Source organism: Rothia sp. P13129, from assembly GCF_048512865.1.
GTDB lineage: Bacteria > Actinomycetota > Actinomycetes > Actinomycetales > Micrococcaceae > Rothia.
The window spans coordinates 1-57,671 of sequence record NZ_JBLXYA010000012.1 but is presented as its reverse complement, the minus strand read 5'-3'; the positions used below and the strand labels follow the sequence as shown (position 1 = coordinate 57,671).

General features: G+C 47.0%; 50 protein-coding genes, 1 tRNA gene and 2 riboswitches (1 of these 53 running past the window's edge). Of the genes, 26 read left to right on the top strand and 25 right to left on the bottom strand.

The window, feature by feature from the left end:
* Positions 1-431, bottom strand: partial view of an amino acid permease gene (locus ACN081_RS08230; protein WP_419107504.1) — the 5' portion only. The gene continues 970 nt to the left of window position 1, outside the view; the window shows 431 of its 1,401 coding nt (coding positions 1-431); it begins with the start codon at positions 429-431; its stop codon lies off the left edge, out of view.
* A gap of 295 nt (positions 432-726) precedes the next feature.
* Here ACN081_RS08230 and ACN081_RS08225 point away from each other — a divergent pair, with 295 nt between their 5' ends.
* On the top strand, positions 727-2,652 hold the full coding sequence (locus ACN081_RS08225; protein ID WP_419107503.1) for an NHL domain-containing thioredoxin family protein: 1,926 nt from the start codon (positions 727-729) through the stop codon (positions 2,650-2,652).
* A 65-nt stretch (positions 2,653-2,717) separates the two neighbouring features.
* Here ACN081_RS08225 and ACN081_RS08220 read toward each other — a convergent pair whose 3' ends face one another.
* Entirely contained in the window at positions 2,718-3,704 is a 987-nt protein-coding gene (locus ACN081_RS08220; protein ID WP_419107502.1) for a hypothetical protein, read from the bottom strand.
* Between the two features lie 97 nt (positions 3,705-3,801).
* On the opposite strand from ACN081_RS08220, the gene ACN081_RS08215 reads away from it, so the two are divergent.
* A complete protein-coding gene (locus tag ACN081_RS08215; protein ID WP_419102411.1) occupies positions 3,802-4,497 on the top strand; it encodes a hypothetical protein in 696 nt (231 codons plus the stop codon).
* 72 nt (positions 4,498-4,569) lie between these two features.
* On the opposite strand, the gene ACN081_RS08210 is transcribed toward ACN081_RS08215, so the two are convergent.
* Together ACN081_RS08210 and ACN081_RS08205 are read right to left on the bottom strand one after the other, a co-directional pair.
* Entirely contained in the window at positions 4,570-5,199 is a 630-nt protein-coding gene (locus tag ACN081_RS08210; RefSeq protein WP_419107501.1) for a class I SAM-dependent methyltransferase, read from the bottom strand.
* Positions 5,200-5,267: 68 nt separating this feature from the next.
* Positions 5,268-6,362, bottom strand: a complete 1,095-nt coding sequence (locus tag ACN081_RS08205) for a MauE/DoxX family redox-associated membrane protein (RefSeq protein WP_419107500.1) — start codon at positions 6,360-6,362, stop codon at positions 5,268-5,270.
* A gap of 288 nt (positions 6,363-6,650) precedes the next feature.
* On the opposite strand from ACN081_RS08205, the gene ACN081_RS08200 reads away from it, so the two are divergent.
* Together ACN081_RS08200 and ACN081_RS08195 are read left to right on the top strand one after the other, a co-directional pair.
* Positions 6,651-8,075 (top strand): FTR1 family iron permease, encoded by a 1,425-nt coding sequence (locus ACN081_RS08200; protein WP_419107499.1) that lies wholly within the window; start codon positions 6,651-6,653, stop codon positions 8,073-8,075.
* Between the two features lie 120 nt (positions 8,076-8,195).
* Positions 8,196-9,038 (top strand): iron transporter, encoded by an 843-nt coding sequence (locus ACN081_RS08195; protein ID WP_419107498.1) that lies wholly within the window; start codon positions 8,196-8,198, stop codon positions 9,036-9,038.
* A gap of 77 nt (positions 9,039-9,115) precedes the next feature.
* On the opposite strand, the gene ACN081_RS08190 is transcribed toward ACN081_RS08195, so the two are convergent.
* Entirely contained in the window at positions 9,116-9,883 is a 768-nt protein-coding gene (locus ACN081_RS08190) for a trypsin-like serine protease (protein ID WP_419107497.1), read from the bottom strand.
* Between the two features lie 475 nt (positions 9,884-10,358).
* Here ACN081_RS08190 and ACN081_RS08185 point away from each other — a divergent pair, with 475 nt between their 5' ends.
* Together ACN081_RS08185 and ACN081_RS08180 are read left to right on the top strand one after the other, a co-directional pair.
* Positions 10,359-11,012, top strand: coding sequence for a DUF6318 family protein (locus tag ACN081_RS08185; protein ID WP_419107496.1), 654 nt, complete (start codon positions 10,359-10,361; stop codon positions 11,010-11,012).
* A complete protein-coding gene (locus ACN081_RS08180; protein ID WP_419107495.1) occupies positions 11,002-11,958 on the top strand; it encodes a hypothetical protein in 957 nt (318 codons plus the stop codon). Before ACN081_RS08185 ends, ACN081_RS08180 begins: the two co-directional genes overlap by 11 nt.
* Before the next feature lie 67 nt (positions 11,959-12,025).
* Here the strand turns inward: ACN081_RS08180 and ACN081_RS08175 are convergent, their stop codons facing one another.
* The 7 genes from ACN081_RS08175 to ACN081_RS08145 form a co-directional block, all read right to left on the bottom strand.
* On the bottom strand, positions 12,026-12,694 hold the full coding sequence (locus tag ACN081_RS08175) for an ABC transporter ATP-binding protein (RefSeq protein ID WP_419107494.1): 669 nt from the start codon (positions 12,692-12,694) through the stop codon (positions 12,026-12,028).
* Positions 12,691-13,773 (bottom strand): hypothetical protein, encoded by a 1,083-nt coding sequence (locus ACN081_RS08170; protein WP_419107493.1) that lies wholly within the window; start codon positions 13,771-13,773, stop codon positions 12,691-12,693. The genes ACN081_RS08175 and ACN081_RS08170 overlap by 4 nt, the downstream gene beginning before the upstream one ends.
* 1,564 nt (positions 13,774-15,337) lie before the next feature.
* On the bottom strand, positions 15,338-15,943 hold the full coding sequence (locus ACN081_RS08165; protein ID WP_419107492.1) for a hypothetical protein: 606 nt from the start codon (positions 15,941-15,943) through the stop codon (positions 15,338-15,340).
* Between the two features lie 36 nt (positions 15,944-15,979).
* Positions 15,980-16,366 (bottom strand): hypothetical protein, encoded by a 387-nt coding sequence (locus tag ACN081_RS08160; protein WP_419107491.1) that lies wholly within the window; start codon positions 16,364-16,366, stop codon positions 15,980-15,982.
* Positions 16,367-17,195: 829 nt separating this feature from the next.
* Complete coding sequence (locus ACN081_RS08155; RefSeq protein WP_419107490.1) at positions 17,196-17,432, bottom strand: hypothetical protein; 237 nt, start codon at positions 17,430-17,432, stop codon at positions 17,196-17,198.
* A 519-nt stretch (positions 17,433-17,951) separates the two neighbouring features.
* Positions 17,952-18,620 carry an endonuclease/exonuclease/phosphatase family protein gene (locus ACN081_RS08150; RefSeq protein WP_419107513.1) on the bottom strand — a complete coding sequence of 223 codons (669 nt, stop codon included), beginning with the start codon at positions 18,618-18,620 and terminating at the stop codon, positions 17,952-17,954.
* Positions 18,621-19,703: 1,083 nt separating this feature from the next.
* A tRNA-Gly gene (locus tag ACN081_RS08145) sits at positions 19,704-19,777 on the bottom strand.
* A 114-nt stretch (positions 19,778-19,891) separates the two neighbouring features.
* Between ACN081_RS08145 and dcd the strand changes: the two genes are divergently transcribed.
* Together dcd and ACN081_RS08135 are read left to right on the top strand one after the other, a co-directional pair.
* Positions 19,892-20,479 (top strand): dCTP deaminase, encoded by a 588-nt coding sequence (gene dcd, locus ACN081_RS08140; RefSeq protein ID WP_419101969.1) that lies wholly within the window; start codon positions 19,892-19,894, stop codon positions 20,477-20,479.
* Positions 20,480-20,487: 8 nt separating this feature from the next.
* Positions 20,488-21,621, top strand: coding sequence for a hypothetical protein (locus ACN081_RS08135; RefSeq protein WP_419107489.1), 1,134 nt, complete (start codon positions 20,488-20,490; stop codon positions 21,619-21,621).
* 107 nt (positions 21,622-21,728) lie between these two features.
* On the opposite strand, the gene ACN081_RS08130 is transcribed toward ACN081_RS08135, so the two are convergent.
* Together ACN081_RS08130 and ACN081_RS08125 are read right to left on the bottom strand one after the other, a co-directional pair.
* Positions 21,729-23,078, bottom strand: a complete 1,350-nt coding sequence (locus ACN081_RS08130) for an MFS transporter (protein ID WP_419107488.1) — start codon at positions 23,076-23,078, stop codon at positions 21,729-21,731.
* Positions 23,079-23,330: 252 nt separating this feature from the next.
* The gene (locus tag ACN081_RS08125) at positions 23,331-23,609 is read right to left on the bottom strand and encodes a DUF4235 domain-containing protein (protein WP_419103942.1); all 279 of its coding nucleotides are present in this window, start codon (positions 23,607-23,609) and stop codon (positions 23,331-23,333) included.
* 191 nt (positions 23,610-23,800) lie between these two features.
* Positions 23,801-23,903: riboswitch (TPP riboswitch) on the top strand.
* Positions 23,904-23,954: 51 nt separating this feature from the next.
* Here ACN081_RS08125 and ACN081_RS08120 point away from each other — a divergent pair.
* From ACN081_RS08120 to ACN081_RS08110, 3 genes are read left to right on the top strand one after another with little or no spacing between them, the layout of a single operon-like run.
* Positions 23,955-24,551 (top strand): ECF transporter S component, encoded by a 597-nt coding sequence (locus tag ACN081_RS08120; RefSeq protein ID WP_419103941.1) that lies wholly within the window; start codon positions 23,955-23,957, stop codon positions 24,549-24,551.
* Positions 24,552-24,553: 2 nt separating this feature from the next.
* Positions 24,554-26,191 carry an ABC transporter ATP-binding protein gene (locus ACN081_RS08115; RefSeq protein ID WP_419107487.1) on the top strand — a complete coding sequence of 546 codons (1,638 nt, stop codon included), beginning with the start codon at positions 24,554-24,556 and terminating at the stop codon, positions 26,189-26,191.
* The gene (locus tag ACN081_RS08110; RefSeq protein ID WP_419107486.1) at positions 26,191-26,994 is read left to right on the top strand and encodes an energy-coupling factor transporter transmembrane component T family protein; all 804 of its coding nucleotides are present in this window, start codon (positions 26,191-26,193) and stop codon (positions 26,992-26,994) included. Before ACN081_RS08115 ends, ACN081_RS08110 begins: the two co-directional genes overlap by 1 nt.
* 16 nt (positions 26,995-27,010) lie before the next feature.
* Here ACN081_RS08110 and ACN081_RS08105 read toward each other — a convergent pair whose 3' ends face one another.
* The 4 genes from ACN081_RS08105 to ACN081_RS08090 form a co-directional block, all read right to left on the bottom strand.
* A complete protein-coding gene (locus tag ACN081_RS08105) occupies positions 27,011-27,889 on the bottom strand; it encodes an aminodeoxychorismate lyase (RefSeq protein ID WP_419107485.1) in 879 nt (292 codons plus the stop codon).
* Between the two features lie 28 nt (positions 27,890-27,917).
* Positions 27,918-28,499 carry a tRNA (adenosine(37)-N6)-threonylcarbamoyltransferase complex ATPase subunit type 1 TsaE gene (locus tag ACN081_RS08100; RefSeq protein ID WP_419107484.1) on the bottom strand — a complete coding sequence of 194 codons (582 nt, stop codon included), beginning with the start codon at positions 28,497-28,499 and terminating at the stop codon, positions 27,918-27,920.
* Positions 28,500-28,521: 22 nt separating this feature from the next.
* Complete coding sequence (locus ACN081_RS08095; protein WP_419107483.1) at positions 28,522-29,001, bottom strand: low molecular weight protein-tyrosine-phosphatase; 480 nt, start codon at positions 28,999-29,001, stop codon at positions 28,522-28,524.
* A 150-nt stretch (positions 29,002-29,151) separates the two neighbouring features.
* The gene (locus tag ACN081_RS08090; RefSeq protein WP_419107482.1) at positions 29,152-30,039 is read right to left on the bottom strand and encodes a hypothetical protein; all 888 of its coding nucleotides are present in this window, start codon (positions 30,037-30,039) and stop codon (positions 29,152-29,154) included.
* A gap of 500 nt (positions 30,040-30,539) precedes the next feature.
* On the opposite strand from ACN081_RS08090, the gene dnaK reads away from it, so the two are divergent.
* The 5 genes from dnaK to ACN081_RS08065 all read left to right on the top strand — a co-directional run bounded on the left by dnaK (position 30,540) and on the right by ACN081_RS08065 (position 36,243).
* Positions 30,540-32,381, top strand: coding sequence for a molecular chaperone DnaK (gene dnaK, locus ACN081_RS08085; RefSeq protein ID WP_419103934.1), 1,842 nt, complete (start codon positions 30,540-30,542; stop codon positions 32,379-32,381).
* Between the two features lie 3 nt (positions 32,382-32,384).
* The gene (locus tag ACN081_RS08080) at positions 32,385-32,969 is read left to right on the top strand and encodes a nucleotide exchange factor GrpE (protein ID WP_419103933.1); all 585 of its coding nucleotides are present in this window, start codon (positions 32,385-32,387) and stop codon (positions 32,967-32,969) included.
* Between the two features lie 184 nt (positions 32,970-33,153).
* Positions 33,154-34,110 carry a DnaJ C-terminal domain-containing protein gene (locus ACN081_RS08075; protein WP_419107481.1) on the top strand — a complete coding sequence of 319 codons (957 nt, stop codon included), beginning with the start codon at positions 33,154-33,156 and terminating at the stop codon, positions 34,108-34,110.
* Between the two features lie 2 nt (positions 34,111-34,112).
* Complete coding sequence (locus ACN081_RS08070; RefSeq protein WP_419101983.1) at positions 34,113-34,538, top strand: heat shock protein transcriptional repressor HspR; 426 nt, start codon at positions 34,113-34,115, stop codon at positions 34,536-34,538.
* Between the two features lie 256 nt (positions 34,539-34,794).
* Entirely contained in the window at positions 34,795-36,243 is a 1,449-nt protein-coding gene (locus tag ACN081_RS08065) for an alanine/glycine:cation symporter family protein (RefSeq protein ID WP_419101984.1), read from the top strand.
* A 178-nt stretch (positions 36,244-36,421) separates the two neighbouring features.
* Here ACN081_RS08065 and trmB read toward each other — a convergent pair whose 3' ends face one another.
* The gene (gene trmB / locus ACN081_RS08060) at positions 36,422-37,222 is read right to left on the bottom strand and encodes a tRNA (guanosine(46)-N7)-methyltransferase TrmB (protein ID WP_419103419.1); all 801 of its coding nucleotides are present in this window, start codon (positions 37,220-37,222) and stop codon (positions 36,422-36,424) included.
* A 350-nt stretch (positions 37,223-37,572) separates the two neighbouring features.
* Between trmB and ACN081_RS08055 the strand changes: the two genes are divergently transcribed.
* Together ACN081_RS08055 and ACN081_RS08050 are read left to right on the top strand one after the other, a co-directional pair.
* Positions 37,573-39,027 carry an amino acid permease gene (locus ACN081_RS08055; protein ID WP_419107480.1) on the top strand — a complete coding sequence of 485 codons (1,455 nt, stop codon included), beginning with the start codon at positions 37,573-37,575 and terminating at the stop codon, positions 39,025-39,027.
* Positions 39,028-39,131: 104 nt separating this feature from the next.
* Positions 39,132-39,932, top strand: coding sequence for an HNH endonuclease family protein (locus ACN081_RS08050; RefSeq protein WP_419107479.1), 801 nt, complete (start codon positions 39,132-39,134; stop codon positions 39,930-39,932).
* Between the two features lie 24 nt (positions 39,933-39,956).
* On the opposite strand, the gene ACN081_RS08045 is transcribed toward ACN081_RS08050, so the two are convergent.
* On the bottom strand, positions 39,957-41,345 hold the full coding sequence (locus tag ACN081_RS08045) for a hypothetical protein (protein ID WP_419103416.1): 1,389 nt from the start codon (positions 41,343-41,345) through the stop codon (positions 39,957-39,959).
* 197 nt (positions 41,346-41,542) lie between these two features.
* Here ACN081_RS08045 and ACN081_RS08040 point away from each other — a divergent pair, with 197 nt between their 5' ends.
* Entirely contained in the window at positions 41,543-43,885 is a 2,343-nt protein-coding gene (locus tag ACN081_RS08040; RefSeq protein WP_419107478.1) for a Tex family protein, read from the top strand.
* A 25-nt stretch (positions 43,886-43,910) separates the two neighbouring features.
* Here the strand turns inward: ACN081_RS08040 and ACN081_RS08035 are convergent, their stop codons facing one another.
* The 3 genes from ACN081_RS08035 to ACN081_RS08025 all read right to left on the bottom strand — a co-directional run bounded on the left by ACN081_RS08035 (position 43,911) and on the right by ACN081_RS08025 (position 45,699).
* Positions 43,911-44,468 (bottom strand): GtrA family protein, encoded by a 558-nt coding sequence (locus ACN081_RS08035; RefSeq protein ID WP_419107477.1) that lies wholly within the window; start codon positions 44,466-44,468, stop codon positions 43,911-43,913.
* A 192-nt stretch (positions 44,469-44,660) separates the two neighbouring features.
* On the bottom strand, positions 44,661-45,494 hold the full coding sequence (locus ACN081_RS08030) for an aldo/keto reductase (protein WP_419103413.1): 834 nt from the start codon (positions 45,492-45,494) through the stop codon (positions 44,661-44,663).
* A 67-nt stretch (positions 45,495-45,561) separates the two neighbouring features.
* Positions 45,562-45,699: a hypothetical protein gene (locus tag ACN081_RS08025; RefSeq protein ID WP_419103412.1), complete on the bottom strand. Its 138-nt coding sequence runs from the start codon at positions 45,697-45,699 to the stop codon at positions 45,562-45,564.
* A 17-nt stretch (positions 45,700-45,716) separates the two neighbouring features.
* On the opposite strand from ACN081_RS08025, the gene ACN081_RS08020 reads away from it, so the two are divergent.
* Positions 45,717-47,012 (top strand): MFS transporter, encoded by a 1,296-nt coding sequence (locus ACN081_RS08020; RefSeq protein WP_419107476.1) that lies wholly within the window; start codon positions 45,717-45,719, stop codon positions 47,010-47,012.
* A 69-nt stretch (positions 47,013-47,081) separates the two neighbouring features.
* Positions 47,082-48,029 carry a DUF808 domain-containing protein gene (locus ACN081_RS08015; RefSeq protein WP_419107475.1) on the top strand — a complete coding sequence of 316 codons (948 nt, stop codon included), beginning with the start codon at positions 47,082-47,084 and terminating at the stop codon, positions 48,027-48,029.
* On the opposite strand, the gene ACN081_RS08010 is transcribed toward ACN081_RS08015, so the two are convergent.
* Complete coding sequence (locus tag ACN081_RS08010; protein ID WP_419107474.1) at positions 48,012-51,527, bottom strand: SNF2-related protein; 3,516 nt, start codon at positions 51,525-51,527, stop codon at positions 48,012-48,014. The two genes, ACN081_RS08015 and ACN081_RS08010, sit on opposite strands and share 18 nt — an antisense overlap.
* A gap of 145 nt (positions 51,528-51,672) precedes the next feature.
* Positions 51,673-51,801, top strand: a riboswitch (SAM riboswitch).
* A 31-nt stretch (positions 51,802-51,832) separates the two neighbouring features.
* On the opposite strand from ACN081_RS08010, the gene ACN081_RS08005 reads away from it, so the two are divergent.
* From ACN081_RS08005 to ACN081_RS07995, 3 genes are all read left to right on the top strand, one after another.
* The gene (locus ACN081_RS08005) at positions 51,833-52,027 is read left to right on the top strand and encodes a nuclease PIN (RefSeq protein ID WP_419101995.1); all 195 of its coding nucleotides are present in this window, start codon (positions 51,833-51,835) and stop codon (positions 52,025-52,027) included.
* Positions 52,024-52,473: a plasmid stabilization protein gene (locus tag ACN081_RS08000; protein WP_419107473.1), complete on the top strand. Its 450-nt coding sequence runs from the start codon at positions 52,024-52,026 to the stop codon at positions 52,471-52,473. The genes ACN081_RS08005 and ACN081_RS08000 overlap by 4 nt, the downstream gene beginning before the upstream one ends.
* A 184-nt stretch (positions 52,474-52,657) precedes the next feature.
* Positions 52,658-54,448: a DUF6350 family protein gene (locus ACN081_RS07995; RefSeq protein ID WP_419107472.1), complete on the top strand. Its 1,791-nt coding sequence runs from the start codon at positions 52,658-52,660 to the stop codon at positions 54,446-54,448.
* Between the two features lie 238 nt (positions 54,449-54,686).
* Here the strand turns inward: ACN081_RS07995 and ACN081_RS07990 are convergent, their stop codons facing one another.
* Complete coding sequence (locus tag ACN081_RS07990; protein WP_419107471.1) at positions 54,687-55,106, bottom strand: hypothetical protein; 420 nt, start codon at positions 55,104-55,106, stop codon at positions 54,687-54,689.
* A gap of 130 nt (positions 55,107-55,236) precedes the next feature.
* Between ACN081_RS07990 and purN the strand changes: the two genes are divergently transcribed.
* On the top strand, positions 55,237-55,860 hold the full coding sequence (gene purN, locus ACN081_RS07985; RefSeq protein WP_419107470.1) for a phosphoribosylglycinamide formyltransferase: 624 nt from the start codon (positions 55,237-55,239) through the stop codon (positions 55,858-55,860).
* A gap of 110 nt (positions 55,861-55,970) precedes the next feature.
* Positions 55,971-57,578, top strand: a complete 1,608-nt coding sequence (purH, locus tag ACN081_RS07980) for a bifunctional phosphoribosylaminoimidazolecarboxamide formyltransferase/IMP cyclohydrolase (RefSeq protein WP_419107469.1) — start codon at positions 55,971-55,973, stop codon at positions 57,576-57,578.
* Positions 57,579-57,671: the final 93 nt, after the last annotated feature.

Below are 57,671 nucleotides of genomic sequence, written 5' to 3'. Positions count from 1 at the left end.
AGAACAAGAACACCGGCAACCGCCCACTGCTCAAAAGCCGGAAACCACCCAGAAATAATCGTGGCAGCAGCCGTCGCCTCAATAGCAACCGTAACAGCCCAAAACCACCAATATAACCAACCCACGGTAAAACCCGCCCAAGCACCAATAAAACGATGAGCATACGCAGAAAAAGAACCAGTCTGCGGAGACGCTGAAGACAACTCACCTAACATGCGCATCACCAGAGTCAAAATAACACCAGCGAAAACATAAGAAAGAATCACTGCAGGACCAGCAACCGTAATAGCAGTAGAAGACGCCACCAAAAGACCCGCACCAATAGCCCCGCCTAAAGCAATCATCGAAAGATGACGAGGACTCAACGACTTCGTCAACGAACGTTCAGAAGGAGAAACCAACCCAACAGAACCATCAGATACTGACGACATAGAACTCTCACAATCATGAGACATAGCCAAACTGCTACTTTCTGCTAAAACGCAAACAACAACACAAGCCCATACACAACCATCAGGAAAGTGTTTTTACCGCTACATAGACTACTCCGACAAGGGGTAATAACAAAATAAAAGAGAACATCACCTATATGACACAACATCACAAAATATGACAATCTATAACAAGCACTACCTCAAGAAAAGAAATACTTTCAGACAAAAATACATCCTAAGATAGTGTAAACACACATCAACGAACCAACATCAATACGAAAGACTACCTCGAATGAACAACACAATACGCTCACACAAGGTACGCGCTAGCGAATTAACCGGACGCGGATGGTTCAACACCGGAGGCAAAGACCTCAACCTACAAAGCCTCCGCGGGAAAATTGTCATTCTCGACTTCTGGACACTCTGCTGTATCAACTGCCTCCACGTCCTCGATGAGCTACGCCCCCTCGAAGAACAATACGGCGACGTCCTCGTCACCATCGGAGTACACTCACCAAAATTTGAACACGAAGCAGACCCTAAAGCCCTCGAAGCAGCTATCGACCGGTACGACATCGCGCACCCCGTCCTCGACGACCCAGAACTAAGCACCTGGCAATCCTACACTGCACGAGCCTGGCCCACACTCGTCGTCATCGACCCCGTAGGATACATCGTTGCGCACCTCTCCGGAGAAGGACACGTTCAAGGGCTCACCACACTCGTCGAAGAACTCATCCAAGAACACAAAGAATCCGGCACTCTACGCTACGGCGACAGCCCCTACGTCCCACGCCCCAAACCACAAGGCACCCTAGCCTTCCCCGGAAAAGCTATCGAACTACCCGCCGAATACTCCGAAGAAAACACCACCACCTACCTTGTCACCGACAGTGCACGCCACCGACTCGTACAACTCAACCCCGACCTCGAAACAGCGCAACGCACCATCGGAACAACACAACGAGGATGGAAAGACGGAAACAGCGATGAAGCGCTCTTCAACGAGCCACAAGGTCTATGCCTCGTACCTGAAGAACTCCGCGAAACACTCGGATACGACATCCTCATCGCAGACACCGTCAACCACCGTATCCGCGCCCTCAACTGGAAAACCCAACGCATCACAACCATCGCTGGCAACGGTGTACAACGCCTCATCGACGGCGAAAAAGCACGCTCAAAAGACCCCAACCACATCCCAGAAAACCTCAACCCAACCGACGTTGCACTCTCCTCACCCTGGGACATCACATGGTCACACCAAGCACAAGAATTCATCATCGCCATGGCTGGAACACAACAACTCTTCAGCTACAACCCACACACCAATAGAATCCGTGTATTCGCCGGAACAGGAGCTGAAGGACTCAAAGACGGAACAGCCCAAGACAGCTGGTTCGCCCAACCCTCCGGGCTGACAGAAGACCATCAAGGCAACATCTGGGTTGCAGACTCAGAAACCTCCGCACTTCGTCTCATCCGCTTTGAAAACAACACCCCACACATAGAAACAGCCATAGGCGTTGGACTTTTCGACTTCGGATACGTTGACGGAAACAGCACCACATCACGACTACAACACCCCCTCGGACTGACCGCCCTACCCGACGGATCAATAGCTATTGCTGACACCTACAACGGTGCTATCCGCCGATACCAACCCGAAACACAAGAAGTAACAACGCTCATCCGCGACCTAGACGAACCCTCAGACGTCCTTATCGAACATACAGACACTGGCGCTCGCCTAATCGTAGTAGAAGCTAACGCACACCAACTCATCCGCATCAATATCCCTGAAAATGCACAAAAAATTGATGAAGGATCATCACAAACAGCACGCCCAGCGACCTCACTCAAAGGGGAGAGCCTGCAACTAGTGGCCCGTTTTAGTGCGCCAACGGGACAAAAACTTGATTACCGTTGGGGAGACCCCACCCAGTTACAGGTATCTTCGACACCTGAAGAATTCATCCTCTCAGGAGCCGGAACATCCCAAGGGCTACAACGTTCGTTAACTCTCAACCCCCAAATTAATAATGCGGTACTACACATTACCGCTCGAGCTGCTGCCTGCGACGGAGAAGAAGGACAAGAAATTCCTGAACACGCAGCATGCCACCTCTACCAACAAGACTGGGGTATTCCCGTAGTTGTCGACGGTGAAGGAGAAGAAACACTCACTCTCGACCTACGAGGCGTAAACTCCTAAGAAAAAAGGTTTTAGGCACATCAACACAACGATGTGCCTAAAACCTTTTTTCATAAAATGTAGACCTAAAAACGAGGACGAACAACTACCTCATGATCGGAGACCTCTAAATCAGCAGAAAACGTAAAAGGAACGTCCTCCTTCACTTTGCTCTGTTGACCTGTGTAAAGGTCAAGTTCGGTAAATGATATTTGAGCTACCCCTGAAGATGAAGGCAACACCCACTGTCCCTCATCATTAATAACGGCCTCAGCCGTAGGATATTTCTTAATAGTCCATGAGACATTTCCTTGAACACGTCCCACAAAATCATATTCAAAAGGGCAATTTGCGGGAAATAGAGAATTTTTTGATGCACATTCATTCAAATCTGCTGACACTTGTGACGTAATAGAGTTCTGGGCGTTTTCGCTCGGTACAAGACGTAAATCTACTGTAGTTTCATGAGGGTCATTCCCCCTGATAAGAACTTTTTGCTGTTCAGCCGAATACAGGGATGACTCATAAGTTACTGAAAAAACACCAGGGTAAAGAACCGCAAAATTCTGAGATGTTGAATCAACACCCACCTTCACACCATTTACGGTTGCACTGTGCACTGCTGGTGCTTGCAATCTAATCATAGGAAGGGTTTGAGGGTCGATACGCCATTGGTCAAAGACTCCCCAATGAGAGCCGACCTTTGTTAGGTGAAAGCTACTTTGGTACGTTGACTCATCAACGACGTATTCGACATCTACTTGTGCTTTGGAACCATCATCAGTAATAGCACTATTAGTAATTGAAAATTTTTTAATCTCTGATACAGAATTTTTTAAGGCTTTCCCATCTAGTAAGGTTCCATCAGCATCAGGAATGTGAGCATCGAGAATGCCCAAAGCCCGTGCTCCTTTACCATGTTCAAGAGCCTGAAAATACTGATGTACTTGCCCTTCTGGTGCGTACACTAAACGGTTAATAAGGCTCAAAGAAATTAATGCCAGAGCTATTGCACAGAACATTCCAACAGCCCAAAAAGCTAAGATACGATCAACAGAAGAACGAAAACGCATACCACTAATGTAGCCCAGAAAATCAGTGTGAGAGAACTCAGCAAAGAACACAGAAAAAGAAGCGCCTGTGTAGAGAAGAAACTAATAAGATGAACCTATGGCAGAACATATCCATCAGGTCCCTGAAAAATACGGCGAAATTCTTGCAACCTATCATCCGCGTATCAGTTCATACCATCGCCGTCTGATAGCAGCAGTTCCTCCATCACTTGTCATTATTGCTATCGGTCTGCTACTTGCGCGTCGACGCCTTGCCCTGCCTTATACCGTTATTCTTGTGTTTGTTGTCTTAGCCGCAGCACTGTCCGTGTACTCATTTTTGAAACCAACTATTGCAGTGCGCACGAAAACACATTTTCTGATGGGGCGAACCTTCGGGTGGAGAACCATTGAGCTCAACGAAATTCACCAAACAATTTTTGCTGAACGTCTCATCGGAAAAAAATCGGTGCACAAAGCCCAAAAAGGTCTTAAAAGTTTAGGGCACCGTGGAGTACCAGCACTCTGGGCTACTAACGCACAGAAAAAAAGAATCTTCCGCATGGACGGAAGAATCTGGGACAAAAAAACGATGAAAAAGATTAGTGGCGATATCTCACCGCAAACCGTGATGTACCCGAACATCAACGTTTTGCAGATGAATAAACAACACCCCGGTCTTGTGAGCTTTAACGAATTACACCCCCAGTGGCGTTCAACCTTAGCCATTATTGTGTATTTATTGCTGCTGTCTCTCGTCGTTTCTGCAAACTTTCTGCCCACAGAAGTTCTTGAAGAGATACATCTTCTCTAAAAGAAACGAAGACTTACCCATAAAAATGATGGTGGTGTTTTCCTCTCTAACGGAAACACCACCATCATCTTTTTAAGTTGAAGGAACAGCTAATACTGCGACGAGAAACGAAGCATCAGGCGTATAAGGATATAAATCCCATGTCGAGAAACGCTGAGAAACTTCTAGCCTCGCTTCTTGAACATCAGAGAAAAAATCTTCAAAAGAATAGCCACGGCCAGCACCAAAACCGATAACAGCTCGACCTGACGTACCCAGAACGGTAGCGAATCCGCGAAGTACCTGAACACGTGTGGACGGTGCAAGAAAAGTCATCACATTTCCGGCGCAGACAATCATGTCAAAAGGTTGAGGTGCTTCAACATCTTGCTGAGAATAACCTAACACTTCAGCTGTATCTGCCAAATCTGCGGTAATCCACTGCGCTTCAGGGCACACCCGCTGGGCCTCAGCTATTAATTCAGGATCAATATCAATACCAATAACCTGATGGCCTTGCTTCTGTAAATAAGAACCGATACGTCCGGGGCCAGCACCAGCATCTAAAATACGAGAACCGCGAGTACACATCGCATCAATCAGACGGGCCTCACCTAAAATATCAGCGCCTTGCTCTTGCATCGTCTTAAAACGTTGAATATACCACTGAGAATGACCAGGATTTTGCTCTTTTTTAATCTGCCACAACGACTTATCACGCATGATATTGACCTAACCTATATATAAAGAATGCCGGTACGTACAACGTTACCGGCATTCTTTAAAACTGTCTAAGAATCTTTGTCTGCGACAGATTCCAAAACATCATCTGTTGCAGACACAGCCTCATCTTCTTCTTCGGCAGGTTCAGCAAGCTGAGCAATAATATCTGCAAAGAACTGTTCAATATCTTGTTGCCCGCGAACAGGCCCACCCGCGACAAGACCATCAGCACCCAACGCAACCGCCATCGGAGAACCCCAACCAAAAGCTGGCTGGAACTGGTGCTGCGGATCAACCAACGGCTCAAAAGTATCTGAAAGGCCCAGATAAGGAATCAAATCATGCTCCGAGACAATAGGATGAATCTTCACTAATGGAAGAAGCTGCTCTTGCCAGTCATCTATTTGCTCTAATAGACCTTGACACGGGCCACAACCGGGAGACACCCACAGCAAAATACGTGCCTGTGAAGAAGCAAATTCTCGTACGTTAACCTGGAAACCATCACTATTTTCTAATGTTCCAAAAGGAATAGGCAAACGAACGTACTCAGCTTCAACACCGTCATACTCTTGAAGGTAACTCTCAAGAGCAGAAGAATCTTCGAGGGAATCAGATCTCCCTACCGTAGGCGATGCGGGAACATTTTCAGAACGATAAATAAACCACAGTGTTGACGACAAAACTACAGCTGAGAAAATCCATAGCCAGCCTTCGCTGTTCAGAGAGAAAAACTGAACCAACGCAGAATTACCGGTTTGGACAGCACCAACCAACGCTCCCATCGCTGCACCAAAAAGTGCAGTATTTCGGCCAAGCGTAAATACGGAGATAGGTGCTTGCGAGCCAGAACCAAAACACTGACACGAAGCAGTATTTCCTGTGACTACCGCACGAGCGATAACAACCCAATACACCGCAAAAAGAATAACTGCGACAAAGGCCCCCAAAGCCCCAATAGGACCAGGAACTACAAGAATCCACGCCGCAAGAAATAACTCAACCCAAGGAAGAGTCTTTGCAATGAACTTTAAAGGAAGCCAACTATCTAACTTGAGATTGACCAGAGCAGTTGCGGTACTTTGAGGCTCTTTTGCCTTAGCAATACCACTAATAACAAGAACGGCAACAACCGTTAACGAACAAAGAACAAGGGGAGTCACGAATATTTCCCTAAAAATAGAGCGAATGAAGAAAACTAACTGTCTTTAAGACTAACCGCACATGTCTGAATAACCCTAGAAATACGACAAAAAACCTGAGCAAACCTAGAAAACAAGAGAGAAGAAAACTAAAAAATACGTGTCTTTGAATCAGAAGCCACTCAAAAATATAGGAGCAATAAAAAATTTCAGAACCAAAAAATCTTGATAATTAGGTTAGACTAATCTAAGTACCCTTGAATACCAATAGGGTTCTACCCCAAAAAACCCAGACTAGGGAATAACACATTGACAGCTTCGCTTCGCGAAAATACATCTAAAAATATTCTGATAAGAGCAATAGCAGTACTCTTTGCCACCCTCATCCTCTTATCATCAGCACCTACACAAGTTCTTGCGGCACCAGCTCAGAACAGCTCAACCCCCAGTAGCGCGGTAGAGCAAACTCTGCCAATCTGCGAAAAAGGCGCAACCAACCCAGACGGAACACAACGCAACCACCAAGACTACGCGTTGTGCATGGCAGCAGAAATTAACCAAGCCATCACCGCCTACAAAAATAAGGATTACAACAAAACTTTAGATGATATCGGCGAAGCATACTTTGGATGGTACGAAAACTCGCTAGAACCAGCCTCCATGACACTATCGGGAAACCGAAAAGTCAAAATGGAAGGGCGCTTCACTCGCGTAAAACTAGCGATCAAAGCTGACCCCGGAAACCCCGACGTTATTCAACAACTAGAAACCATCAAAACCGCAGTGGCACGAGACGCCATGGTACTTGACGGAGTAGCACCAGCAGACTCTCCCGAATCTATCGGAAACAAACTACTTGAAGCACACCACGTAGAAAAAGCAGATCCCACCGTCCAACGATGGGTAGATTTCAGTACCGCGATGACCCTACTACTACGTGAAGGACTCGAAGCGCTCCTCGTCGTTGTCGCGATTGTGCTCTACCTCGTCAAAAGTGGCAATAAAAACCTCGTCAAATACGTGTACTTCGGTGTTGCTGCAGCTATCGCGCTATCCTTCCTGCTCGCCTGGGGACTTTCTGAACTGCTCGGTGGAACAGGACAAGCATCAGAACTGCTCGAAGGCATCACCATGTTCCTCGCCGTAGGTGTGCTCTTCTACGTTTCCAACTGGATGCTCTCAAAATCATCCGGAAAAAACTGGTCACAATACATCAACGGAATGGTTAAAACCTCCGTATCAGCAGGAGCAGCAAAAGCTCTCGTCTTTGCAGCCTTCCTCGCCGTCATCCGAGAAGGGGCAGAACTCGTCTTGTTCTACACCGCATCCTTCTCCGGCGGAAAAAGCGACCCCCTCTGGATAGCCTTAGGATTCTTCGCCGGTGTTGCTCTTCTCGCAATTATTTTCCTCATCTTCCGCTTTGGCGGAGCAAAACTACCAGTACGCCCCATCTTCATGGGAACTTCCATCATGCTCTTTATCATGTGTATCTCCTTCGTCGGAAAAGGCGTACAAGAACTTAAAGAAGCAAACGTCATCCTTGGAAGCACCAACCTGCCATGGATGGAATACTACATTCCAGAACTAGGAATATACCCCCAAGCAGAAACACTGCTACCGCAAATCATTCTCTTCGTTGCCAGCGTATGGATTATCTTGTCCCATACCCTACGAGAGCGTCGCGAACGCCGCGAAGCAGAACAAGAAAAACAACAGTCCTTAGCTAAAAACTAAGGGCCACACAAAAACTTCACCCATTGAGGTGTAAAAAGAGGAAAACCCTCGACACAATAAATATCCTCACCATACAGGTACGGATATTCATTGCGACATAAATATCTAAGGAGAAACTCCATGGAACTAGGTAAGAAGACCCTCGTTACCTTGGCATCACTTGCTATCGCAACGACCGCGCTAGCAGGCTGCACCAAGAACGAAGAATCAAAAACTGCAGATGAAGCAAAAGCAACCACCAGCGTGAGCGCAGAAGCTAAAGCTAGCAACGAAGCAGCTGCACCTGAAGAAGAAGCAGAAGGCGCAGTAGCAGCCAACAAACGCCCCGACGAATGCGGACTTCAGGAACAAGCCGGACCAGAAGCTGACTTTGGACCTTTCATCGGTGCAATCCACTTCTTCCAACCAGGACAAATGTTCGACAACCCCAAGTCAACCATGAAAATGCTTGACTACAAAGACTCACAAATGCACCTTGAGTTCGATCTCAAAGCAACAGAGTTCGCAACCAACTGGGGTTACTCCGTCGACGAAACCCCTGCTGACCTACACCTCATGTACAAGCTCGATAACAGCGAAGGCAAAACTGTTGCAAGCGGCATGATGATGGAAATGAACGCAATCGACGGTTCACACTACGGCACTAACCTGCCAAAGGACTCCATCACCGAACCTGGCGACTACACCCTCACCGTCACCATCTACCCACCCAACAACTACGACCTACATCAGGACTACATCACTGGTGTACCTGCACGTGGCTGGTTCAAACCACTCACCGCTGTGATGCCATGGAAGATTACTCAGGAAAATCTCGACATCGTCAAGGAAAACACTGTAGAAAACTTCATGGAACCATCTGAAGCATGTAAAGACTACCCAGTTAAGATGTTCGAAGATCCAGCAGCTCAAAAAGCAATGGAAAAAGCAGAATCTGAAACTGCTGTTCCTATGAACATGTAAGCTAACCCGTAGCTAATAAGTGGGGCGCCCTCAAGAAAAGTCTTGCGGGCGCCCCACCCGTTTAATATTAGAAACAACTAAATGCCAGTCGTACGATAAATCCAGTCACGCTCAGGAGCAGAAATAGACATAAACGAATTAGACTTTGATTTAGGCCAATAAGCAACAGTTACACCAGAAAGCACTCCGTTGCACACAAGAGACCCTCCAGAATCACCTGTTACGAGGAAGCCGCCGCGGTCGTTATAGCCACGAAGCTGCGCTGAATTAGAGTTCTTAATAGAAGTACTCGCATAACGAATCTTCATCTTCAAACCTCGCTGACGTTGAGCATAAGAACTCTCAGAATCTATGTTGTCCTCCCACAAGCCGTAACCATACGCCGTGCAACGAGCATTTTTAAGATCTTCTGCAGTGCCACCGTCACGCAAACGATAAGTTGCCACACGAGCTTTGGCTAAACCTGGTACATGCACCAACGCCATATCCTTATTTTCATCTGGATGGGTGACGATTCGGTCGATACCAGAATTTGGGCCGGTGTACTGATCTTCTGGAAGATTCCAGTTAATACGAGGATTTCCCCAAACAACACGACTTGACCATGTGTTGACACCAATATCATCCACACAATGTTTTGCTGTAAGAACCCACCCATTACCAATATGGCTACCGCTACACAATAAGTCTGGTGCTTTATAACCATAAGCCCATAGCCGAACAGTTGCGCTCTGATTAGAATTGAACCCTCCAACTACTGCATGAGCAGGTGCTGCTACCGGCGCCACGAGAACAGTACTCAGCGCAGCTGCCGCAAGGAAACGTAATTTCTTGAACCTAGCCATAACATATTCCTATCTTCTTCATTGACACGCATAGTGCGGTCTTCCCCTCGACGTTGAGGCGTAACCTAAACCGCAAATAATTGTGATACGCACAACCAAATATGCGTTGTCGTTGATAGGGAACATCATAAAACGCCAGAACAAAAAACTCTGTCCCCATAAGGGTATACATTATTCACTAATGGTACTTTTAGCGCGCTAAACCGCGAATATAATGACGAAGAAAAAAGTTCTGCGCTGTCACTGACCTGTCATATATCCACAGATAGCCATAACCTTCTTTCCAATACACTCTTCTCATTGTAGGTTTAATGAAAAATTAAGTTTGTCTTTGAACTTAGACTACTAACTCCCCTATGAAACAGGTGCTCTTATGTCGTTTAAAAGCTGGTTGCTTCGTTCTAGCGTAGTGCTATGTATCAGTTCCCTACTATGCGGATGCTCTGCTCAAGAACCGGTATCTGAAAAAGATAAGATGAACTCGCCTTCAGCTTCCATGACGGCAAGTGTTAGCCCGTCAGCTTCTTCGTCAGCTGGTACTTCATCTACGTCAGAATCCGAAAATGTTTCTACATCACCTGATGATGTTAACGAGTCTGGTCTGACAGCAGAGGAACAAAAGAAAGTTGATGCTGGTGAGTATGTTGCGGCTTCTGTGAATCATCGTGCGTTTAATGTGCCGAAGCCTGTTTTTCCTGAGGCTGCTCGTGAAGAGACTTTAGAAGGTGCCTTAGCATTTCTGGACTATTGGCTTGATATGCGTCAATATGCAGTATTAACAGGTGATATATCAGGAATAAAAGAGTTAACCGATGCTCAGAACGTGAAGGAACACGATTTTTATCAAAGGCTTCATTCAGATTACGCAAGTGGGAATTGGCTTTTCAGAGAGAGACCTAATACAAAGTATTACACTGATAATTTGGTGATTTCTCCTGATGGAATTTATAGAATACTAATTTCTACTCACACACCGGATGGCACTTTTTGTGAGAAAGATAGGGGTTGCTCCACGATAGAAGGTGGAGGTAACGAAGATAAGCTTATTAATAATGAAATATATTATGATGAGGGACGCTGGGTTTTCTTAGGTCTTACCGCAGTCGAAGGCATTGACTATGATAGCTAAGAAGATATTTCTGGTACTTTTTTCAGTTATTTTTTTAGTTTCTTATTCTTTATCGGCTTCTAACGCTGAGGAGAAGAGGAAATATACCGGGGATTCTTACGAATCGATTATTGAGATATCTGGAACTTTCTCATCCCCTCTAACGTCTCGCCGAAAGGCTCATTCTCAAGCTCCGCCGAATGCGTATATCACTGCTACCGGTATTCCCATTATCGCTAATTCGTCGGGTGGGCAGAGTGCGATTTCATATGCTGGTCCGCAGATAGAGTATCGTCTTGTTCGCTATTGTGACGGTAAGAAACGTTGTGTGCCTCCTCGTTGCGGGCTTTTTGCTGATGATGTTGCGCATCGGGTTCAATCTTTTTCTGGTGATGGCTGGTCAGATACTGGTAAGACATGGTGCCCATCTCGTGGATCTCGCGCTGCAGGAGGCTCCCCAGTACCAGACGGCGCTGATAATACGGAAGCTGAAACAGCTTCTGAAGTAATCGAATTTCCGGTGTTTTCTGGTGAAGATTTTGAACGATTAGTCCTTGACGTACCCGAGATTGTTGTAGAACCTGGTGCAGATACTCTAGTGAACTATCATACGAACTTTATTGCCAAAGCCAACCCTCAAGATTTTGATGTAGAGGTTCTTGGGTTTCCTGTAAAAGTTCGTGCTGTGCCCGTGGGCTATGTATTTGATTATGGTGATGGCACATCCTCGGGTGTACTTAGCTCACCTGGGAAAGTTTTAGGTGCCGATATCTGGGATGAACAAACACCAACAAGTCATCAGTATTCTTCTACCGGTAATGTGCAGGTGAATGTTTCTGTCGTGTATTCGGGGGAGTACTCCGTGGGAGACGGTGGGGTGTGGCTACCTGTTTCTGGCGTGAACGTTGTACAAGGCTCAGCCGATGTTGCTATATGGTCTGTGCGTTCTGACCTCGTAGATCGATGAACTTGATGACAAGAAGTCGTATTTCACTTCTCTTTTTCTAGTAAAGAAAAAAGTGAAAGTTAGAACGTTAGTATTCTTTTCTTTCTAGCTGGATAACACGATCATGCTGGTGCGCAAAAATATTATCGTGCGTTACTGTTATGACTGAGGCGCCAAAATCATGAGCTGCGCCAAATAATAAATCGATAATCTTTGATTTATTTTTGTCATCTAGTGAAGCAGTGGGTTCATCAGCCAAAATAACCTGTGGTTTCATAATAATTGCTCTAGCAAAGACAGCTCGAGCTCTTTCACCTCCGGAACATTCAAGAGGTTTTTTCTTGAGTATATAGGATAGCCCAATAGCCTCAATGATATCGTTGAATCTTTGATGTTCTTTTAATGTTCGGTTTTTCGAATATATGAGTGGAAGTTTTATATTATCCTCGATACTTAAAGAATTAATGAGAGCTGATTCTTGTAAAGCAAATCCAATATTTTTATTTCTTAACTTTGCTAACTCTCTATCAGAAAGTTTTTGCGTAGATTTCCCGAATAGTGTATAAGTGCCAGAGTATGAGGTGTCGATAAGGCCCAATATGTTGAGTAACGTGCTTTTCCCTGAGCCGGACTCTCCAACAACAGCAACTTTTTCTCCTTGTTCAACAACGAGGGAAAAATTTTGAAGAAGATTTATTTGCTGTTTTTTATTACGATAGACTTTTTCTTCTAGATATATTTCTAATATATTATTCATTCTATAACTCCTACAGAGATAGGGATTTTTTGTATTTTACGTAAAATGATATTTACTGTTATTATTGTTATGAAAATATTAAAAATAAATACAGTAAATATTCCAGTCCAATCCATTTCAATCAATCCTAAAAACCCATATGTTACAAAAGATGATTCTTTATTTATCCAAAAGTTTTGCCTAGAGTATGCAGTTGATAAAAATATAGCCACTAAGGTTATAGTAGAAACTCCTATATGATATAGGTATAATAGATTTCGAAGCTTTTTGTAACTTAAGCCTACTAGTAAATTGATTGTGAAATCACGAATCATTGCTCTTGCTGAAGATATTGAGCTCCAAAGTAACAGAAGTGTAATTATCGCAACTAATGCACCTGTTATGTATACAATAAATTTCATGGAAGAGTAAAAATATTCATTGTAAAAATCAATATTTTCTTGTTGGCTGTAGTAATTGAAACTAACATTTATTTTATTGTGAATATATTTTTTTAATGAGGAAATTTTTTGTTCGTTGGTCTCTGTAAGAATAAGGTCCATTAATCCGTTTAGCTTAAAAGCTGTGTTGGCTTGATTAATGTATGAGTCATTTACCGGAATGACAATTGAGAAGTTATAATATTGTTTAGAATCGAGGGCATAATAGTTAGAGTGCGATACATTTGGTTTCATGATTCCCACTACTTTAATATTTATATTTCTTTCTAAGGCAGGATCATAAATCTTAAGGTGGGTACCTAACGGATACTCTTTTGAGAGTCCAAATCCAACTAAAATTGGAATCTCAGTATCTTCTTCTATGGTATCGGCAAAGGACAAATCGTTTCCTTCGTAAAGAGGGAACTTGTTTATTTCATTGTATTTTTTATTAATATATGTTGCAGATACTTCGATATCTTGTTTGTTAGTTAAGTTTGTTATAAGACCATCGATAAAAAAAGCATAATTATAGTTTGAGCTAATGTAATTATAAATATCATTCATATTAGTAGATGATATTTTTTCGGGGTCTATTATGGACTCTGGGTCAAGATTTTCAATAAAAGTACCGTCATGGTTGATTTTTTCTATCTCCAAATGTCCTTCAGTGCTTGAATGGGCAGCGCGAGAGGCTGTAAAAATTAGATAATTAGTTATAAAGAGTAAGATTATTGAAATTATTGCAAGAATAGGTTTGCGAAAGAAAAAATTTCGGAAAAAAAATTGGAATATTTTCATTGGTGCCTCAGGAGAAATGTGCTAATCATGATATAGGTGAGTAAAATTATGTATAAATATATATGGTTAAATAGACTCAACCTTAATGCTGTATTAATTAAAATAAAAAATAATAGGCAAGTACTTAGGATAAATAACGATTCAATAAAATATCTAGCTCTAATAGCCTTTAATGTGCACCCAGAGAGCATTCTGCATCTTACTTCAATACGAAATTTTGTAAATGACTGATAATAAAATGCTAACATTATTGCTGACATAGTGGCTATTAATGATAGCTTGTAGTCTATAACATACTTAAAATATCTTGATATCATTGCAGATTCTGAGGCTTTGCCTTCGATGAATAAGATGAAGCTTAAGAACGAAAATAGTATCGCGTATAAAGATAATAATTCAATACGTTTATCCCATCTTAATAATGATTTAGGTGGCAATCCTCGCATTCTTTCTATCCCTAACTAATTTTAATCTGACTCGGGGGGGGGACGCTAACCGTATTCCATTTCTAGCTACTGTGGAGCCAAAGTGAAGGCTAAAGCCTATCTATTATGTCCCCATCGGAATTGAGTTGTTTGATTAGAGCCCCAGTCGAAGAGGTTGTCCCAGACTGAACCGGTAGTCTTCCCTGTCCATGCGTACCTGAACATCAAGACTTTACCGTTTCTCGTGTATTTGAACCAGGCGTTTCTGTACCCTGAACCGTTATAGTTCCAGGCTGCTCCATCGTATCTTACTTGGAAGACTTCTCTGGTAGAAGCTCCGTTAAGGTGATTTCCAAAGGTCGCTGCTTGGGCACTAGGTGCCCCTCCTAGTGCCAAAGCTGAGGCGACTCCGAGTGCGATAACCTTGTTTTTGAGTGTTTTTTCATATCGTATAACTTCCTTGTTATAAGAGTTTTACGGTTAGCGTTCCCCTGTCTGCAACGCTACGCTTGTAGTAAATATTAAGCAATACTTTTAATGATTTTAATGTTAAAAATTTTTATATCTGCAGTAAGAGGCTGCCAAATCTATCTCTGTAGCTGGGTTCCCTTGAGACAAAGGGTAGAATCCTTGTCCCTTGTGCATCAAATAAAAATGGTATGCAGCTGTGAGAATAGTACGCATATGCTGGGCGCTCTAAATAAATTTCTGTAGGACATATTCGTTCGCAGCGATTTGTTAAAGCTTGTTCTTGTCTATAGAGACCAAGAATCGTAGGCTTGTATTCTTCTGGATAAACTTTGTAAGTTGGCGGAAATGATACTCGGAAAATAAGAATTCTAAAGTGTTCAAATTGGACATGTTATCTACTTATCGGGTAAGTGTGAGAGAAAATATAAAAGGACTTGAAGTCCTCGTTACCTGGTTTACTGAAAAATGAACTAGTGATTTTCTGTAATCACTCTGATGAGGTGAGAGATAAAATCAATGCTAACGAACTAACTGACCGTGATCTGAATTGTTCCAACATGATGCAGAGACTCCTTCCACCGTGACCAGATTCCAGAAAATGGTAACGCCAGTTCAGGCAAGTAACAGTGCTGCGTCATTAATGGCACTTCTTTATTAGAGATAATAAAATTTTGTTTATCTCTAAGGATAAGGCGTAGGGCTGAATACTGAGCAATAGGGAGTGGATTCTCATTTACGCTCATATTTAAGAAATGCCACATATCTCCTCGGCAGTTTGCCCTTCTAACAGGCATGCTAACTGAATGTGGATCACACAAAACAGTAACTTCTGTTAATCGGCACGTGGCTATTCGTCTAAGAGTCTCCCCTAAACATAAGAAAATCGAACTAAAAGGAATGTCATAATTGCTGTCACACAACAAGTCTAAATGCAGCCCTTCGGCCAAAAAGTCTCCTTTAAGCAATGAGCGCTCGTTGTATACAGGCTGGGTGGTCCATAACCCTGCATAAGCGTCTAGGGAGCCTTCCAGCCCCAAGGACCGAGCAAGCTGTGAAAACTTATCGGCAATGTCTAGTTCTTGAACACCACTGTCAAAAGAATTTACTGCGATTCCTTTGAGCTGTATTCTCAAAGAGTGAAATCTCATTAGTTTCTCTAGCTCACTGTTTCATGCTCCGCATCGGAGTGTAACTACCGTACCGTTGTTGTATCCCCATGACTTTTGAGTCCCAGTCGCAAATCCTTCCCCGTACGTGTACCATTTGGTGTTTTTTGATCCCTTACACTGATAACGCGCAACGGCCGCTTTACCTCTGCCTCCACCAGGCCATACAGATACTTTTCTGGATGAAGCTTTGGCTGAATACCCAAACCATCCTGCCTTCGCTTTTAGCGTTCCCCGCAGTTCCATTTTGCGGGGAACCTCACTCATTAGTGTCCATGAGACACGCCCAGAAACTTCTAATCCAGACTTATGGGCATTATGAACGTCAATACGTCCAACAAACCTTGGGGCGCGCGCTGGAAGCACTGACCCGTGTGAATCAGCATCCATGTCGTCGCCAATGTAACGAGAATCAAAGCTGTCGTATGGTGCGGTTTTTCGTATACTGTAGCGCTGGAAGATGGTGAACTCCCTGAGGAGTTCTCTGCTGCAATAGCATTTCCAGTAGTAATTAAGAATAAAGCTGTAATTTAAGGCAAAAGCCGTGCTAATAAAAGGTTTTGTTGACGTCATTTCTATTCCTTCTGTCAAGCTGACATGCGACATTGCATGTTAAATAAGGTAGGTGTTCGAGAGCACCGAGGACTGCGTCGTCCTCACCTGACATGGCTAATTTTATATGAAAAACTCATGCGAATTAATGGGGCGTGTTGCAAAGCATAGTAAATATTATCGTCGTACAACTTTCAAACGGCTAGGAAATCTAGCTGTAATCACTAGCCTCTAAACATGAAAAATCAGGAACCTATGTTCTTCAAATATCAGAGGAGAGCGGACTATGCAGCTGAGCACTAGACCTTTTTATATATGTATATATTGAGAATAACTAGTGGATACTTCTCTATCCAAAGGGGTACATAAAAACCAGCAGGATATGGATTGTCAGCTAAGACTAGATACCATCCCGATAATGTCGGTTTAGCAAAGAGTGCGGTGGCTACCGGGACGAGCTCATGGGGGGCGTGGCTGAAAGCCAACCCAGAACATGAAAACCCAGCTCCTCCAAATTGCTAGATAAAGTGTTTGGGCGCTAACCCCTAAAGGGATTAACGCCCAAACAGTGCTGACTTATCCAACCTCATGCCAAACCGCTTGAGGCAGTGTCGCAAAGCAACAGAGTAAAGACTTCTGCACTACTGACGCATGCAGGCAAGTGTAATCAACGCTTGTTCTTATTCCTGTGCTGCATGAAAGCATTCCACCACAACAGCATGGCCAGGCCAACGTATCCTGCAGCAATTTCACCAGCAACGATGAGCAACTTCAGCCATGTTGCCTCGATATTCGCTAATTCATCCCAAGTGAAAAAGTATGCGACCAGAGCTAGCACTGGGATCCCAAACAGCGCCCAACGCCAGAACTGAGGATCCAAAAGATGTGGCTTCGTCTTCTCCATATACCTTCCTCCTGACTAGGCACGGCAAGAACCGGTAAATTGGTCGGGTGAAACAATAGTCGTGACCGCTACCTTAAACCTTGTAGTCATGAATTACTCCTTAGGTTTTGTGTAGTAGCACCAATGCACTACGAAAGAATATTAGCACTCAGCATGTGTCTTCCGCCACATTTGAGATCATTGGTGTGAAATGTTCTACAACCCCAAAAGCCTGCGCTCGCCATATACGTTCCCGCTCGCTTCGCCTTAGTCTCTGATAGGTTGATGTGGGATAGAGACTCGTACCCAAACATGCATGAGTATCCACCGCGTGGACTGTTTGACCCACTGGCTGAGGTAGCCTTCGGGTTTCGTCAGTAGATGTAGACCTGCGCCCCAGCAGACCCTGTGTTTGCCACAGGTTTCCAGCCAAGGCACTCTGGAAGGAGGGCTCCTCTTGATAGAAATCTAAATCTGCAGTTAAGATGTCTGCCAGTTTCAGAGAATGCCAGGAAGCACCTTAGGTTTAAATCCAAATTATTATTTAGTGATTATGACATCGGTTTTGTAGGCGAGATGATCGGAGCGACCAACAGAAAACGCTTGGCAACCTTCGGCTCGTAAATCTGAGGTTACTAGAACATGGTCAATTGGTGTGCGCAAGACTTCGTTAACGTTGGCTGGCCACGTACCTACTTGCTTTGTTCTGCACGATTCTTGGGAATCAAGAAGATGATAACGTGATGCCATTGCTGAGTGGCGGGTAGTCGCATTGAAATCGCCAGCTAGAATTGTAGGCCGCGTGGCATTTTCGCCGAACGCGACTAGCCGTTCTAAATCACCTCGCCAAGCCTCCATTAATCCCGGCAAAGGAGGTGCGGTATGAACCCCTATAAGTAAGGGCAGGGCCTCATCTTTAAACTCTATCGCAACAGTGCCAAAGGTGGTGGCTGGTGCACTCGAGAGATGAACATGGCCGAGTCTCTGGCTAACGATGATAGTTGTCGGAGCAATCTGACCGCTATAGGCCGCCGTGAAACCACTATGAGGTGTATCGAATATTTCTCCACCATATCCGATACTTTCAATGGCGCGCTTAGCGTCGTAAGCACTTGTTTCGGGAAGGACGATGATATCAGGGGTACCTTCTTCAAGAATCTCATTAAGATCGGCAGGAGTGAAGGTTCCTCCCGAATTATAAGTAACGATGATGAGCGATCGTTGAGCCTGCGATGTTGGAGAAACACCGAGTTGAGATAGCCCAAAAGGAATAAAAACAAGACTAATTCCGACTAAGCATCACACTACATATTGCAGGGAGCGCAAGATAGTAAAACTTTTGCCACATGTTAAAAAAGCAAGCAACGTGCAACACAACAAGGCAAACACACCAAGAATCCGAGGGAATGCCATAATCTGCGCAAAAGGCAGGTAGGAAGTGACGAATCGGTTAACGATGAAATGTGGGAAAACAGTTCCAGTCAAACACAGAAGCCCGATAATGATTACAAGTGAGCGAATGATGTTTAACCCAAGCGTCCATTTTGGGACACTTGGGTTAAACGCTTCATTTTGATTGAAAGTCATCTAAGCAACTATTTCAGCGTCATTAGCTTGCCGTTATTAGCAAGGTATTCACATCGGTCGGAAGCGGACTTGTAGTTCTTGTAAGATTTACCAACAGAGCGTCCGGTAACATTGTTCGTCAAATCCATTCGTTAAGGTTATCGGCTGGGGGTTGCCCACGTCCAGCGAGTCTAGGCTGAAGTTTCTGTTGTGCCAATCCGACACTGATAGAGAGTTGTTAGAATGACTATTGTTCTCATTGTTCATATGATGACGCAAATGCTGGTGTAGTTGTAATTGCGTTGACTGCAATTAAACTTCCGGACAGAATCGCTACTTTGAGATTTATTTTCATTCTTGACTCCTTGTAGTCGTCTTTGTCTACAAATGCTTGCATAAAATATAATAATCCTATGTTAATCTCATGGTCACGCTCAAAGCGCCGGTAGTTGTGAGGAGTGCCGCATATAGATCAGCCGATGTAACGCATCGATTCCTGATGTAAGTTGCAGCTCATCCAGTGACGCTTCTTTACCAAAACCTAGCAGGGACGGCGTCAAACTACCCATCGGACACCCAATTCACCTCCAATCGAGGCTCCTCAACAGCCACTCTGTACCCAGTCAGAACACAAAAAACCCTCGGGTACGTGCTTGACTAGGCCAAACGCGTAACCCAAGGGGCTCTCTATCCACTCATATCTTTGTATCGAAATGGGTGTCTAGATGGAGCGGCTGACGGGAATCGAACCCGCGTATCAGGCTTGGGAAGCGTGCGCTCTACCATTGAGCTACAGCCGCATATAGCGTTGGTAAGACGGTCTGTCTTCATTTTTATTGCTATGTTGTGAATACTTTAGCGCGTTCTGGTACTAAATGAAAATTTCTGTACGTTTAATACGATATTTTTAGAGTGTGCTTATTTCAGACCGTGATATTCGCCAGGAGATTGCTGGCGGTCGTATAGTTTTAGAACCTTTTGATGAGTCGATGATTCAGCCGGCGTCGGTTGATGTTCGTTTGGATCGTTTTTTCCGTCTTTTTGATAATCATAAGTATCCGCATATTGATCCGTCGTCAGATCAGTCTGAGTTGACTCGTCTGGTTGAGGTCGCTCCGGATGAGCCGTTTATTTTGCATCCGGGGGAGTTTGTTCTTGGTTCCACGTATGAGTCTGTCACCTTGCCTGCTGATGTAGCTGCCCGTTTGGAGGGTAAGTCGTCGTTGGGGCGTTTGGGTCTTTTGACGCATTCTACAGCTGGTTTTATTGATCCTGGTTTTTCGGGGCATGTGACGTTAGAGCTGTCAAATATGGCGACGTTGCCTATTATGTTGTGGCCTGGTTCTAAGGTTGGTCAGTTGTGCTTTTTCCGGTTGTCTTCAGAGGCTGAGCACCCTTATGGTGATGGCGCATACGGCAACCGTTATCAGGGTCAGCGTGGTCCGACGGCTTCGCGTAGCTATCTGAATTTTCATCGTACTAATATCGTTTCGGACGGTTAGGGTTTTTGATGCGCGCTATACGTTTATGCCCTGCGGGTACGAGCGTCGAATTATTTTTTGACGATTCTCTTGAAGAGTCACTGGTTGCGGACGTTCTGAGTTCGTGGGCGGCGATGGACCCGGTTCGTTGTGTGGGCGATTTAGAGCAGAGCACTGCGGATGGGAAAGTTTTTGTTTCTGCGGAGTTGAGTTGCCCTGAAAAATATCGGGGTGTTGAAGGCTTGCAGTTTTTGAGCGTTCAGCATGTTGATGCCGCTCAAGAGCGTTTGACGGTTGAGGTGACGTTGGCGATGCTTCGTACTTTAGCTGGTTCGGTGAGTCTTTTTCATGCGGCTGCCTTGGGTGATGAATCTTCTGGCCGTGCCATGATTTTAATTGGCCCGTCAGGGCGTGGTAAAACGACGGCGTCTCGTTTTTTGGGGCAGCATTTTGCGTATTTGTCGGATGAGACGGCTGTTGTGCAGGATGATTTATGTGTACGTCCGTATCCTAAGCCGTTGTCGGTGATTGTGGAGAAGGGGTCTCCTAAACATCAGATAGATCCGGGGTCTTTGGGGATTTCGGTAGTTGCGCCAGATAATTTTTCGTATCAGCTATCTCGTATCGTACTTTTGGGGCGTGTCGAGGAGCCAACTGTTCCGTATGTGGAGGATGTGAGTTGGGCTGAAGCGTTAGTGGAGATTGCTGGTCAGACTTCTGGTTTGTTGCTCACCGATGATGGTTTACCTCGTTTGCTGGATGCGATGAAGCGTTGTGGCGGTGTGCGCCGTGTGGTGTATTCTGAGATTTCTCAGACATTGCCGGTCTTTAGGGAGTTATTGTCTTCGCCGGCGGAGGAGTCTTCTGCATCGTGGCAGATTGTTCATTCTGTTGAGCAGGAAGTACCGGCGGGCCTTGTGTCTCGTGTCCCGGGTACGTCTGCTGTGCTTTTGGATGATGCTTCGTTAATTTATGGTGGTGGGCGGTTGTCTGAGGTGTCGGAGTTCGCTGCTGATAGTTGGCTGTTGCTGGATGAGCCGTTGCCTGTGGATGTTTTTCGTCAGCGGATTGAACAACAGTATGGGCCTATTCCTGATGACCAGTTCCCTGCTGTATTGCAGAATCTTGTGGATTCTCAGATGATTTCTTATCAAAAGCCGTGATGTTTTAGTGACTGTTGTGTCATATGGTGCAACACAAAAGCTAGGGTGGGTGCTTACACAACGATGTAAGCACCCACCCTAGTTTTTGATGAGCGGTAAGTGGAGTATTATAGTTGCCCTTTTTCGAGGGTTTTTTGGTGTTCTTTGCGGTGTACTCGTGGTAGTGGCAGGGTGAGTAACAGACCTGCTGCAAGAACCACCATGATGCCAAGAATACCCCAGATTTGTGCACCGAACGCCCAGACGAATAGTCCAAATAGTAGCGGTGCTAGGGGTGCTGCTGCGCGTCCTGTGGTGGAGTATAGTCCGAAGATTTCTCCTTCATGCCCGGGTGGGGTGATACGGGAGAGGTAGGTTCGTGACGCGGATTGTGCTGGCCCGACGAAAGCGCAGAGCCCTAATCCACAAATCCAGAAGACAATAGGGTTTTGGATAAATAGGAGCGGGGTTGCAGAGATGAGCAAGCAGACAAGGCTAGAGACGATAACTCGTTTGGGTCCGATGAGGTCATCAAATTTACCGCCGAGAAGTGCACCGATACCGGCAACAACGTTACCTGCGATAGCGAAGATGATGATTTCTGTGGTGCTAAACCCAAAAGTACCTGCGGCGACGATACCGCCGAAGGTGAAAATACCGGTAAACCCGTCACGGAAAATTGCTGAAGCAAAGAGGAATGCGAGGGTTTTAGGTGAGTCTTTGTAGAGGGCTTTTAACGTTGCCCAGAGTTTTTTGTAGGAATCTATGAGCCCAACTTTGGGTGCTACTGGTTTTTTCGGGTGACGACGGTCGTGACGGTAGAGCGCAATAACAAGCGGTGTGCTAAGCACGATGGACCATACTGCTGAGAAGATGGCAACTGCACGAATATTCAAAGAGTTATCGGGTGAGATACCTAAGAAACCGGTGTCTGAGCCAAGCCCCACGAACGCGAAGAGGACGATTCCTAAGGCGATGATTCCGCCGAAGTAGCCTGCAGACCATCCGATACCACTAATTTTTCCAACCGTTGAGGGCGTTGATAGTTCTGGCAGTAGCGCGTTGTAGTTGACGATGGCAAACTCATTCATGACGTTTGCTGCGCAGATGAGCGTTACACCGTAGAGAAGCCATTGTGGTTCAGGGAACGTGAAGAAGCAAAGTGCCATGAGCACGGCTGTGAGGAACGTGTTGACTGCTAACCATAGGGTGCGTTGACCTGATGCATCTGCGCGTTGCCCTGTGACGGGGGCAAGTAACGCGATGAGTAGCCCTGCAATGGCGAGGCCTGTGGAGAGCATTTCGGAGGCGTCTTTAGGGTCGCCGAATGCTTTGCTGGTGAGGTAGACGGTGAAGACGAATGTTGTCATGACCGCATTGAAGGAAGCGCCACCGGCGTCCCATAATGCCCAGGCTGTGATGGTGCCGCGGGTCCCTAATGGTGCAGATTCGTTCTGCTCTTTGGCGTGTTTGCTCATAAGGATAAGAGTATCTATTGAGCATGGGTAATGGTGTGAAATACCCGCAGAAACAAAGATAAAGTGAAGAAATTTGTGTACTTTTTACCAGAACTATGTGCACTGTCTAAGGTTCACTTACAGTGGGCTTATCTTCAAAGGATTTGTTAGTGCTGATGAGCGGTAAGTTTATGGGGTTTAAAGAAGCGTAGACGGCAACAAGATGACTGTTGCCGTCTACACGAGGATGAGGTTTTCTAAGAGGTGATGTTCTTAGACTTCGTTTTGTCCGATGGGATCATTTTTGCGTTTTGCTTTGACCTCATTAGTTTTACGGGTGATGCTGACTTTGATAACGGTGCCAACAAGACCGGTCAGAAGTGACCATAGAATGATGTCTCGCCAACGCTCATCATCGTCGGGGTTGCTTGCGGGTGGTTCATTTCCGGTTACTTTTTTCCATGTTGCAGAGAGCGCTTTGTTTGCCACGGTGATGCCGGCAAGAGAAGCTGCGGTTCCTACAAGATTAATGGGGTTCATGTTTTTCTCCATCGTTGATGAGTATCCTTAGCAATCCTATAACAGGAGAAGCCCAACAGCGTATTACTACTCACGAATAATTCTCTAAGAAAGCGTGGAAACTGCAGATATTGTCATAACTTCTCTGGAGGGTGGAATTGAACGTAGTGAACAAACTATACTGAACAAGGCTTTGACAATAAAGCCGTATAAACATATACGTATAGAAGCGACAGGGGAGCACCGTAGGGTGCTGAGAGTGCGAAAGCAGACCCTCGAACCTGATCCGGTTAGTACCGGCGTTTAGGAAGTCGAGTTCTCTCAAACGTTCACTTAGTGTAACGTTCCCCTTCCTGTATTCGGGAAGGAAAATTTACAATGGCTAAGAAATCTTCTTTAGCGTGGCGAGTTAACGATATCGTTATCGCCTCTGTCCTGTCTGTAGCATGCGGACTCATTTTCTGGTTCTGGTCTGTTGCGATTTATCCGCTGGCAAAAACGATTTTTGCAACGGTACCAGAATATATGCCTCTTATTGGCGGTGGCTGGTTGATTGCTGGTGTGCTGGGTGGAATTGTTATCCGTAAACCTGGTGCAGCACTATATTGTGAACTTCTTGGCGCCATTATTGAGGGTATCCTTGGCACACATTTTGGTCTGTCCGTTATTATTTCTGGTCTAGTTCAGGGTCTTGGCGCAGAACTTATTTTTGCGGTATTCCTTTACCGCCAGTGGAATATTATGGTCGCAGCTCTTGCCGGCGCAGTATCTGGCTTCGGTATGGGCGTCTCAGAAATTATCATCTACTACGCAAATGAGCTTTCTTTTGCAAAGATGCTGGTTTACACGGCATGCGGAACGATTTCTGGGGCATTGCTTGCTGGGGTTCTTTCGTGGTTCTTAATGAAAGCACTAGCACAAACGGGTGTCTTGTCGTCCTTGGCTTCTGGACGGTCGAAACGAGCACGCGCCTAACCGTGGATACAACATCTTCCATAACGCCACCGCCTGCTGACTCTCAGCCGGTGCGTGGCGTTCGTATTAGTGTACGTGAGTTTGGTTGGCATTACGCAGGACGAGAAAAACCTACTCTAGAATCTGTAAACCTGACCATTGAACCTGGACAAAAAGTGCTTCTTTTGGGTTCTTCTGGCGCAGGCAAATCAACCCTTCTGCACGCCATGGGCGGGCTATTACACGACGATGATGGCCAATCTCAACAGGGCACTATCACCATCGATGGTATACCTGCTGAAGATGCTCACGGCGCAGTAGGACTCATGCAACAGGACCCAGAGTCATCTATCGTGCTATCTCGTATAGGAGATGATGTTGCTTTCGGGCCCGAAAATTTAGGTGTGCCGCATGAACAAATATGGGAACGTGTTAAACGCGCTCTAGCAGATGTTGGCTTAGAGAAGTTTGACTTATCACATCCGACGAGTGCCCTATCTGGCGGACAAAAACAACGACTAGGGTTGGCGGGCATCCTTGCGATGCATCCCGGTGGTATTTTCTTAGATGAACCAACAGCAAATCTTGATCCTGCTGGTGTTGAAGATGTTCGTGATGCCGTAATACGCGCACAAAAACATACGGGAGCAACCCTTGTCGTTATTGAACATCGTGTTGGTGTATGGGCTGAGCATATGGACAGAATTATTGTTCTTGGCGCAGGCGGACGTGTTACTCATGATGGTTCACCTACTGAGGTTCTTGCAGAAGCGAGGGAAGAGCTTATTTCTGCGGGGGTATGGGTTCCTGACTACACACCAGAGGTTCTTCCTTCAACGCAACAGGCTGGGGCAGAGCTAATTTGTGCTCGTAATGTGGCAGTAACTCGTCATTATCCTTCTGCACGAGAGCGACGTAAACGACGAAAGGCCCTTAAGAATTGTTCTGAACCGTATATTTTTGATGCGCCTATTGTTTCTTCAGGGATTAATGCTTCTATCCGAGCTGGTGAACATACAAGTGTTCTTGGCTGTAATGGTGCCGGAAAATCTACTTTTGCTTTGACCTTAGCTGGGTTACTCTACCCTGTTTCTGGGGAGATTGTAGCAACGTCAGCATTTTTAGAAGAAGCTGCTCCTTCACCGTCACGGCAGTATAAGGAGCCTTCACCTGATATGACGCAGTGGCGTTCTCGTGATATTGCTTCGCGTATTGGTCTAGTCTTTCAAGAACCTGAGCAACAGTTTTTAACTGCTACGGTACGTGAAGAACTTGAATTTGGGCCACGACAACTTGCGCGGCTTCGTCAAGAACCTGTCGACGAACAAGCTCTTAAACACCGTATTGACGCGTTATCTGAACGTTTACGTTTGCGTCATCTTGAAGGAGCAAACCCGTTCACCCTTTCTGGGGGTGAGAAGCGCCGTCTTTCTGTAGCAACCGCATTGGCAACAGCACCTCAGGTCCTCATTCTTGACGAACCTACTTTTGGGCAAGACGCTCATACGTGGAAGGAATTGGTGCTTTTGATTCAAGAACTCTTGGAACAGGGCACAGCAGTCGTTTCAGTAACTCACGATGATGATTTTGTGCGTGCTTTAGGAGGAATACAGCTAAGGCTTATCGCGGAATCAGACTATCACGGGGAAGAAGAACGTTGATGAGTTTTGATATTTTTGCGTCTACCGCAGAAAAAGAAGGGATTCTTGGAAGCGTTAATGCAGGTGTTAAAGTTGCGCTCACTTTGCTTCTGACAATTATCCTTATTCTGCTCAAAGATTGGGTGAGTATCACCATCATCTTTTGTATCGAGTTAGTGGGTTTATGGGCCTTGGGGTTGAACCCTGTGCGTCTTTTGGGTCAACTTTGGCCTGTATTGTTTGGTGTTCTACTATCGGGCTGGTCGACTGCTCTTTTGGTGGAGAAGACAGGGACGATGCTTTTTGACATGGGATTTTTGTCGATGAGCACTGGTTCTCTTGTGACAGGTATTGTTCTGACTATTCGTGGCTTGGCAATGGTTCTTCCTGGGATGATGCTCATGCTCACAACCGACCCAACGGACATTGCTGATTCTTTGGCGCAGAGCGCAAAATTGCCGGTTCGTTTTGTGCTCGGAGCATTGGTTGCTTTACGTCTTGTCGGGTTGTTGTTGAGCGAATGGAATACACTAGGGCAGGCTCGACGCGCTCGCGGTCTTGGATCAGAAGATACGTTGTGGCAACGTGTTAAAACGTTTTGTGGTCAGAGCTTCGCCTTGTTAGTTCAGGCTATTCGTCGTGGTACACGCTTATCTATAACGATGGAGGCCCGCGGTTTTGGGTCTGCTTCAACTCGCACTTGGGCTCGTATACCGCAGTACAGTCTCGTAGACGTATGGTTTACGGTGGGTGTTGTGCTGACGGTTCTGGCAGGTGTTTTAGGTGCTTTAGGAGCCGGTACCTTAACTTTTATCTGGCAGTAGTTTTTAAGGTTGCGTGTTACTCTTCTGCAAGGAATGCTAAGAATTCTTCAGTGGTCTGTTGGGACGTTGCTAATGCTGTTCCGTTGAGGTGTGTTACAGGAGCGATAAGCCGTACGGAAGAAGCTAACCAGACACCTTCAGATTCGAGTAAATCCTGAGGGTAAAGCTCTTGGTATTTGAGTTCCCAGCCGTGTTTGCGTGCTTGCTCAAAAATCATTCCTTGGGTAGTGCCGGGGAGGATTCCGTGGTTTGGTTCTGGGGTGAGGAGGGTTTTTTGCCCATTAATAGTTTGTGCCACAATGACAGAGCTGGTTGCGCCTTCTAGAATACGGCGGTCATCGGTGATGAAGATTGCTTCGTCTGCTCCTTGGGTTCGTACGTATCGTAGGACGGCCATGTTGATGGCGTACGAGAGAGTTTTTGCGCCGGCAAGTAGCCACGGGTATGCGGTGTCTTGAGCAGGATCATGTCCGCGAGGCAGCGTGATTGCTTTGACGCCGTGGGTTCTTTGGTCGAGGGTATTTTGAGGTGTCGGTGCAACGGTAACCCAGCTGTGTGGGCCGTTTGCTGTGGTACCACGAGAAATAATAATTTTGACGGTGTGTTCTTCACCTAGTGTCGTGGTGTGAGCCTGTTCTGCATTTTCTAGGGCTGTCTTAAGCGCTTGAGTGAGGTGCTCTTTTGCTGGTAGAGGGAGCTGCAATTTTCGGGCAGAATTTGTTAGCCGTTCAAAGTGTGCGTCAAATTTTCGGATGCTGCGGTTGACGGCAATCATCGTTTCAAAGACGCCGTCTCCGCGGGTGAGTCCTTCATCTTCGATGCTGATAAGTGGGCGTGAGGGGTCTACGAGTTCGCCCTCTGGATGTTGCTGGTTGAGCATTACTACTGTTGTCATAATTTCATCCTATTCTTGGGGTGTCGTTTTATACAGGTGGCGAGAAAATATAGTCAATATGTGATGCTGGGTGTGCAGGTAGTTGGAGGTTTTCTTGTTCTGCCCACGTATTCCAATAGGGGCGGTATGTTTCTCCGTCACGGTTGAGCGCTCGTTCTTTGCGGTGGTGTGAGGGCATGTCGAGCCAGCATGTGATGACGTTAAAGGGTGCTTGGTAGTTGTGAGGTGGTGTGGCGCCGACGCCCTCGACGATGAGCGTTTGGCGTGGGTCAATTGTTGTGAGGTGTGGTCCTGTGGGTTGTTGTGTATCCCAGTTCCACCCGAACCAGATGAGGGGGGATTGTGGGTTGTCGCTGAGGTTGTTGAGGTTTCGATGCCACTGCTTGATGCCTGCCTGTAGTCCGTTCCATCCTTGGTAGAGGTTTTCGAGGGTGAAGGTGTGGGATGGGACGTTATGTTGGTTGAGGTAGGTGCAGAGGTGGTGGGAGAACGTTGTTTTCCCGGCTCCGCTTCTTCCGTCAATGGTAATGATTTTGGGGGCGCCTTGTTGGCAGATGCTGTGATGGATTTTTTCGAGTAGTTGTTGTTCTTCGATACACAGTATGCTCATGGGCGTTGAGTTTTCCTCGTTCTTAGTGGGTCTGGATGTAGTGGATAATTCCGGGGATGGTGTCTTCAATCATGCGTTGGGTGTGATAGAAGTCTTCTTGAGTTCCGTACCAAGGGTCATAGATGCCACGTTCTTCGAATGGTGTGTTGCGTAGTTGTGGGTCGTATTCGCGCCAGAGGTGTATTTTTTCTTGGTCTTTGGGGTTTCGTGCGAGTTGCTGCAACCGTTGGTAATGGTTGGTGTCCATGGCAAGAATGAGGTGGTATGTGTCAAAGTCTTCTTGTGTGAAGGTTTTGGCCCGGTGTTTACTACTGTCGATTCCATGTTCGTTGAGGACTTTTTGTGCTCTTGGGTCGATGGGGTTTCCGTATTCTTCGGAAGATATTCCGCATGAGGATACTTCAACGTTGAGTTGTTGTGATGTGATTTTTTCTCTGAGGAGGTATTCTCCCATGGGGGAACGGCAGATGTTTCCTGTGCAGACAACCAAGATTTTATTCATGTTTCTATCTTTTCATGGTGGGGGAGATATTACCTATCTTTTCTTGTGAATAGATGGTGGGGTAGGAGAACTGATAGAAAATGCGGTTTCTGTACTCCCCTTGGGAGGGGAGTACAGAAACCGCATAGGATTTTTTATCTGAGGTGGAGTTTAGAACTTTCCGTCGTATGCAGGGCGGTTGATGGGGCCTGCATATCCTACGGTGTCGAGTACGTGCCAGTGTCCCATATCGTTGTTGCGGATGACCCAGATGGCTTTGACCCAGCTTTTACCGGAGGAGAACCAACGGTTGTTGAGGTTAAGGTTGAGGCGTCCAATTCCGGTTTTTCCGGAGAACCGTAGTTTTTGTGCTTGAACCATGATGGATCCTGAAGGTAGCACGATGTCGGAGCCATTGGGGTTTCCGGTAGAACCGTTGAAAGAGTGGGGGATGACTGCACCAGAAGCATTAACTGGGGCGGACCAGTTGCCGGCGTAGAATCCTGGGGCACTTCCTGATCCGGTGGTGATGGACTGGAAGCGTGCGCTTGCGTTGCCGTAGGTGTTGGTGCGGTTGTAATCGTTGTTGACGGGGACGATATAGCACTGTACGTCGTATCCGTTAGGTCCTGCATCTTCTGCGGAGAGAGCTAGTGAGACTTCGCGTCCCCAGTGCCATGCTCGTCCTTCACCGTTGGATTGGTCAATAAAGGATGCGCAAGGGATGTCTTTGCGCCATGCTCCGTCGGGGCATCCTGCAGGTAGCGTTGGGTATGAGGGGTTTGTGGTTCCGCCGTGTCCACCATGTCCACCATGTCCGCCGGTGCTTCCACCATTGCCATGCCCGTGTCCACCATTGCCATGTCCGTGTCCACCGTGTCCACCGTGTCCATCATGATGGTGGTTACCGTCTCCGGTGCTTCCACCGTGTCCGTGTCCGTGGTGTTCTTCGTCAGCGCCGGTGCTATGGGAGAACGCTGCGGTTGTCGTGATAGCAAGTGCAGGGATTGCTAGGGCTGCGCCTTTAAGAACGATGCGGCGTGATTCTGAGTGAGTCATGCTGTCTTCCTAACATATGTTTTGTGATAGGTGGCGCGATGGTGCGCCCGGTCTTGCTCTAGCGTATGTCAGTTTTTTGTAGAGAAGATATGGAAGAACAGAATTGTAGGGACAAGTGTTTACGCTTGTCCGCTAGGTAGTTGTGTCATATTTCTGATAGTTACGTGATGGTTGGCGCTGGTTCTTATATGGCTTTTCTATAGAGTGAGCTTGTGGGTGGGTAAAGATACCTCGAAGATTAATTGCTGAAAGCGAACAGCTTGCAATGTTTGTTCTATAGAATGCCGGTTTTTAGGGTGTTTTTCGGGTGTACTGAGGTGAATATCCATAAAAATATTGTTAGTTGTATAAATAAAGTTGAGTTAAATAGACTCAACTCTATTGACAAATGGCTCAGAAGTGAGAAACTTAAGACAAGCGCTTATTGAAAAATCCGTTCACGGTGTTCAATAAAGCCAGATACCTAAGAAAACAACATCTATCTCTAAGGAGTGCATAATATGTCACGTGCAGTAGGCATTGACCTCGGTACCACAAACTCAGTCGTTTCAGTTCTTGAAGGTGGCGAACCTGTCGTTATCGCTAACGCAGAGGGCGCACGTACCACACCTTCTATCGTCGCTTTCTCTAAAGATGGCGAAGTTCTTGTCGGTGACGTCGCAAAGCGTCAGGCAGTTACTAACGTCGATCGCACCATCGCTTCTGTAAAGCGTCATATGGGAACTGACTGGACAACCGACATCGACGGTAAAAAATACACCGCTCAAGAAATTTCAGCTCGCACTTTGATGAAACTCAAAGGTGACGCAGAAGCATACCTCAACGACACCGTTACCGACGCTGTCATCACTGTTCCTGCATACTTCAACGACGCAGAACGTCAGGCAACCAAAGAAGCAGGAGAAATCGCTGGACTTAACGTTCTCCGAATCGTCAACGAGCCTACCGCAGCTGCTCTAGCTTACGGTCTGGATAAGGGCAAAGAAGACGAGCTCATCCTCGTATTCGACCTCGGTGGCGGTACCTTCGACGTTTCCTTGCTTGAAGTTGGCAAGGACGAAGACGGATTCTCCACCATTCAGGTGCGTGCAACCTCCGGCGATAACCGACTCGGTGGTGACGACTGGGATCAGCGCATCGTGGATTGGCTGCTCGAACAGGTTAAATCCAAGAGCGGTGCAGATCTCTCGAAAGACAAGATTGCTCTTCAGCGTCTTCGTGAAGCAGCTGAACAAGCAAAGAAAGAACTTTCTTCCGCAACTTCAACCAATATCTCCTTGCAGTATCTTTCTGTCACTCCAGAAGGTCCTATCCACTTGGACGAGAAACTCACTCGCGCAAAGTTCCAGGACATGACTGCTGATTTGATTGAACGCACCAAGAAGCCTTTCAATGACGTCATCAAAGAAGCTGGTGTATCCGTTTCTGACATTGCGCACGTTATCCTCGTGGGCGGTTCAACCCGTATGCCAGCAGTAAGCGAAGTTGTTAAAGAACTCACCGGTGGTCGCGAACCTAACAAGGGTGTTAACCCTGATGAGGTTGTTGCTATGGGTGCTGCTATTCAGGCAGGCGTGCTCAAGGGTGACCGCAAAGACGTTCTTCTCATCGACGTAACTCCACTATCTCTTGGTATCGAAACCAAAGGTGGTGTGATGACTAAACTCATCGAACGTAACACCGCAATTCCTACCAAGCGTAGCGAAACCTTCACCACTGCAGAAGACAACCAGCCTTCTGTCTCTATTCAGGTATTCCAAGGTGAACGCGAATTTACTCGCGATAACAAGAACCTCGGTACCTTTGAGCTAACTGGTATTGCTCCTGCACCTCGTGGAGTTCCTCAGATTGAAGTGACCTTCGATATCGACGCAAACGGTATCGTTCACGTATCCGCTAAGGATAAGGGCACCGGCAAGGAACAGTCCATGACCATTACCGGTGGATCTTCCCTCTCTAAGGAAGACATCGACCGCATGGTTAAGGACGCTGAAGCACACGCTGAACAGGATAAGGCTCGTCGTGAGGCTGCAGAAACCCGCAACCAAGCAGAAACTGCTGCATACTCCATCGAGAAGCTCATCAAGGACAACGGCGATAAGCTCCCTGAAGAGGTCAAGACTGAAGTTCAGGCAGATGTCGACGAACTCAAGAAGGCTCTCGAAGGTGAAGATGATGACGCTGTCAAGTCTGCATTTGAGAAATTGCAGGCTAGCCAGAGCAAACTTGGCGAAGCTATCTACGCCGCAGCTCAGGCAGAAGCAACTCAAGAAGGTGCTGCTGAAGCTGACGACGACGTAGTAGACGCCGAAGTCATCGACGACGACAACGAAAAGAAATAAGTGATGTCCGAGAATACTAACGACTCTCAGAACACTGATCCTTTGGAAGAAGCCTTCAACGCTCCTTCTGCACCAGAACACCCAGAGCCACAAGAAGACGCTGGAACAGAACCTCTACCTGAGGACGTTTCAGCAGAAGCTGAGGCCTCTGAAGAAGTAGCTGAAGATTTTGAGCAAGTGGCACTTGAACGTCTCGAGGATTTACGCCGGTTACAGGCAGAGTTCACGAACTTCAAGAACCGCAGTGCAAAAGAGAAGGAACAGTTGCGTCAGTTTGTTATCTCTGATGTGGTATCTGCTTTGCTACCAGTCATTGATGATATCGATGCAGCTCGTCAGCATGGTGACCTTGAAGAAGGCCCGTTTGCTGCCATTGCTAATAAGCTAGAGGAAACTCTTGGTAAGCAGGGCATGGAACGTTATGGTGCTGTCGGCGATAAGTTCGACCCGAAGGTTCACGAAGCTGTTCTGCAGCAGCCTTCTGAAGACATTCCAGAAGACCATGTAGCAATGGTGTTGCGCCATGGATATCGTGTGAATGATCGAATTGTGCGAACTGCACAGGTTGCTGTTGCGGCAGCAATGTAAATAGATAAAAGTGTAGGCGGGCTCGAATCGGCGGGTCCGCCTGCACTACACTTAGGGGATTTACTCCTCTGTACCGTACCTGATATGGCAGGAATGTGCCTCTGATAGAGAGGGATTAACTGCCTCTTGTTATATAGATTTTTAAGAGAACTTAAGGAACGCTTTTGAAAGGAGGCGTCAAAACATGGCTAGTGAAAATTGGCTTCATCAAGACTTCTACAAGGTGCTGGGCGTCTCTGAGAAGGCGAGCGATGCTGAAATTAAAAAGGCATATCGAAAATTAGCACGTAAATATCATCCAGATCAAAACTCTGGAGATACTGTAGCTGAGAAAAAATTTAAAGAAGTATCTGAAGCGTATGATGTTCTTTCTGATAAGAAACACCGCGAAGAATACGACCAAATTCGTACGTATGGTGCCGCTGGTTTTGGTGGGGGAGGATTCCCCGGAGGTTCTGGATTCCCCGGAGGTTTCAGTAGCTCTTCAACCTCTAGCAACGTTAACATCGAAGATTTATTAGGCGGTCTTTTCGGCGGAGGCGGCGGTTTTGGGGGCGCTTCTGCTGGTGGGTTTGGAGGCTTTTCTCAGCCTGCCCCCAAAGGACAAGATGCGCAAACAAGTGTCACCATTTCCTTCGCCGACGCTTACCGAGGAACGACTGCTTCTGTTATTCGTCCAGATGGCTCTGAAGCTAAAGCTCGTATTCCTGCTGGTATTAAAGATGGACAAAAAATTAAGTTGCGCGGTAAAGGACACCCCGGTCCTGGCGGAGCTGGCGATTTGACGGTTGTCGTTAAGGTTCGTAAACATCCCGTCTTTACGCGTGAAGGCAATGATGTGATTGTTCATATTCCTATCAGCATTAAAGAAGCTGTTCAAGGAACTATTCTTAGCGTCCCCACCCCTTCTGGTAAGACTGTTAAACTCCGTTTGGCTGCTGGTTCTTCTTCCGGTGTGAAACTTCGTGCTAAAGGCTACGGATTCCCCTCTAAAACCGGAGCAGGTCACCTGATGGTTATTCCAGAAATTCATCTTCCTCAGAATCTTTCTGAACAGGCTCAAGAAGCTTTTGATACGTTCCTTGCTGCTGCAGATGACGATACTGTACGAGACGAATTTCTACGGAAAGCAGCTGAGTAAGTATGGGTTTATCAGCAGATCAGCCGGTTTTTGTTATTTCAGTGGCGGCAGAGCTTGCCGGGATGCACCCTCAAACCTTGCGTCAGTATGACCGTCTGGGTTTAGTTCAGCCTCAGCGTGCGCCGGGACGTGCTCGTCGATACTCAGCACGAGATGTGGCGAAGCTGCAAGAGATTCAGCAGCTATCTCAAGACGGTGTTTCTCTTGAAGGCATTCGCCGTATTATGGGGCTTGAATCTGAAGTAGAGACCTTGCGCTACGAGATAGAGTCTCTACGTCAAGAGCTTGCAACAGCGAAGACCCGATTAGGGGAGTCCTCTCGCGTCTTTGCTGCTGGCGTTTCTGGCGACATCGTGAGGGTTCCTCGTGGTAAACGCCCGTCTGCCCATGCCCGCTCTCGAGCCATGGTGCTCTATCAGCCTCGATAACTACATATTTTATAGATGAAGGTTCTGCCGTATCCATTCTTAACAGGTTTGTTCTGTTGAATGGGTACGGCAGATTTTTCTATGCTCTGCTTGTCGTCTTACTTGGTGGACATAGTTGCGTATAGTGTTGCCCGTCACGTAAGCTGTGCTTTCAAGCAGTAGCTGTGGTTTCTCTCAACAAGGAACAACGCTATCTGCAACACCACACATCTGCTAGGAAACCGCTCGCAACGGGCGAAAACAACAAGGAACGCATATGAACATCGACGACGTCCTCGGGGCGATTTCCTCTTTTATTTGGGGGCCCTTCGTCCTCATCCCTTTACTTCTAGGTACAGGTATTTATCTGAGTATTCGCCTCGGATTCATCCAACTGACCAAACTCATTGTGGCGAACCGTCTAGCGTTTGTCGATCGTAAAGATGCTGACGCACAAGGTGGAGACATCTCTCAATTTCAGGCGCTAACTACTGCTCTTGCTGCAACAGTTGGTACCGGTAACATCGTAGGCGTAGCAACAGCTATTTCTATTGGCGGTCCAGGTGCTCTCTTCTGGATGTGGGTCACCGCTATTTTCGGTATGGCCTCTAAATACTCTGAGGCGTTTCTTGGTGTACGTTTCCGCACCCACGACTCAAAAGGCGAAGTCAACGGTGGACCACAATACTACCTTGAACGTGGTATTGGTGGAGCGCTCGGCAAATCTCTTGCAATATTCTTTGCAATCGCTGCGGTAATTGCTTCTTTCGGCATCGGTAACATGACCCAAGGTAACTCAATCGCCGGTAACCTATACACCACTTTTAACGTTCCTGTTGGCTTTACCGGTACAATTTTGGCGCTCTTGACGCTCTTCGTACTCCTCGGAGGCATCAAATCCATTGGTAAAGTTACCTCCGCTTTCGTTCCTGTCATGATTATCTTCTACGTCGGTGGCGCTCTATACATTTTAGGAACACACCTAGGGCAGATTCCTGAAGCATTCGCTACAGTCTTTTCAGAGGCATTTACCGGCACTTCTGCTGTAGGCGGTTTTGCAGGTTCAGCACTCATCTACGCAATTCAGTACGGTGTAGCTCGTGGTATTTTCTCGAACGAATCCGGCATGGGTTCTGCTGCTATTGCTGCTTCCGCTGCGCAGACAACTCACCCTGTACGTCAAGGCATGGTCTCCATGACACAGACCTTTATCGACACGATTATTGTGGTGACATGTACCGGCCTCGTTTTGATTATTACCGGTGCTTGGCATCAGAGCGAGAACGGCGAACTAATTTCTGCTTCTACGATGACGAACTGGGCATTTAGCCAAGAAATTGGTCCGATTGGTGGTTGGATCGTCACCATCGGTTTGGTACTTTTTGCGTACTCTACAATTCTTGGGTGGGCATACTACGGGGAGCGTTGTATCGAACGTATCTTAGGCCGTTCTGGTGTGCTACCTTATCGTGTATTTTTCTCGGCCATAGTTTTCATCGGATGCACTGTTGAACTAACGACTGTATGGACATTCTCAGATATTGCTAATGGTCTAATGGCTATTCCAAACTTGATTGGTTTGCTCCTCCTCTCAGGTCTGATTGTTCGTGAGACTCGCTGGTATTTGAAGAATGACCCTCACCTGACAGCAACGAAAGAAGAAATTGACCAGTTCATGGAAGGCCATGACGGTGCGATTGATTCTTACGAGAAGACCGGACGCTAAGCGTCTCATTAGCATTATGTAGGTGCACTCCTCAAAGAGCACTCATCAAAGAACGGGGTGGGGCGGAATACAGTTTTGTATTCCGCCCCGCCCCATAACGTAGCTGTGTTCACTGCCGCTTACTCAGAGACATAACACCTGCTACAAACGTAGTTTAAACCTACCAACATTTTTTCATCTAGCGACGAATATAGGTCAAATCATGTGCGCCACGGCCAGCTTCGCGAGCCTTACGTTCAAAACTCGTTAACACACGACCCTCCCAACGCGGCGCCCAACCGCCTTGTGGGTCTTCCTCTGTTGCACCCTCGCCACGATGCGCATTAACAAAATCGGGGTGCGCGTCGAGCACGTCACGCATTACAATAGCGTATTCTTCCCAGTCAGTTGCTAAACGCCAAGTTGCACCAGGTTTCAACACGCGTGCAACCTTATGGGCAAATTCTGTACTAATAAGACGGCGCTTATGATGACGAGTCTTATGCCAAGGATCAGGGAAAAACACCCACAACTCATCGACAGAAGCTGGCTCTAACATGTTCTCTAAAAGCTCTGGAGCATTAGCCTGCGCTACACGAATATTCTCCGCACCAGCACTTGCCATCTTGCGTAGTAAATCAGCAATACCGGGGGTATACACCTCAACAGCGAGGAAGTTATGCTCAGGAACCTCCTGCGCACGATGAACAATCGCCTCACCAAGACCAGAACCAATTTCTACCACAAGAGGAGCGACCCTGCCATAAACTTCTTCAGCATTAAACTGTGCCTCTGGCGCTACTGATGTATCAGTGAGCAGACGAGGTATCTGCAAAACATGGGTAGGAGCATACTGCTCCCACGCGGTGAGTCTGCGACCTGTGAGCCTATCGCCACGACGAACGAACGAAAGTGGCTGTCGGTGAAACTTCTCAGGAACAGTAGAATCTTCTGCTAGATGTTCGGTGTTTTCGTTATTAGTATGCGTTGTCGTTTCCACGAGTCTCCTCAATCTAGTACGGGCGCGTACGGAAACAAAAGCACCGCCCGAATCTGCCCGAATATGAGCAACCTAATCATCCTAGAGGATAGAGAATGAAGCATGCCAGCAACCCTTAAAACTCAACAAATAAAAAAATGTGATATACAATTCATTATTTTCTCGCAATAATAGGGACTAACAGCCCGCAATAGTGAAGGGTATCCTAGCCTGTCTAAACGGAGAACACCTCAAAACCAGACTAGGATTAACACAAATATCAAAGACCACAAAGGCATGCAGGTCGGCGACGCCCTCTCACCCTAGAGAACCATTCAAGACACGTATGCCCATCAAACAATGGAGGCGAGATGCCAGACCAACATCATGGTTCGCATGCTCAAACAGAAAACGAACTACAACGTGGACTCAGCAATAGACATATCCAGCTCATCGCCATCGGCGGAGCTATCGGAACAGGACTCTTCATGGGATCGGGAAAGACCATCTCCCTGACAGGTCCGTCCATTCTCTTTGTCTACATGATTATTGGTACGGCAATTTTCTTCGTCCTCCGCGCCATGGGAGAACTACTCCTCTCAAACCTCAAGTACAAATCATTTTCTGACTTTGCCTCCGACATCCTCGGCCCAGGCGCAGGATTCTTCGTCGGATGGTCCTACTGGTTCACATGGGTTGTTACAGCCGTCGCTGACGTTATTGCCATCACCGGATATTCGCAATACTGGTGGCCACACCTACAACAGTGGATACCAGCTATCATCGTCATCGGGTTACTTCTGGCACTGAACCTTCCCAGCGTCAAAAACTTTGGTGAAATAGAATTCTGGTTTGCCCTCATCAAAATAGTCGCCATTTTTGCGCTCATCATCGTAGGTATCTTCATGGTTGCTATCAGCTTTGAACTTCCCAACGGCGACACAGCAAGCGTCACAAACCTCTGGTCAGATGGCGGATTCTTCCCCCACGGCATCGTTGGCTTCCTCGGCGCATTCCAAATCGCGCTATTCGCCTTCCTCGGCGCAGAACTTGTCGGAACAGCAGCAGCAGAAACACGCGACCCGCACAAAACACTACCCAAAGCAATCAACGCCGTACCGATTCGTATTATCCTCTTCTACGTACTGACGCTGGCCGTAATCCTGATGGTAACCCCTTGGCAAGACATTGACCCCGCAAAGAGCCCCTTCGTCACCATGTTCAGCCTCGCCGGTTTCGGATTTGCCGCCTCACTGGTCAACTTCGTAGTACTGACTTCTGCAACATCTTCGGCAAACTCTGGTATCTTCTCCACCTCACGTATGATTTACGGACTCGCAGAAGAAGGCTCCGCGCCGCGTATCTTCCGTATCCTCAGCCCCGGAGGCGTCCCACGTAACGCACTCTTCCTCACCAGCGTGCTCCTACTTTCCTCCCTCGCGCTGCTGTACTCGGGAGAATCAGTGATTAGCGCCTTTACTCTCGTCACCACTGTTGCCGCAGTACTTGCCATCTTCAACTGGACGATGATCCTCATCTCCTACCTCGTCTATCGTAAAAAACACCCAGAACGTCACGAAGCATCCACCTACAAAATGCCAGGAGGCATTCTTGCCTGCTGGATTGTGCTCGCATTCTTCGTCGCAATGGTCATCATCTTGGCATTCTACGATGACACCCGCCAAGCACTCTTCGCCATGCCACTATGGTTCATCCTTCTAGGTATTGGCTGGATGTTCGTCCGTAAGAACCCCACCCACCTCGAACTACAGAAAAAAGCTCAACAGACACGCACCAAAGACACCTCCTACGAAGAAACCCTCTAAAACCTCAGAAGAGTTCTCACTCAGGGCGAGAGTACAACACCACGCTGTGTTGGCTTTCGCCCTGAGCCTTTAGAACACACGAACATAACAACCGAAAATCCTTGATGAGAAACCAATACCGTTCTTCCACCCACTACCGAACCTACCGACACCGGCAACCTATACGACGCTCTCGCCCCTTCTTCCTCCGGATGAGCACACTCTTCTGGGCGGTGCTCATCGGTGCAGGGATATTTCTCTGGACACAGCACGAAAAAATAGAAGAACTCCTTGGAGCACCAAACGTCCCCGTAGAAACTGGGTTTGCACGTCACTTCGCACAACCCTATTCAACAGCTAGTGAAGTTCTCAAAACTCTCCCCGTACAGCACCCCGCTGGCGCTCGCGGATACTCACGTTCACAATTTGGCCCCTCATGGGAAGATATTGATCGAAACGGTTGCGATCAGCGTAACGACGTCTTAGCTCGAGATTTATCCCATGTAAAATACGCTCGTGGCTGTAAAGTCGCTTCGGGGACGTTTATTGACCCGTACACTGCCGAAAGCATTGACTTTCTTCGAGGGGAGAAGACCAGTCCTCTGGTACCTATCGATCATGTTGTTGCACTTTCTAATGCTTGGCAAACTGGTGCCGCAGAACTGCCCCTCGAGCAACGTCAGCGTTTAGCGAATGACCCGTTGAATCTTCAAGCAACTGGATACGACGTCAATACTGAAAAATCTAATCAAGACGCCTCTCAGTGGTTACCGCAACGAGGATATCGCTGCGAATATGTTGCGCGACAAATATCAGTCAAAGCGATATATCACCTGTGGGTCACGCCCGCCGAGAAACAAGCTATGGAAAACGTGTTAAAAGAGTGCCCGCAACAGCCCGCGTATCGTTCTGGGCTAGAACGTTAAAGCTGCCCACGGAACGCAAAAGGATTATGGTGTAGATACTTCTCCGGGAGGTTCTTGATCCTCAAAATAGAAAAGCTCAGGCTGAGTGTAGTTCAACGCCCATCGCAAGGCATACATGATTTCGTATGTGGCTGACTCTACCTCCGTGAAAGTCTGCCCCCATGAGAAAAGGTCCTCAGACATAGACGCCCAACCATGTTCTTCAAGAACAGCAGCGTCATAGCTTGTTCCACGATAAAAAACAGTGTTTTCAGTAATCAACTCACAAATATAGCCTGAAGGGGAGCGCAGAATAAATAAACGAGGAATCGTCGTATCCTGTTCTTCACTGATCTCTGAAAGATAATACAACCGTATGCTTTGCCCCCAAGGTAGCTCACGAAGTGCGCCACGTAAAGAATTTGTCATACGCTCCCACGGAGTACTACACGGTAACTGGTTATGCCGTTCTGAAGGAGAATGAACAATACCAATACCATTCTCGTAAAGAGTTTTTAAATCTACCGAACGAGAACGAGAAACTGAGGTTCCTGCTGAATCCTGAGTTTCTCGTGCGGGAACAGTTGAAAGCGAACTTATCTTGAGCGCATCATTAATGAGTCGACGACCGTTTTTAAGACCGTTATACCATGAACCGTATTTGCTACGTACTGTGCCGAGTAATGGTACTCGTCCTAGAGGGTTACGGCTAATAGACCAATTACCATAAACCAACACGGTGGGTTTGCGGTCATATCTGATGCAGTAGCTCAAAAATTCTGCTAGAGCATTTCGAAAATCACGGTCTGTTACGCTGGATGCAGAGACACTAATACCGTAATCCTCTAAATCTGGTGGGCACACTCCTACACGCATCAGCGCTATACTCCAGCTGCCGTCCCCAAGACGGTCTTCAATAATTTGTCGATGAGGCGGCCAGCTACTGACCTCGTCGACGATATTACGAGCTTCTTCGGGGACGTTGTCGAAAAAGTCGTCGTAGGAAGCCTCATCAAGGCGGATATAAGGGTTTTCGCTGAGTGCTTTGAGCGCGGCACCGCATTTTCCTAGAATGAGAGATATCGCTTCGGGGCTAACGTTGGCCTTCGCAAATATTCGGGGGATATCTTCCAAAATAATGGGGTCAAGATATGCTGCGGCATACTGAGGGTCTGGTTCCATATCGTGGGTGACCGCCACGGAGTACCATACCGCAGCCGACATCATCACGTTGTTGAGAATATTTTCGGTGCGAGTGTTAAAAGTCCAACGTCGTGAAAAAACTGCGCGACGAATCATACTAGGAGATTCTTCCGGGAAGAGCGTTGCAATTCGATGACAGGCTTCTTCCTTGGACCAGCCAGAATCAGCAAGTTCTTCAATCAACGGCGAGTAGTGAGAGAGAAAACGGTGATAGTCCTCGTTACTTGCCATAATGAGATATTTCCTTAAACTCCGGTATTAGTCTGCGTCGGTAAAAATGTGTACATAGTTTCGTTATCAAAATCTAAACACTCAAGAACAAAACTAACAAATATATATACCCGTATTACTTCAATAAACCAAGATTTTCCATGCCTTATTCGATTGAAAAACGAGAAAAAGACTGAACTAATGAGAAACTAGAAGCTATGGATTCACCTCGAACGGACAGACACAAACTCGAAAAAACGCTCGCTGGTGAACTAGGCGCACCTATTTTCGGTGTCAGAGCCAGCATCCGGCTCCTTGATGAAGGCGCCACCGTTCCTTTTATTGCTAGGTACCGTAAAGAACACACCGGCAATATGAGTGACACACAGCTACGTGAACTCAAAGAACGACTTGAATACCTCAGAGACCTAGAACAGCGTCGCCATAAAATCCTTGAACTCCTTGCTCAACGTGGTGTACTCGAAGAATCTTTACAAGCCTCAGTGCTTGCCGCACGCACAAAAAATGAGCTGGAGTCACTTTACGCCCCCTATAAAATTGCTCGACGAACACGTGCACAATGCGCACTTGAAGCAGGGCTAGAACCACTTGTCGACGACCTCCTCGAAGTCCCACTAGCAGAGGCAGAACAAATCGCTCAAGCGTATGTTCGCCCATCTCGTGCAGAAGAACCAGAAGATACTGCTGTACCAGATGCAAAAACTGCACTTGAGGGGGCTCGCGCCATCCTTGAAGAATACGCGCTATATGACCACGAACTGATGGAACAACTCCGTGAACGCTTATGGTCTCATGGCGTCATTAGCTCACGTGTACTTCCGGCGCACAGAGAGCATGACAGCAAATTTAGCGACTACTTTCATTTTTCTGAACCGCTCAGAAAAATACCTAGCCACCGTGTTCTTGCTTTGATGAGAGCCGAGAAAGAGGGCGTCGTTGAGCTTCGTATAGAAATAGCTCAAACCCCAGAATTTTTAAAACAATCAGGTGAAAGCGACCTCGCAAAACTTCGTGCAAGTAGTGAACGTAACGAACAAGAACGTTATACCTATGAGTCTGCTATCGCTTTTGCGTTAGGTATTCCGGTGCAGGTGCTCAACACTGTCAGCGATGAAGACCGTGTTCTTGGATGGTTGGCATCAACAGTACGTTCTACTTGGAAAAATCGTATTCTCCCTCGCCTTGCAACACAGATAAGGGCTCGTCTGCGAGAACACGCCGAAAAATCTGCTATTGATGTGTTCTCATCAAATCTACGAGACCTACTTTTAGCAGCACCAGCTGGTGAACGTGCTGTGCTCGCCTTAGACCCCGGTCTACGCACTGGCGTAAAAGTCGCCGCGTTATCTGCACTTGGGGAGGTGCTCGATACTACTGTTATCTACCCTCATGCCCCTAAAAAACAATGGGCTGAATCGCTGAATACCTTAACTGAACTCGTTAAAGAACATCATCTTGAACTGGTTTCTATTGGTAACGGAACAGCCTCTCGCGACACCGATAAACTTGCCAGCGAACTATTGAGCACCCTTAAAAATGAGGGAATCTCTGTACAAAAAGTTACTGTTTCAGAAGCAGGAGCTTCCGTCTATTCTGCATCTGCTCTAGCAAGCGAAGAACTGCCAGAGCTCGATGTGTCTCTGCGCGGGGCAGTCTCTATCGGACGTCGTCTACAAGACCCTCTTGCTGAGCTTGTTAAAGTAGATCCGCAATCTATTGGCGTAGGTCAATATCAGCATGATATTTCAGCTCATGCGCTACGACGCTCCTTAGACGCAACTGTTGAAGACTGCGTCAACCGTGTAGGTGTATGGGTTAATAACGCATCCGTTGAATTACTTTCTCATGTTGCAGGTCTGAACCGTGCGTTAGCTCAAAATATTGTGAACTATCGGCAAGAACATGGTGCTTTCAAAAACCGTCAGGAACTTCTAAACGTCTCTGGAGTAGGCCCTAAAACCTTTGAACAAGCTGCCGGCTTTATCCGTATTAGGGGAGGAGACGAACCTCTTGACGCCTCTGCCGTTCACCCTGAGTCTTATGGGTTAGCTCGTCGTCTCCTTCAGGATGCTGGGGTACTTGCAGGTGAAGTGATACCGTCGAGTGTTCGAAAAAAGATGGAATTACAAAAATATTTAGATGAGGGTTTCGGCACTCAAACGCTCAACGATATTTTGGATGAACTCGAAAAGCCCGGCCGTGACCCGCGCCCAACGTTTCGTACTGTGCACTTTACTGAAGGTGTCGAAACCATCCATGACGTCAAAGTCGGCATGATTCTTGAAGGGACAGTATCAAACGTCGCTGGTTTTGGAGCTTTTGTTGATATTGGTGTTCACCAAGACGGACTCATTCACGTCTCACAGATGAGCACAAGCTATGTTCAAGACCCTCACCATATTGTACGTTCTGGCGATATTGTACAAGTCCGTGTTACCCACGTTGATACAAACCGTGGGCGTATAGCGTTATCGTTACTGCTTGAAGACGAACCTTCTATTACAAAGAAAAATGCTCGACGTCGGCAACGTCGAGCATAAAAACCCAAATAACCTCTTCTAAATTCTATGAGGTCTTTTGCACTGGCGGAACAGAACCTTCATCCATCGGCACAGAAGGTGATTTCTGCTCACTGTCGAAAGGTACCACTTCGTGTAGTTCTGCTTTTTTGCGAGCCTCGTAACCTTTAAAAACAAAGCGGTCAAGTGCCCAAAATCTAAAGACCATCGCTAGGGCTGTACCGAGAATAGGGCCGGCAATAAAGTCCGCTATTTCTTGAGCCAGAAACGAAATGTTAGGGTACGACAAATGAAATATATAGCGTGATACCCACTGTGGAAGAGCGTTTAACCCAATACCGATGACCGTCACAATAAAGAAGCCTAAGAACTGCTCGAACGTTGGCTTTCCGGAGGAGCCTTGCCACGTCCAACGTGAAGAAAGAATATACGAGACAATACTTGCTATTCCGGTTGCAAAAATAAGAGCTGTTGTCGGTTTTGCGGTAAGAACCGTGTATTTGAGGGCATAGTTAATGACCATGGTAAGCACAAAGCAACCACCACCAACAATGAGAAAACGGACTTTCTCATTCTGAAGAAGCTTAAAAAAACTTTCTTTCATGCCCTCAGCTCTTTTCTTTCATCATGGGCTTTGTTCCATAAAGTCTTAGAACACATCACCTCAAAATAGCATTATTACCTCTCTAAAAGAGGAGTATAGCGCTAAAAAATAGCGTGGTATTAGTTGCAGTTTAACCTCAAAGAGGCAGACGCCCTATGACGTCTGCCTCACCTGAGAAGGTAAAAGCTGCTCTTAGAACTCGATATGTGACGGGTCAGGGCCAATACGCCCATCTGCACGAGTCAATGAGTTAATAGCCTCAATATCGGCATCATCGAGGCGTACCTGTAGAGCCTCAAAGTTGGACACAATTCTTTCTGGCGTGACCGATTTAGGAATAACAACGTTGCCTAACGCTAAATGCCATGCGATAACAACTTGTGCCGGTGTGGCCTGATGCTTTTGAGCGATTTCAGTGATGACAGGGTCACTGAGTAACTGGCCACCTTGACCTAACGGAGACCATGCCTCGGTTAATATTCCAAGCTCCTGATGAACTGCACGCAACTTCTCTTGAGAGAAATATGGGTGCAACTCAATTTGATGGATAGCAGGGGTTACCCCTGTTACCTCAATAATTTCGCGTAATTGTTGTTCGGGGAAATTTGAGACACCGATGGAACGTACTAGTCCACGACGACGCAACTCAATGAAAGCTTCCCACGTCTGAACATATTTTTCACGATGGATAGAAGCCCAATGAATGAGGAGAAGATCAACACTTTTGAGCCCGAGGCGTTCTAAGGATTCTTCACAAGCTCGAAGTGTTTGGTCGTACCCTTGGTCGTCATTCCAAATTTTGGTGGTGACAAAGATATCCTCACGAGCTACGTGGCTAGATGCTAATGCTCTGCCCACACCAGTTTCGTTGCCGTAGATTTTTGCGGTATCGATATGTCGGTATCCGGCATCGAGTGCTAGTTGTGTCACTTCTTCTGCGCGGTCGTTTTCAACCTGCCATAATCCATAACCTAGCTGAGGGATGGTGTGTCCATCATTAAATGTTTTGAGAGGCTGTTGTGCCATCTGATAATCCTTTCGAAGGTGTGCTCAACGGCATCAATCAGAAAACTTTATGCGTAAAATTTTCTGTCTATTCTTTCATCATAGAATTAGTGCCGCCCAAAAATGCTGGTGTTACTTTTCTTTGCGTCATCAGATAATCTTCATCAACGCACCGATAACCCCTGAAAAGATGCGCAAATAGACGGCATAAGACACGGTTAGCCATAGTGTAGTATTTCCCTCATGGCGAAAATTTTTATGGATTTAACGCCGGTCAAAGAACTCCCCGAGTACCGCCGGCTGTGGATTGGTTCTCTCTTTTCTAGTTTGGGTTTCCAAATTACATCAACAGCCGTCACCCTAGAAATTTTTTCGTTCACGCACTCCACCTTCGCCGTAGGGCTTCTCGGCTTTATTGTGGTGTTACCCCTTATCATAGGAGGTCTTTACGGAGGAGTCATTGCCGATAACTATGACCGTCGTAAAGTTTCTTTAACCGCCAGCTGGGGCATGTGGCTCATGACCCTTTTCATTGCCTTGCAATCATGGATCAATCTCCAGAACCAATGGGTTTTGTATACTCTCGTTGCTTTAGAATCATTACTTTTCCCCATTAATCAGGCTGCTCGTGGCGCTATTATCCCTCGAATAGTTCCGCCAAAACTTCTTGCATCTGCCAATGCACTTAATATGAGCGTTGGCTCCTTGGGCATGGCTCTTGGGCCTTTACTCAGCGGTTTATTCATTGCTTCTATCGGATATAACTACACATACCTTGTTAACGTTTTTGCTCTACTGGTCAGTATCTGGGCGCTATATAAACTTCCTACAGTCCTTCCTGAACACGATGAAAAAACACCAAAGGTTCGTGGTCTTCGCTCCGTAGTAGAAGGCTTTTATTTTGTACGGCGCACCCCCGTCATTGCGATGACGTTCATCGTTGATTTGATTGCGATGATATGTATCCAAGCCCGTCCTCTCATTCCGGCTCTAGTGCTCCTCTCCTTTGGTGGTGGAGACCTTGGCGCCGGTGTGCTCTTCTCAGCTGGCGCACTAGGGGCTTTTATTGGGGTCACTTTTTCGGGGTGGCTATCAGCTATACAACGCCGTGGAGCTTTCCTCACAATGAGCTATGTGTTGTGGGGGATAGGATTCGTTTTCTTCGGCACAATTGCATTCTTCTTAGAAGGACGCTCTCCGAGCGAGTCCTTGCACGAAAACCTGTTACCTCTTGTCTGTGCTTCTTGCGCGTTAGCGGTAGCAGGCTGGGCAGATGGTGTAGGCGGTATATTCCGTTCTACTATCATTCAACAAGAAACCCCCGATAGGCTTCGCGGACGTCTTCAAGGTATCTTCATCATGACCCTTGCTGGTGGGCCTAACATCGGTATTGGTGTGATGGGTCTGGGAGCTGCACTATTTGGTACCTCAATGACAGCCATCATTGGTGGTGTGATATGCGTTGGTGCTATCGTGCTAGCGACATACTGGAAACCAGCTTTGTGGAGATATCCAACCGAAAATACTCTTGAACAATAATGAACGATAACTTCCCTTGTATTCTTGGGGTAGTAGCTTATTGGACAGATATAAAGAAAAGAGATCCTCATGGCTGGCGGGCTAGTTGCGCTCCTAGACGACATCGCAGCATTAGTAAAACTCACAGCGGCAAGCACCGACGACATCGCTGCCGCAGCCTCTAAAGCAAGCGCTCGCGCTATTGGTGTTGTTGTTGATGATACTGCTGTTGTTCCCCAATATCTGAACGGGGTAGAACCTCGTCGTGAGCTACCTATTATTCGTAAAATTGCGGTTGGTTCTCTCCGGAATAAGCTATTTTTTATTCTTCCACTGATTATCTTTTTGAGTTGGTTATGGCCAGCGTCATTAACTCCGTTGTTAATGTTAGGTGGTCTGTACCTCTGCTTTGAAGGTGCTGAGAAGATACTAGAGTTATTTCATCCGCACTCAGCAGAAGAGACCGAAACCCCCGCTATTATTGCTGGGGAAGAAGCCGAGAAAAACGTTATTTCTGGGGCGATTAGAACAGACTTCATTCTCTCTGCCGAGATTATGGTCATCGCCATGAACACTATTGCTCATGAGGGAACGTGGGCTATTCGTATTATCTCCCTCATCGTGGTGGCGGTGCTGATTACTCTACTTGTCTACGGTGTTGTTGCCGTACTCGTGAAGATGGATGATGTCGGCTTAGCGCTCATGCGCCGTGAATCTTCTATGACACAGAAAATAGGCGCTGCGCTCGTGTCAGGAATGCCTCTTGTGATGAAAGGTATTTCATTACTTGGTACTTTTGCGATGCTTTGGGTGGGCGGGCATATCGTCTTGAGCGGTTTAGCAGATATCGGTTTTCACGCCCCAGAACACGCGGTTGAATACCTTGTTCATGCTCTCACCTCGTGGAGTTCCGGTACTCTTCTGAGCGTGCTTGCATGGTGCGCTGAAACATTTTTTGCCATGATCTTTGGTCTGTTATGTGGCGGTATTGTGGTTGTTACAACGCACTTCTTCTCATCGCTACGAGGTACTCAATAGTTCTCGGATATGTTCTGCTGTCATCTTTTCGCTAAAGAAATCTCCATCATCAACAACAGCGTCGAAGAGTGCAGACTTATTTTTTTGTAATTCCATAACTTTTTCTTCAATGGTTCCCGCAGCAATAAGCCTGTAAACCATCACATGTCTGGTCTGCCCAATACGGTGGATTCTGTCGATGGCTTGTTGCTCTGCTGCAGGGTTCCACCACGGGTCCATCAAGAAACAATAATCTGCTGAGGTGAGGTTAAGGCCGAACCCTCCCGCCTTGAGAGAGATGAGAAAGACGGAGCTTTCTCCTCGCTCAAATTGTTCGATAACTTTTGCGCGGTCTCTTGTCGAACCGTCAAGATAGCAGAATTCAATATTCTGTTCTTCTAAATCTTTTGCGATGGTTTTAAGGTAGCTGGTGAACTGGGAGAAAATCAGTACACGGTGTCCCTGAGAGAGAACTTCTGGCAGATACGACTGAAGGTACTCTAGTTTTGATGAGGTAATGTGCGAGTACTCTTCGTCGACTAGATGAGGTGCTAGCGCCATCATGCGTAGTTTTGTTAACGAACGGAAGACCGTAAAACGGTTTTTGTCCATATCTTTGAGCAGTCCCAGAACTTTTTTGCGTTCTTGTTGTAGGAGCATATCGTATACTTTACGATGCTCTGGGTTAAGAGCAATGGGCATTCTTTGGTCTGTTTTATCTGGTAGCTCTGTGGCAACAAGTTCTTTCGTTCGCCGGAGAATCAGCGGGCGTATCCGTTGCCGTAACTGTTCGAGTTTTTCGTGGTCTTTGCTTTCAGTGATGGGTTGTACGTAATAGTCTTTGAATTTTCGTGCACTGGGGAATAGACCTGGTGCCACGAGAGAGAAAATAGACCATAACTCCATGAGGTTGTTTTCCATGGGTGTTCCGGTGACGGCAAGTTTGAAACGTGCAGGTATTTTTCGTGCTATTTGGTGTGCTTGAGTCCTCGCATTCTTAATGAATTGCGCTTCATCAAGAATGACCCCGTTCCACGGTGTTTCTTGTGCGTAACTGTTAAAAGCGTTGGAATCTAGTCGTAGCAGAGTGTATGAGGTGATAACGACTTGTGCCTGACCGATACGTTCTGTGAGTGTTTGTTGCGATTTTGCAGTGGATGTGGTGATGGCGGCGACTTCAAGTTCTGGTGCGAAGCGTTCTAATTCTTGTACCCAGTTGGGAACAACAGAGGTGGGGGCAATGATGAGGAAAGGAGCAAATGATGGGGTGCTGTTATTGAGCTCTTCGACCCATTGTTCATAGGCTTTGAGCATCATGGAAATAGTTTGTAGTGTTTTACCAAGCCCCATGTCATCACCGAGGACGGCTCCAAGGCGGTGTTTCCACAGGAAGTAGAGCCATTGGTAGCCTTCTTCTTGGTAGGGGCGTAGCTGTGCTTGGAGTGTTGCTGGAGTCGGTACGTTATCGCTACTGTCTTTGTCGCTGAGGAGGCTGTGAATATTTTCTTGCCATCCTTGGCATGATTGTGTGGTGGTGGCAAGATCTTCGAGTTCTTCCCACATCCCTAATTGGTGTTTGTTGAGGCTAAGTGGTTGGTCTGGTTCTGAGAAGTCTTCTATTTCGGCTAGTAGTTGACGTAGTTTGATAAATTCTGGTCGGTTGAGGGGATAGTAGTTGCCATCACCGAGAAGGATGTGTTTTTTCCCCGCGTTGAGTGCCTCAAAGATCGTAGAAAATGATACGGTCCATTGACCAATGGTGACGATAATTCCAAGGTCAAACCAGTCTTGGGTGTCGCTTGGTTCAACTCTCATCTGGATTTCGGGGGTAACGTCCAGTTCTGTGAATTGAGGTTCTTGTCCATGAGTTTGGATGCGGAGTCCACGAACATTGCGGTATTGGGGCAGTATCGATTCGGTGAGTTGTTGAACATCCCAGTCGTAGAAGTGTTGTTCTGTGAGCTGTAATGCGGGGTAGATATTTTTGAGTTGCGCGAGGATTGTATTTTCGTAGTTTTTATCGCGCTGTTCATAGATGTCTAATAAGGTGCTCTGTACTGGGAAGTATTCGAGGTTGCTTTCATCTCGTGTGTTCTTGAGCGGGTCTTTAGGGTATTCCCATTCCCAGCGGGTGTGGGCGTGGGGTGTTTGTTCGCTGTCGAAGTAGACGTGAAGAATTAGCTCTGGTTGTTGCACTTGGGGTGGTTGTATCGTTGCGTCGTTGGTGCAGAAGCTGATATTGCGTGTGAGATATGGGTAGAACTCTTGATAGAAACTATTGATATCTTGTGAGGGGATTTCGATATGTTCTTCTCGGATAAGGGTTTCTGCTGCGCCGTTGAGTGTTTCTTTCAGGGGAATGAAAATGAGGTCGGCTGCGGCGTATCGGTCGTTGAGACGTGTTGGATTGATGGCGCTAGGTAGGGTTGTTTCCCAATGTTCAGCTTGTGCTGTGGCTTTGTAGTGTTCTTGTGCTTTGTGCCCGAGGGCAATGAATCCGTTGCGGGGCTGGCCTATTGGGTGGCAGTAGTATGCGAGGAAGGCATTTTCTCCTGTGGTGAGTGTTGGTGTGATGCGTAGACCGTCTTTGTAGCTGTGAAGTTCTGCTTTTAGCGTGGCTTCTTCGGTGTGCGCCGTAGTGATGGGTGTTCCCTCTAACAGGATGGGCAGTGCTATTTTTTCTGCTTTTTTGAGTACTTTCCATAGTAGGGACGAGTTAACCGTAGAAAGTGTTACCCAATCGCGGTGGGAAGTATACGCTGATTGCCAAGGTCTGATGATGGAGTAGAACTCTCGCAACCATCGTTCGTGTTCGGGTCGGAGGGCGTGGCTGCTTGTCTTTCCGGTGTAATCTTTTTGGAAGTGTTCCCAGTTGATGCCGTCTTTAATCCAACGGTTGTTTTTACCTTGGACGAGTGGGCGTGCTTGTAGGGTGATACGTGGTGTTTTGTGTTGACCGCTACCGAGTGCGAAGCGGGAGTTAACGTGCATTTTGAGGTCGAGAGCGGCGATGGTATTGCTGTTATTTTCGTAGGGTATCCGGTGATGCTGCGCCAGTGTTTGTGACAGTGTTCTGCGCCATGTCGACATTTTTTGTTGTTCTGCTAGCTCTTGTGCAGTAGTGATTCCGTGGTGTTTGAGCTGTTCTTCGCTGAGTCCGTCTGTGACGCGTTGAGTGGAACTTTGAGCTTTGCTAACTTTTTCGGCTCTTTCGATGGCGGTGAGCATGATGGCTACGGAGTGTTTGCAGTCGGTGCGTACTGGGCAGGTGCATCGTGCGGAGAAAGCGAGGGATCCTTCAACCTGTTCTGCGGGGAAGACAATTTTGCTGAGGTATGGGTCTGTTGCGTCGCCGTAGGTTGTTCCTGTCAGGATGTGTGCTTGGGCGTCGTAGGAGTATCGGGCGACTTTGCCTTCTTGCATGTATTGTTTTCCGCGCAGGTAGGTGCGGTGTCCTACTTGCTGGATAATTTTTGCTGCGCTGACGGGGATTCTGGGGAAAGCTGATGGTGCATTCACGGTGGTTGTATCCTCTGCTGGCAGGGTGCATATATGTTCTAGGTTACCGGATGAGCTTGCACCAAAGCTGGTGTAGCCTAAATCTCTCAAATATTTTGGGTTGAGCTCTTTGTTTTTTGTGGTGGTTGCGTTATTCTGGATTCAGCTTCAAGAGTTTCAACTGATAAGCTCCGACTTTAGTTGAACGCCAACCCCATGTTCACGGGTGGCTCGGATGACGAAGCGGTTCGTATTCGCGTCATAGTACGCAGGCTGGTACGGACAAGAGCACTTCGAAAGGAAAGCGCATTCAGCGCAGTTGTATCATGCACAACACCGCTCGCCCTCAGCACAATATTCAACCTGTTTCTTCTGCTCAAACTCGTGGCGGTTACGCTGCCGTAAGCATTCAAGATTACACTCGTATTTCCCATGAGCGTTCTGAGTTTCTTAACTTTTTGCTCTCTCCTAATCCGCACGGTATCCCTAACCAGGAATACGGTATCTTACAAGCAGCATGAGTATAAGAGGACTACTTCTAGACTCTGATGTACTAGCAGAGATTCGCAAAGCCACACCACATCCGCAGGTCGTTGCGTTTCTTCGCCGTCGCTCATATATGGTGATGTACATATCAGCACTTAGCCTAGGCGAACTTAAAGGGCTTTACCCCTACCCTGAAACAGAGCGGTGGGTTAACGAACTTCTCGAACGTTTTAGCGGGCAGGTCCTCGACGTTGATACGAACGTATCTTTGGCATGGGCCGGTCGCCAAATTCGTGCTGAAGAACGCCCCTCACCAGAAGGCCCTTATACGCCATTGCCTACCGCCGCACTTGAAGGGCTCATGGCTGCTACCGCTGAAGTGCATCAGCTAGAAATAGTTTCTTCTAAAGCAGATATTTATCGTCGCTGGGGAGTCCCTGCCGTTAATCCGTTGCATGAAAACACCGCGCGAGGACTATAAACACTGTGTCTTTTGCATGATCTTAAGATGTAGGCTGTGATGAGCTTAGCGTCTTGACCGGCATACATGGTATGGTTCAGTGGGGTGCACGCGGTGAAGAAAATCCTTGGTTTATGTCTCATTTGGATGAGAAAAGCTGTGTGAACTTCAGAGTTCAATAGAGTTCATGACAAGATAAAAGACGATGAAAACCAGCGTGATGAAACCTCAACAACGTTCGATACCGATGCCCCTCTGGCTACAGGGGGTTGTCGAACTCTTTCGTACTGCCTTCTACTCTTGCTTTGCTGTAGTGCTACTACTGGGTGCCGTATGGTTTACCGGCGGTTTTGAACAGCGTGACCTCTACGCTATGGCAGTTTTAGTTAGCCAAATGTGGCTTCTAATCCATGGGGTTCCTCTTCATCTGAACATCTCTGCCCCGTATGGAGACACCCCCGATATTCAGGGGACGATGAGCTTTATCCCGTTGGGTTTAACGCTGATACCCTTATGGTTATGTTTCCGTTCAGGACGAGTCTTAGCTCAAGCATCTCGTGAGGGACAATTCTGGATACCAACATTAACCGGAGCTATCACTTATAGTGCCTGTGCTGGGGGCTTGAGCCTTTTGACAACAGATACTGCTGCGGTAGCGTACCCGGTAGCTTCTGCACTTGTACCGTGTTGGGTCGTTTTATCAGGGCTTATTCTTGGTGGCTGGTACGAGTCTCGTTCTTTGGCGAGAATGATCGGTGTTAACGCTGCAGAATGGGTTGCTCAGTTTAGCCAGTACTCACGTTGGGCGGGTTCTTATGTTTGGACGGTTCTTCGCGCATCAATCGTGGCAGTTCTTGCGTTTATTGGCTGTGGAGGGCTATTACTGAGCTTGTCTTTGCTCTGGCATTGGAGCGATGTCGTCACAATTTATCAATTGCTTGATGCTGGTGCTATCGGCGATACGGCTTTGACCTTTTTACAGCTTGGTGTTATCCCTAACGTAGTTTTTTGGGCGATGTCTTGGAGTGTCGGAGCTGGTTTCTCATTGGGAGAACATACCTCCGTAAACTTCTTTGAACACTCTACTGGTGTGCTCCCCGCTTTCCCTCTTCTGGGTGCCTTACCAACGGTCAATGAGCCGTGGAGCTATATTGCTATTGCGGTTCCTGTGCTGTGCGGTATTGTTGCTGGCTGGTGGTTCTTCCGCGCCGGCGAAGACCATCTTGATGAGTGGCTTTCTCTTAAAATTCCTTTCCGCTGGATTTCTTTGCCACTATCAACTTTTGCCTTAGCTATCTTTGTTTCTATTCCTGCCGGCATCATTTTGGCGTTATGCGGTTGGGCATCGCGCGGTTCTCTTGGTATGGGACGTTTTACTGATTTAGGGCCAGATGCTTTATTATTTGGTGCTTTATCTGCCGGTTGGATTGCTTGTGGCGTGATGATGGGATCGGTGATGGCCCCTATCTTCCATCGTGGCGCTATTACTGAGCTTGAGCGTTTTTCTGAGCTAAAGAACGACCGTGAAGAGCGCCGTCGTCGTAAACGTCTTGCCCGCGAGCAGAAAAAAGCACAACGTCGAAACTCTCGTCAGAATTCTGCTATCGCAGAAGTTGAAGAACAGCATGATGAAACCAATAAGCCTTCTTCCGAGGCTGTGCGTCGTCTCTTAGAAGACTCTGATGGACCGTTATCGGATATGACGCTATCTGAGGTGGCTCAAAAAGAGGAGCAAAAAACTGCTGATTTTGAATCTGTCGTAGCCCAAAACTTACGATTGTTTTCTGATATCGAAGAGGAAAACCTCGAGGCTCAGACAGAGGCTTCGTCAACTGAAGATGACGTATCGAAACAAAAAAATGATACTGCAGCCGATCAGGTAACTGGAGATAAGGATTCTTCTGAAGGGAAAACCCTCACTCACTTTAAACATGGGCGAGTCATACGCCGTCCAAAAACTCGACGTCGTTCTTCGTCGCAGTCTGATGACTCTTAACGCTTTTTGGGCACAGAGCTTTTGGCGTTCTGAGGGTGTGACAAAACCTCACTTAAATAATTGAGCTGATGGGATGTATCTAGAGCATCATCAAATGTGCTTGAAGACAATACCTTGAGGTTTTATCTTGAAGTTTATTGTGGGGGTTGTTTGTCCCAGTCTAATCGCTCTACAACCACCACCATGAGTACTGCTACCAGTACCCCTATAACTCCCGGTATAACTGCCCATATCGGCTTTATTTGAGTAAGGACCCTAAAAGATTATCTTCTAAATCAGCTTTACACTGCTCCTGCCGGACAATAGTCAGAGCATGACGGGTACAATCTGCAAACTGGTTTGTTTGGTCCATAAAAATTATTTGTATTGCGGTGCTAAACATGAGCACTAACGCAATCACCATAAAGAATGTGAACGTCACATACGTGCCTGAGGACGCACGTGCCCGAGCAATATACGTCATGCCCCAAACAGCGCTGATAATCATCCCTAACTGAAAAGACACTGCTGCAATAAGCCACCACCCGCTATACGAGGAGAACACAAACCCTAAAAGGCCAAAAGCAATGCTCAAACGATGACAGACGTCAAGACGCTGCTTTGCGTCTTGAACCATGGGGGAGGACTCATTCTCAGGAAGCATAGGCTGTACAGACATACTCTCTAGGATACCTGCTCTGAGAGATTTGAGGGATTCCTCGCGCCTGCTCTCTCATGCGCAAAATACTTTAAGTCATATAAATAATTGAACTATTAGCTTCGCCACAAGGTGGGGTACACTGTGAACCATGCGTATTGTGGTGATGGTCTCTGGGTCAGGGACAAACTTACAGTCCATCATAGATGCTGTTTCGGCAGGCACCCTCACGGTGGATATTCTTGCTGTCGGTGCAGATAAACCGTGCCGTGGTATCGCACGAGCCCAAGAGAACGGTATTGAAACGTTCCTGTGCGAACCACATCATTATTCTTCTCGCGAGCAATGGAACCGTGCCCTTGAAGAACACCTCACCCGATATAACCCTGATCGTATCGTCTTCGCTGGCTTCATGCGCATCGTGGACAAACAACTTGTTGAACGATTCGCCGGACGTATCATCAATACCCACCCTGCTCTCTTACCCTCTTTCCCCGGAGCACACGGGGTACGTGACGCCCTCGCCTATGGGGTTAAAGTCACTGGAATGACGGTTCATTTAGTTGATGCAGGGGTGGATACCGGAACTATCCTTGCTCAAGCTCCTGTCTTTGTGGAAGATACAGACACCGAAGAAACCCTTCACGAGCGTATCAAAGTCAAAGAGCGGGAGTTACTTGTGAACACTCTTGAACAGATAAGCCACACTCTACGTTCTTCGCAGAATGCCACGGAGAAAACCACTCCTGAAGAACATACACCCCCGCTTTTATAAGCGCCGGTGCCACAGATGTAGATACCTCATCACTGGTATCTAGCCCGTGGGCCGGGGTTGAAAACGGCTCAAAATAACACCTTTTACCCAGACAAAAAATTGGAGTATTTGTGAGCCTTACTCAGCTAGATCGTGTCCCCATCAAACGTGCGCTCATCTCTGTCTACGACAAAACTGGATTAGAAGACCTTGCACGTGGACTACACCAAGCCGGTGTATCACTCATTTCAACAGGTTCTACCGCAGCGACGATTGCTTCTGCTGGCGTACCAGTAACAGAAGTATCTGATATTACCGAGTTTCCCGAATGTCTTGAAGGTCGCGTCAAAACTCTTCACCCGAGGATTCACGCAGGTATTCTAGCTGACCGTCGGAAAGAAGAACACCGACAAACTCTAGAAGAGCTGAGCATCGAACCTTTTGACGTTGTTATCGTTAACCTTTACCCTTTTGCGCAAACCGTTGCTTCTGGCGCTGACCACGATGCTATTATCGAAAAAATCGATATTGGTGGTCCTTCCATGGTGCGTGCAGCCGCAAAAAACCATCATTCAGTAGCTGTTGTCGTCGACCCCCAACGCTATGATGACGTCATTAACGCAGCCCAAAACGGTGGATTTACTTTAGCTGAACGTCGCCGTCTTGCCTCAGCTGCTTTTGCACATACCGCCACTTACGATACCGCTGTAGCAACATGGACAGCCGCCCAGCTAGAAGGCTCTGAGAACGCCCAATACTGGCCACCTTTTGCGGGACTATCCTTTGAACGTTCAGAATCTTTACGCTATGGAGAGAACCCTCACCAGCAAGGAGCTCTTTACGTAGACCCCGCTAGCGCCCCCGGCATTGCCCAAGCTGAACAACTCGGCGGTAAAGCAATGAGCTATAACAACTACGTTGATGCTGACGCCGCTCTACGCACCGCCTATGATTTCGATGAACCCGCAGTAGCTATTATTAAGCACAATAATCCTTGTGGCGTGGCAATTGCACCACCACAAGCTGAAGACCCTATTGCACAAGCTCATATGAACGCTCACGCCTGTGACCCGGTGTCTGCCTATGGCGGTGTTATTGCAGCAAACCGCGAAGTGACCGCACAGATGGCGCAGAACATCAAAAACATTTTTACCGAAGTAATTGTTGCACCGTCCTATAGTGCAGATGCTTTAGAGATTTTACGGTCTAAGAAGAACCTACGTATTCTCGAACTGCCTCAGAACTATACGCGAAGCACCATCGAATACCGTCAAATTTCTGGTGGCGCATTATTCCAAGATGCAGACCAGTTACAAGCTGAGGGTGATACGCCTACCGCGTGGACTCTCGTTGCCGGTCAACCTGCCGATGAACAAACCCTCAAAGATTTGAGCTTTGCTTGGCGTGCCCTACGTTCTGCAAAATCAAATGCTATCCTTCTAGCTCATCAAGGTGCTGCTGTCGGTATTGGCATGGGGCAGGTAAACCGTGTAGATTCTTGTAAACTTTCGGTTGAACGCGCTAACACTCTTGCCGATAATGCTGAACGCGCTCGCGGTTCAGTTGCTGCCTCTGACGCCTTTTTCCCTTTCGCTGATGGTCTACAGGTGCTCATAGACGCTGGTGTTCGTGCGGTTGTTCAGCCTGGTGGCTCTATTCGTGATGAAGAAGTCATTGCTGCCGCTGAATCTGCTGGTGTGACAATGTACTTCACTGGCAGCCGTCATTTCTTCCATTAAGAAGAATAATTTCAGAGAATCTGTTCTCTGATAAGGGAGAGATACTAAGAGGGGTGTGGTTGATAAAAAAATTTATTTAACACACCCCCCGGA

Excerpts from the sequence above, each read along its gene's own strand:
- ACN081_RS08225 (WP_419107503.1), top strand. The coding sequence starts at position 727 with ATGAACAACACAATACGCTCACACAAGGTACGCGCTAGCGAATTAACC.
- ACN081_RS08220 (WP_419107502.1), bottom strand. The coding sequence starts at position 3,704 with ATGCGTTTTCGTTCTTCTGTTGATCGTATCTTAGCTTTTTGGGCTGTT.
- ACN081_RS08215 (WP_419102411.1), top strand. The coding sequence starts at position 3,802 with ATGGCAGAACATATCCATCAGGTCCCTGAAAAATACGGCGAAATTCTT.
- ACN081_RS08210 (WP_419107501.1), bottom strand. The coding sequence starts at position 5,199 with ATGCGTGATAAGTCGTTGTGGCAGATTAAAAAAGAGCAAAATCCTGGT.
- ACN081_RS08195 (WP_419107498.1), top strand. The coding sequence starts at position 8,196 with ATGGAACTAGGTAAGAAGACCCTCGTTACCTTGGCATCACTTGCTATC.
- ACN081_RS08190 (WP_419107497.1), bottom strand. The coding sequence starts at position 9,883 with ATGGCTAGGTTCAAGAAATTACGTTTCCTTGCGGCAGCTGCGCTGAGT.
- ACN081_RS08185 (WP_419107496.1), top strand. The coding sequence starts at position 10,359 with ATGAACTCGCCTTCAGCTTCCATGACGGCAAGTGTTAGCCCGTCAGCT.
- ACN081_RS08180 (WP_419107495.1), top strand. The coding sequence starts at position 11,002 with ATGATAGCTAAGAAGATATTTCTGGTACTTTTTTCAGTTATTTTTTTA.
- ACN081_RS08175 (WP_419107494.1), bottom strand. The coding sequence starts at position 12,694 with ATGAATAATATATTAGAAATATATCTAGAAGAAAAAGTCTATCGTAAT.
- ACN081_RS08160 (WP_419107491.1), bottom strand. The coding sequence starts at position 16,366 with ATGGATGCTGATTCACACGGGTCAGTGCTTCCAGCGCGCGCCCCAAGG.
- ACN081_RS08155 (WP_419107490.1), bottom strand. The coding sequence starts at position 17,432 with ATGGAGAAGACGAAGCCACATCTTTTGGATCCTCAGTTCTGGCGTTGG.
- ACN081_RS08135 (WP_419107489.1), top strand. The coding sequence starts at position 20,488 with ATGCGCGCTATACGTTTATGCCCTGCGGGTACGAGCGTCGAATTATTT.
- ACN081_RS08130 (WP_419107488.1), bottom strand. The coding sequence starts at position 23,078 with ATGAGCAAACACGCCAAAGAGCAGAACGAATCTGCACCATTAGGGACC.
- ACN081_RS08125 (WP_419103942.1), bottom strand. The coding sequence starts at position 23,609 with ATGGAGAAAAACATGAACCCCATTAATCTTGTAGGAACCGCAGCTTCT.
- ACN081_RS08120 (WP_419103941.1), top strand. The coding sequence starts at position 23,955 with ATGGCTAAGAAATCTTCTTTAGCGTGGCGAGTTAACGATATCGTTATC.
- ACN081_RS08110 (WP_419107486.1), top strand. The coding sequence starts at position 26,191 with ATGAGTTTTGATATTTTTGCGTCTACCGCAGAAAAAGAAGGGATTCTT.
- ACN081_RS08105 (WP_419107485.1), bottom strand. The coding sequence starts at position 27,889 with ATGACAACAGTAGTAATGCTCAACCAGCAACATCCAGAGGGCGAACTC.
- ACN081_RS08100 (WP_419107484.1), bottom strand. The coding sequence starts at position 28,499 with ATGAGCATACTGTGTATCGAAGAACAACAACTACTCGAAAAAATCCAT.
- ACN081_RS08095 (WP_419107483.1), bottom strand. The coding sequence starts at position 29,001 with ATGAATAAAATCTTGGTTGTCTGCACAGGAAACATCTGCCGTTCCCCC.
- ACN081_RS08090 (WP_419107482.1), bottom strand. The coding sequence starts at position 30,039 with ATGACTCACTCAGAATCACGCCGCATCGTTCTTAAAGGCGCAGCCCTA.
- dnaK (WP_419103934.1), top strand. The coding sequence starts at position 30,540 with ATGTCACGTGCAGTAGGCATTGACCTCGGTACCACAAACTCAGTCGTT.
- ACN081_RS08080 (WP_419103933.1), top strand. The coding sequence starts at position 32,385 with ATGTCCGAGAATACTAACGACTCTCAGAACACTGATCCTTTGGAAGAA.
- ACN081_RS08075 (WP_419107481.1), top strand. The coding sequence starts at position 33,154 with ATGGCTAGTGAAAATTGGCTTCATCAAGACTTCTACAAGGTGCTGGGC.
- ACN081_RS08070 (WP_419101983.1), top strand. The coding sequence starts at position 34,113 with ATGGGTTTATCAGCAGATCAGCCGGTTTTTGTTATTTCAGTGGCGGCA.
- ACN081_RS08065 (WP_419101984.1), top strand. The coding sequence starts at position 34,795 with ATGAACATCGACGACGTCCTCGGGGCGATTTCCTCTTTTATTTGGGGG.
- ACN081_RS08055 (WP_419107480.1), top strand. The coding sequence starts at position 37,573 with ATGCCAGACCAACATCATGGTTCGCATGCTCAAACAGAAAACGAACTA.
- ACN081_RS08050 (WP_419107479.1), top strand. The coding sequence starts at position 39,132 with ATGAGAAACCAATACCGTTCTTCCACCCACTACCGAACCTACCGACAC.
- ACN081_RS08045 (WP_419103416.1), bottom strand. The coding sequence starts at position 41,345 with ATGGCAAGTAACGAGGACTATCACCGTTTTCTCTCTCACTACTCGCCG.
- ACN081_RS08040 (WP_419107478.1), top strand. The coding sequence starts at position 41,543 with ATGGATTCACCTCGAACGGACAGACACAAACTCGAAAAAACGCTCGCT.
- ACN081_RS08035 (WP_419107477.1), bottom strand. The coding sequence starts at position 44,468 with ATGAAAGAAAGTTTTTTTAAGCTTCTTCAGAATGAGAAAGTCCGTTTT.
- ACN081_RS08030 (WP_419103413.1), bottom strand. The coding sequence starts at position 45,494 with ATGGCACAACAGCCTCTCAAAACATTTAATGATGGACACACCATCCCT.
- ACN081_RS08025 (WP_419103412.1), bottom strand. The coding sequence starts at position 45,699 with ATGGCTAACCGTGTCTTATGCCGTCTATTTGCGCATCTTTTCAGGGGT.
- ACN081_RS08020 (WP_419107476.1), top strand. The coding sequence starts at position 45,717 with ATGGCGAAAATTTTTATGGATTTAACGCCGGTCAAAGAACTCCCCGAG.
- ACN081_RS08015 (WP_419107475.1), top strand. The coding sequence starts at position 47,082 with ATGGCTGGCGGGCTAGTTGCGCTCCTAGACGACATCGCAGCATTAGTA.
- ACN081_RS08005 (WP_419101995.1), top strand. The coding sequence starts at position 51,833 with ATGCACAACACCGCTCGCCCTCAGCACAATATTCAACCTGTTTCTTCT.
- ACN081_RS08000 (WP_419107473.1), top strand. The coding sequence starts at position 52,024 with ATGAGTATAAGAGGACTACTTCTAGACTCTGATGTACTAGCAGAGATT.
- ACN081_RS07995 (WP_419107472.1), top strand. The coding sequence starts at position 52,658 with ATGAAAACCAGCGTGATGAAACCTCAACAACGTTCGATACCGATGCCC.
- ACN081_RS07990 (WP_419107471.1), bottom strand. The coding sequence starts at position 55,106 with ATGTCTGTACAGCCTATGCTTCCTGAGAATGAGTCCTCCCCCATGGTT.
- purN (WP_419107470.1), top strand. The coding sequence starts at position 55,237 with ATGCGTATTGTGGTGATGGTCTCTGGGTCAGGGACAAACTTACAGTCC.